The sequence below is a fragment of the Thioclava arctica genome (genome assembly GCF_040892615.1).
Taxonomy (GTDB): Bacteria; Pseudomonadota; Alphaproteobacteria; order Rhodobacterales; family Rhodobacteraceae; genus Thioclava; species Thioclava arctica.
Genome location: NZ_JBFRYC010000010.1, coordinates 55645 through 109545, shown reverse-complemented (window position 1 = coordinate 109545; position 53901 = coordinate 55645). Strand labels below are relative to the sequence as shown.

Below are 53901 nucleotides of genomic sequence, written 5' to 3'. Positions count from 1 at the left end.
GGCGAAAGCTTTGAGGGGTTCACGCTGGGCGCGGCTTGGGATGACACCAAAGTCGGGCTGACGCATCTGGGCGATTTTAGCAAGATTGCACTGGTGAGCGATGTCGAATGGATCCGGCTGGGGATGCGGGCTTTTGCCCCGATGATCCCCGGCGAGATACGGTTGTTCTCATTGGCCGAGCGTCAGCAGGCCGAGGATTGGATCTCGGCCTAGCGCACCTTTTCCATCAACGCGCCGCTGAGGCTGCAATCGCGGATTGTGTCTGCGCCACAGCGGCGTGGGCTTAGATCTTTGCGCAGGCAGATGCGGACCTCTTGGATGCGGCCGCGTTTGCAGGTGATCGTGACCTCATCGGCGGACAGATCGGGATTGGATTCCAGAAACGCCTGCTCCACCACCTTGGCGGGCAGTCTCACATCACGGTTCAGATGGGCGAAAACCGGGGGAATCACCACGCTGTCATAGGCTTTGCGCGCGGTTTCGAAATACTGGCTGGCCGACAATCCCGCGCAGCGCCCGTGCTTTTTCCACTGATACCACGCCGTTCCCGGCGCGCCCATGATGTCCTCCATCGCCGCCGTTTGCGCCTTGGACGGGTCGCGCGCCACGGTGTGGCAATAGCTAGGCCAGCCCTGCTCATTTTGTGGCCAAAGCCCATGCAGAACGAACGAGAAATCGTTGCGCGCGTCACATTGCGGCGAGTGGCGCGCGTCCCCCGTGGTGGCGCACCACGTGGGTGACCAGCTGAGCGAGAGCACATAATAGTCGAAATTTCCCGCCTTCTCGCCATCGGCATGGGCGAGCGTTGTGCTCAACATCAGGGTGACAGCTAGAACAAGGGCTTTCATTTTCTCTTTTCTCCGGGCGCGCAAACGACTATATGGGCCTCAATTCCCCTTCCAGAAATGGACCGCGGCAGGGAACGTCCTTCGCCGCAGCCGGTTTCTCGGCCCGGGAGAGATATGTAAAGGATGGCCGCGATGACGAACAAGCCCCTCATGGCAAAGGCCACCGCCGTGTGGCTGGTGGACAATACAACGCTCACCTTCAAACAGGTCGCTGATTTCTGCGGTATGCACGAGCTTGAGGTGCAAGGCATCGCGGATGGCGATGTGGCTGTCGGTGTGAAAGGGCAAGACCCGGTTGGCGCGAACCAGCTTGATCAGGCCGAGATCGACAAGGCCGAGGCGGACCCGCTGTATAAGCTGAAGTTGAAATTCAACGCTGCTGCCGTGGGCGAAGATAAACGTCGTGGCCCGCGCTACACCCCGCTCTCCAAGCGCCAGGATCGCCCGAACGCGATTTTGTGGTTGGTGAAATTCCACCCCGAGCTGGCAGATGCGCAGATTGCGCGTCTCGTGGGTACCACCAAGCCGACGATCCAGACGATCCGCGAGCGCACGCATTGGAATATCCAAAGCATGACGCCGATTGATCCGGTCGCGTTGGGCCTGTGCCGTCAGACCGAATTGGACGGCGAAGTCCAGAAAGCTGCCAAGAAATCCTCGGCCGAAGGCGTGATGAGCGATGACGAGCGGCGCAAACTGGTCTCGACCGAGCAGTCCTTGGGGATGCCCGACGAGCCGCGTTTGCCGACCGCGATTGCGGGGCTGGAAAACTTCACCTCGTCCGATCTTCGCGATGACAGCGAAGATGACAAGAAAGACTTCTCGAACGCAGACAGCTTCTTCAATCTGCCCGAGGATGATGACGAAGATGACGAGGATGACGACAAGAAATAAGTCGTGCCATGTCGTTGACAGGATTGAGGCCGCTCCATCAGGGGCGGCCTTTTACATGCTCTGGACAAGTTTGCCTGCAAGGCGACACTCTGGGGCGAGCCTTTGCAGGAGTGTGCCATGCCCGATTTTGCGATCTATCCAAGCCTGACAGGCAAGCGTGTCTATGTGACGGGGGGCGCGTCAGGGATCGGGGCGCTGATCGTCGAGGCTTTTGCCGCTCAGGGCGCGCAGGTCGGGTTTCTGGATCGCGACCGCGAGGCCAGCGAGGCGCTGTGCGCGCGTCTTGAGGGCGTGTCCCACGTGCTGTGCGATCTGCGAGACATCAACGCGATGCAACTTGCCTTGGCCGAGCTGCGCGCCAAGATTGGCCCGGCCGATGTGCTGGTGAACAATGCCGCGCGCGATGACCGCCATGATTGGCGCAAGATTGATGCCGCCTATTGGGATGAACGCCAGCACACCAATCTGCGTCATATGTTCTTTGCGATTCAATCAGTTGCGCCAGATATGATCGAAACTGGTGGCGGCTCGATCATCAATATGGGCTCAAACAGTTGGTGGGAGGCGGGCAGCGGTTTTCCCGCCTATGCCACGGCCAAGGCCGCCGTGCATGGCTTGACCCGCACGATGGCGCGCGAATTGGGAGGTCATCGCATTCGGGTCAATACAGTGGTGCCCGGCTGGATCATGACCGACCGTCAAAAGACGCTATGGGCAACGCCCGAGGCGCTGGAAAGTCACCGCAACCGGCAATGCTTGCCCGACCTGATCCAGCCCGAATATGTCGCGCGGATGGTGCTGTTTCTGGCGTCTGACGATGCCGCGATGTGCACGGCGAGCAATTATATGGTCGAGGCGGGCTCGATCTGACATCCGCCGCGCGCCCTTAGGCCTGTTGCAGCCGCTCGATATAGGTGCGCAGCTCTTCGGCTTCGTGGCGGGCATCGCGCAGACCGTCCATCGCGGCGCGCAGCTCGGCCTCGGATTGATTGAGCTGGGTGCTGAGTTCGGCCTCACGCTGTTCAAAATAGGCCAGCGTCTGATCGCGGTTTTCCTCGGCTTCATGGAGCGCCTGCGCCATCTGCTCCAGCTCGCCCATATCGGCGCGGCTGACGCGGGTCAGGCGGTGGATCAGCCATGAGGCAAACCAGCCAAGTGCGAAGGCAATAAAGAGGATGATTGCGGTGGCGATGACGAATTCGGTTCTGTTCATATCCCTGTCCTCTTAACCCTTCTTGTCCAAAGCCGCCGGGCGGCTTTTTGGGCGTGGCGTATTGGTGTCCGGCGTTTCGACCGGGACCGGATCGGTGCTGTCCGCAGCAGGCTGCGATGATTGCGCGGCGGGTGCGCCATCATCGCTGGGTGGCGCGCCCACATCATCGGTGATCGCGCCATTCCATTGCGGCTCGGCCGTGTCGCGGCCCTGCGCGCTTGCATCAAGGCCATTGTCCACTGGCGTTTCATCCAGCAGCACAAATTCGATCCGACGGTTCTTTTCGCGCCCGGCTTCGGTATCATTTGGCGCGATCGGCTGGGCCTCGCCATAGCCTTTGGCAACCAGATTGCCGGTCAAAACACCCCGATCAAGCAACCCGTGCAGCACCGCTTGGGCGCGTTCCTGCGAGAGTTGCAGATTCATGTCCGAGCCGCCCTGATTGTCGGTGTAGCCATCCACCTCCATCCGAAATTCGGTGCAGTTTTTCATCGCTTTGGCCAGCGTATCAAGGGATTTTAGGCTATCCGCCGAGACCTGAGCCGAGCCCGGATCAAAATTGATTTTGGCCTTGGCGAGCGAGTCATTCAGACGGCTGACGCATTCTTTGCCATTGGGCAGCGCAAGCGAGGCGTCCAACCGCTTGTCGTATTTTACCTGCAGATCCATCTGCACATCCTCGCCCAGCTGTCCGGTCAGAAGGCGCGCGATTTTGTCAGACGCTTGCGCATCGCCCGTGGTGCCCTTGAGCGCAATCTTCTTGGCCGTCACACTCAGCGTGCCGTCATGCAGCATCGTGAGCGCCTCAAGCCCGGCCAATGTGCGCACCGGCCAGCCAGCGGGCAAAGTCGCATCGACCCGCGTCGCCCCATGGACCTGATCATGTCCGAACTGGGCGCGGGCATAGTTTTCGACCGCCTCACGTTGGCGCGCATCCAAAACGCGGCCCTTCAGGGTTACGCTGCCTTTGCCATCGCGAATCGCCGTGAATTGCGCTTCGTCGGCTTTGGCTTTGGCGCTGGGTTCAAGCGTGGCCTTAAGCGAAAACACCGCCGGCAGGTTTGATTCCAGCTCGCCCACGACATCGTCAAAAGTTTTCTGACTGACCGTGGAACTGGCATCCAGCACGATATCGGCATCCGAGAAGGTGACGGTTCCCGCACCAAGCTCGCCCAGCGATTTGATCGCCATGCTCGCAGCGGTCGCCCATTGGGTAGAGGGTACGCCCATCCCGATGGTGCAACTCAACGTGCCTTTCGCACCCGCCGCGCGCGCCGCTTTCAAAATCTGATCGCGCGCCTTTTCAGTATCCGCCGAGCAGGCATCGAAATGCGGGCCATCCGCGTCAATCAGAAACCGCAGCGTGAACGGGGTGATCACTGGGCGGGGCGCGGAAATGTCGAAACTAAGCTTGAGATCGGCGGGGCGGCGGCGCGCCAACGACGTCTCGACCCGGCCTTTTTCAACCGGGCTGTCGGTGATCGCCTGCACCGAGACCTTGCCCGCCTGCACTGAAACCTTTGAGCGTGGCAGCGTCTCAAGCGTGCTGAGCCCGTATTTCATCGCCATATCCCAACCCGCCGGGACCGCGTAATCCGCCGTTTCCAGCAGGTCGGTGACGGGTTCATCGCCCACCACTTTTTTCAGATCGTCCACGATCGCCTTGCGATCAACAGAGGCTGGCACCAGCCCGATCAGCGAAATCCCGTTTTCATTGCGCAGCATCTGCATCGAGAAGGGCGGCGGGCTGAGCGCCTCGGTATTCTCGACATCGGTGTTGTCCACCACGCGCGAGCTATCGACATATTTATCCGCCAAAGAGACCGCGCGGAACCGCTCGGCCTCGGTGGGGGCGGTGCCGTTGAGGATCACTTGCAATCCATCGGTTTGGACCTGAACCCAGCTGTGATCCTGGGTTTCCATCGCAAGGCGCACCTCGGATTTCGTCCGTTTTTCGATGACGGTGGCAGAACCGCCTGCGATCACCATCGACAAAATCAAGGCGATGACGAAAGCGGCGATGGTCAAGAGCGTGCTGCGCGAGCGCATCTGTCAGGTATCCTCCCCCGGGGACTCGGTCGCACATGCTTTAAGGTGCGCAGGACCGGGGATCAATCATAAGGGCTCTACACGATTGCGCCAATGGCAAGAAACAGCGCGCCCAGCAGCCCGGTATCGCGATTGGAGCGAAACAGATCGAGGCAAATATCTGGATTGTCGATGTCGAGTTTGCGCATCTGCCACAGCATATGCCAGCCCATCGCCCAAGGTGCACACAGCGACAGCGTCAGGCGCAGCGGCGAGGCATCGGGCAACAGCGCCATCAGCACTGCGATGCTCATCATCGCAACCGAGGCGATCAGAAACCCGCCCAGCCATTTCGCGCTGTCATTGCCAAACAGCCGTGCGGTGGATTTCACCCCGATCAGCGCGTCATCCTCTTTGTCCTGATGGGCGTAGATCGTGTCGTAAAACAGCGTCCAGATCAGCCCGGAAAGATACAAGATCACCGGCGGCCAAGACAGCGACCCAGTATGCGCCACCCAAGCCAGCAGCGCGCCCCAGTTGAACGCAATGCCCAAAAACACCTGCGGCCACCACGTAAAGCGTTTGGCAAAGGGATAGATCGCAACCGGCGCAAGCGAGACGATCCCCAGCAGGATCGCCGGGGTGTTGAAGGTCAAAAGGATCGCAAATGAGATCAGCGTCTGAATGATCAGCCAGACCAAGGCCTGCCGGACGCTGACCTGCCCCGAGGGGATTGGGCGCGAGCGGGTGCGCGCGACGCCTGCATCGATTTTGCGGTCGGTGATGTCGTTCCAAGTGCAGCCCGCCCCGCGCATCAAAAACGCCCCCAGCGCACAGCCCAAAGCCAGCCACAGATCGCGCCAGACAAACCCGCCGGTATGGGCTGCGGCCAGCGCGATCCCCCACCAGCAGGGCAGCAATAACAACCACGTCCCGATCGGACGATCTGCGCGGCTGAGGCGCAGGTAGGGGCGCGAGAATGGCGGGGCGATCCTGTCCACCCAATTGCCCCGATAGGCATCGGCAACCGTGCCCGCCACCTCTGGTGTTTCGCTTTTTGTGCTCATAAACTCCGCCTCATGGAACGTGCCAAGATCAGGCTCTGTGTAGAGCACCCGCTAGGCGCGGGGCAAGCCGTGCCGCTTGCCCCCGATCAGGCGCATTACCTGTTTGCGGTGATGCGCCTTGAGGTTGGCGCGCGCGTCGCGCTGTTTAACGGGCGCGATGGCGAATGGACGGCCGAGGTCGCCGAGGCCCATAAAAAGCGCGGTATCCTTGTCTGTGTCGCGCAGGCCGCGCCGCAGCTTGACCCGCCCGATCTGTGGCTGATCTTTGCGCCGATCAAGAAAGAGCGCACCGATTTCATCGTCGAAAAGGCGACCGAACTGGGCTGTTCGCGTATTCTGCCAGTGCAGACCGACTTCACCAATTCCGCGCGCATCCGCCAAGATCGCCTGCAGGCCCATGCCCGTGAGGCCGCCGAGCAATGCCTTGGCACCTTCGTGCCTCCCGTCGCGGATTTGCAGCCGCTCTCCAAGCTGCTGAGCGGCTGGGACTCATCGCGCCGTCTCCTGTGGGCGGATGAGGCGCTGGTGGGGCCGGCGGAAACGCTTGCCAGTTTGCCGCCCGGCCCTTGGGCGATCCTGATCGGGCCAGAGGGCGGGTTTTCCCCGGCTGAACGCGCCAAGCTGGCCGATTTGCCTTTCGTTACCCCGATCAGCCTTGGCCCGCGCATTTTGCGCGCGGATACGGCGGTCTGTGCCGCGATCACCCTTTGGCAAGTGGGGATCGGGGATTGGCGGTGATCCGTCCCGAAGTTGCGAAAGGCGTGCAGCGCTGGCGTGAGGTGATCGCCGCCGTTTGCGTGATTGCCTTTGGCGGCTGGTTGATCTGGCTGGGTGGCTGGTTCTTGATCCCTTTGGGGGCGTTCTTTGGTGCTATCGGGCTGGGCTGGGCTGTGATCGGCTGGCGCCGCCTGCGCTTTGAACGCGCGATCGGCGCGCCGGGGTTGGTCGAGGTCGTCGAAGGGCGCATTTCCTATTTCGCGGCTTCGCGTGCGCGCGCCCTGCCAAGCCCCGACAGTACCACGTTGCACGGGCTGGGCGGAGAGTTAGCGCTGCGCGAACTGGCCGAGATCCGGCTGTTGCAGCTTTCTGGTCGCCATTATTGGCGATTGCGCACGATTGGCGGCGAGGCGGTGCTGATCCCGCTCGACGCGGCGGGGGCGGAGGTGCTTTATGATGCCTTCGCCAGCCTGCCCGGCATTGATATGGGGGCGCTGTCGGCGGCACTTGACCGCCCGTTGGCCGCACAGAGCCTGTGGACTCGGAAATAGGTTTCGCGCTTGACTTGAGGGCTTGCGCGCGCCACCTGTTCCCTCCTGAAATCAAGCGCGAGGCTCCGATGTCCATTCCGCAAGAGGGCGGCGGCCCGATCGAAAGATACGAGCAGTTGGCCGAATATCTGGCCTCTGGCGAAAAGCCGCGCGACGATTGGCGCATCGGCACCGAGCATGAGAAATTTGGCTATTGCGCCAAGAAACAACTGCCTCTGCCCTACGAGGGGCCATGCTCGATTCAAGCGATGCTTGAAGGGTTGCGCGACCGCTTTGGCTGGAAGCCGGTGGAAGAGCAGGGCAAGCTGATCGGGCTGGAACAGAACGGCGCGAATGTCAGCCTTGAACCCGGTGGCCAGTTGGAACTGTCGGGCGCGCCGCTCGAGACAATCCATCAGACCTGCGACGAGGTGAACGTCCATTTGCGCGAAGTGCATGAGGTCGCGGACGCGATTGGCGCGCGGTTTATCGGGCTGGGGGCGGCCCCGATCTGGAGCCAAGATCAGATGCCGATGATGCCCAAAGGGCGCTACCGGCTGATGACGGATTACATGGATGACGTCGGCACGCTGGGCAAGCAGATGATGTATCGCACCTGCACGGTTCAGGTGAATCTCGATTTCTCGTCCGAGGCCGATATGGTGAAGAAGATGCGCGTGGCGCTGGCGTTGCAGCCAGTTGCGACGGCGCTGTTTGCCAACTCGCCCTTCCTGGATGGCAAGCCCAATGGCATGAAATCTTGGCGCAGCCATATCTGGCAGAACCTTGATGATGCGCGCACCGGCATGTTGCCCTTCATGTTCGAACAGGGCGCAGGGTACGACGCCTATGTCGAATATGTCCTCGATGTGCCGATGTATTTCGTCTACCGGAATGGCAAATATATCAACGCTTTGGGACAATCCTTCCGCGATTTCCTGAAGGGCGAATTGCCTGCGCTGCCGGGAGAAAAACCCACGCTCAGCGATTGGGCCGACCACCTGACCACCGTCTTCCCCGAGGCGCGCGCCAAGAAATATATCGAAATGCGCGGCGCCGATGGCGGCCCGTGGCGGCGTCTATGCGCGCTGCCCGCCTTCTGGGTTGGGCTGCTTTACAATCAAAGCGCACTCGATGCAGCTTGGGATTTGGTGAAAGACTGGGATCACGAGACCCGCGAGGGCCTGCGCAAGGTGGCGGCTATCGATGCGCTGCAAGGCGAATTTGGCGGCGTCAAGCTGCACGATCTGGCGCGCGAAACCGTGGCGATTGCAAAATCCGGTCTGGCAGCGCGGGCCTGTCCGGGCGCTGGTGGCATGATTCAAGATGAGACCCATTTCCTCAACGCGCTTGAGGAATCGGTGGAAACCGGTCGCGTGCCAGCCGATGAGCTGTTGGAGAAGTACCACGGCGAATGGAATGGCGATCTTAGCCGGATTTACACTGAATACAGCTACTGAGCGGGGGCAGGGGGCGCTGCCCCCGTCGCTGAATGGCGACAATCAAAGGATAAGAAGGGGGCGCTGCCCCCATCTGCCAAAGCCAAGGCTTTGGCAGACTCCCCCGGGATGTTTTTAGAATTTGGATCCAGAGAGGCGTTGGCTATTCAAGCGCCGCGATGATTGCGCGCAGGGTTTCAATCCCGTCGCCTTTTTCCGATGAGGTCAGCACGATCTCGGGATAGGCGGCGGGATGGCTGGTCAGGGCTTTGCGCACTTGGGCGATTGTTTTCTCACGATCGCTTGCGCCGACCTTGTCGGCCTTGGTCATCACGACCTGAAACGGAACCGCCGCGCGATCGAGCAGGCTTAGGATTTCTTCATCCACGGCTTTGACGCCGTGGCGCGTGTCGATCAGCACAAATGCACGACGCAAAGTGGCGCGCCCCGAAAGGTAACTTTTGAGCAGCGCTTGCCATTTGGCGACCACTGCAACAGGGGCTTGGGCAAAGCCATAGCCGGGCAGGTCGACCAGATAGGGGCCGTCTTGGGTGGTGAAATAGTTGATTTCCTGCGTGCGACCGGGTGTGTTTGACGCGCGTGCAAGGTTCTTGCGGTTGGTCAGCGCGTTAATCAGGCTGGATTTGCCGACGTTCGAACGCCCCGCAAAGCAGACCTCGATCCGATCTGCAGGCGGCAGCCCCGACATCGCGACCACGCCTTTGAGAAACTCGACGGGAAAGGCAAACATCTTGCGCCCCGCCTCCCGGCTGAAGTCGTCAGGCTCTTGCGCCAAGGGGAAGTGCAGTTCCATCAGATCACCTCTACTCGATCGCCCTTGGCAATCGCACCGCCCTCGATCACGGCGCAGAACACGCCCAGATCCGTATGGCCATAATGTTGCGTCAACGCCTGCAGCATGTCGATATCGCGCAGGCCGGTTTCGGGGTTGGCATCGGTGGCGCGACAGCGACCAACGCGTTTTTGAACCTTAAGTAGCGTGTCGCCAATGCGAATCTGACGCCCGATCAGGTCGAATTCCGCGAAAGATGCCCAGCCTTCAATCCAAAGATTCGCGCGAAAACGGGCCCTCGCAAGCGGCTGGCTCAGCTTTGCGCTGAGAGCGTCGAGAGAGGATTGCCCGATCAGTGATAGCAGCGGTGTGTTTTGATCGCTGAGCGGCTGATCGTCGGGAGCGCGCAAAACGGTAGTTGGTTGGGGCGCATCGGCGGGCCAAATCGGGCGGAGCCATTCGAAAAGCTTGGCGTGATCTGCGGCGCGGGTCGGATCGATCTCGACATGCCAAAGATCGGGATGTTGCAGCAAGATGCGCCCATCTTCCAGGGAGCGTGCCGTGACCGCCATCAACGCAGCGCTGGCGCGACCGGTCAGGAAATTCGCCTTTTGGCCCCAGCTTTCCGCGCGACCCTCAGCATCGCCCGACACCTTGGAATGCGTATGCGCGATCGCCCACACCCGGTCCAAAGGCAGAGCGCGCCCCTGCGAGAGGGACGCGCTTGCGATTTCTTCCAGCCCGATTGATTTGATCGGATGGCGATAGATATGGCTGAGATGCCCGGTCATTTTTCCTCGGCCGCGGCCTTCTTGCGTTTGAAGCCCGACTTGATGTTGCCAAACAGATCAGGCCGTTTCCCGTGCATCGACATGATCGTGTACTGCTGCAGGAAGGTGATCGTGTTGTTGGTGATCCAGTAAAGCACGAGCCCGCTGGCAAAGCTGCCCAGCATGAACATGAACACCCAAGGCATCCAGGCAAAGATCATTGCCTGCGTTGCATCGGTGGGGGCGGGGTTCAGCTTTTGTTGGAACCACATCGACACGCCAAGCAGGATCGGCAGGATGCCCAGAGAAATAATGAACAGCGGCGAGCCCGGGTCCGGTGTGTGGATCGGCAACAGGCCAAACAGGTTCAAGATCGAACTGGGATCGGGCGCAGAGAGGTCGTGAATCCAGCCCAGCCACGGCGCGTGATACAATTCGATCGTGACGTAGATCACCTTGTAGAGCGAGAAGAAGATCGGGATCTGGATCAGCAAGGGCAGACAGCCGGCAGCCGGGTTCACCTTGTGCTTCTTATACAGCTCCATCATGCCTTGCTGCATCTTCTGACGGTCGCCCTCGGCTGCTTCTTTCATCTTCTCCATCTCGGGCTGCAGTTCTTTCATGCGCGCCATCGAGATGTAGGATTTGCGTGCCAGCGGGAAGACCAGCAGCTTGATGATGAAGGTCAGTGCGATGATCGCCCAGCCCATATTGCCGATTGCCCCATGCAGGAAGTGCAGCAGGCGGAACATCGGCTTGGTCAGGAAGTAGAACCAGCCCCAGTCAATCGAATCGACAAAGTTCTGGATCGGCACGTTGTCTTGGTAATCGCGCAGTGTCTCCCATTCCTTTGCACCCGCAAACAGATGGGTCTGCGCATCGCCGGTCGCGCCGGGCGCAACTTCGATCACGGGCAGGCGGGTCTCGGTCTGATAGATGTCGGATTTTTCGCCGGAATATTTCACCACAGAGGTGAAGGGCCCTGAAATCGGCGCCAAAACGGTCTGCCAATACTTGTCGGTGAACCCGGTCCACCCCGTCGTTTGGGCCTGCAGAACCTCGGCTTGGCCTTCGGCGCCGCTTTGGTCGAGCTTGGTGATATTCTTGTATTTAATCTCTTCGAGCTTGCCATCGGTCATCCGCACGGCGCCCTCATGGAGGACGTAAACGCGGCGCTCTTCGGGAATGCCGTGGCGCGCGATGATGCCGTAGGGGGCCAGTTTCACCAGCGCGCTTGTGGCGTTTTGAACCGATTGGGTGATGGTGAAGAGATATCTGTCATCAACCGAAATCTTGCGTTGGAAGGTCAGGCCGTTGCCGTTGTTCCATTGCAGCGTGATCGGGGTGGAGGGGGTCAACTCACCGGTGCCAACCTGGCTCCAGATGGTGTTGGGGCCGGGCACCTGATCGGCGGGCAAGCCGCCTGCGGGCATCCAGCCATAGACGACATAATAGGGCTTGGTCGCATCTGTGCCATCGCCGCCCACCGGGGATAGCAGCCGGACATCGGGCGAATCCTTGGCCAGTGTTTCTTTGTATTTCTTGAGCGACAGGTTGTCCAAGCGCCCACCTAGCAACGAGATCGAGCCAACCACTTCGGGCGTTTCGATCTTGATGCGCGGTGTGTCTTTCACGGCGGCCTGCGTCGCTTTGGACATCATGTCCGCGTCGACCGTCTGACTGTCGAGCGCCGAGGGCGTGGGTTTAACGTCGGGCGCCGCAGGAGAGGCGACCTGATCAGAGACATTCTCGCCCTGAGGGGGAACGGCCGATTGCTCGGGGGGGAAAAAGAAAGTCCAGACCGCGATCACAAGCGCCGAAAGCACCAACGTGAGAAGAAGGTTCTTATTCTGATTGTCCATGTAGACGGAATCCACCAACCTGCCCAAAGATTGGGGAGGTTCAACAGAAGGGGCAGGCAAAGGTCAAGCCATTTCCCGGTCAATTCTTGAAACGAGGCGCGTTTCACGGGAATGACTGGGTATTTTGCGCAAAGAAATCTGGCCGGGCCACCAAAGTGACACGGCCGATCCGCCAATTTGCGTTTTCGCCTATGTGCCCCGGTGCTTGTCGATCCGAGGCGCCGCTGCGCGTTTTGCGCGGTGTCGACGCACCCATTCGCCCAATTCGTCAAGCGGCATGGGGGGCGCGATTGCGTTGCCCTGAACGATGGCGCAACCCAGTTGCCCCAACATCGCGTGCTCGCCGATGGAGGTGGCACCGTCTGCCAGCGTCTCAAGCCCGAGCCCTTCACACAGCGAAATCATCGCGGCAACGACGCGCTGTTGTTCGGGGTCTTGGTCGATTTTGGTCACGAAGGATCGGTGGATTCGCATCCGATGCGTCGCCGTGCGCTTGATCGTTGTGACCGAGACCGGACCGTTGCCAAAGCCCGCCAGTTCGATGCGGCACCCGAGCTTGGCGATCTGGGACATATTATGGGCGACGATCTCTTGGTTGAGCTGTTCTGTCTCCTCCTGGCAAAGCGTCAGGCAGATCCGTTCAGGGGCGACCTCGAAGCGATCAAACTCCCATTTCATGCGCTCCAGCAATTTCGGATTGCGCAGCATCTCCCCGGAAATCGGCAACGACAATGTGCCATAATCCGCACCGCGCGTGTCAAAGTCGCGCAAGGCACCAAAGGCTTGATACAACATGATCTCTGCAAAGCGGCGCTGAAGTCCTGCCGCTTCGATTGCGGCCTGGATGTCTTTTTCGCCAAGGATGCCACGTTTGCGATGAAGCCAGCGCGGGACCACCTGAAGGCCAACGACATCGCCCGTGTCGGTGGAGATTTGCGGTTGGTAAAAGGGCCGAATCTGCCCGGATTCCAACGCCTCTGCGGCGTCGTTGCTAAGCGTCGAGCGCGACTGAGCCGATTTTTCCACCTCGCGAGAGTAGCCCCGGATGGCACTTGGGCCATGACGCGCCGCTTCGTCTGCGGCAATTTCGGCGGCAGACAAAAGCGACTCTCCGGTGGCTGCGGGTGCCCGCCCCATCAGACAAAAGCCGATATGGCAAGTTGCATGGATCGCGCGCGCGCCGACGGATACCGGCGTCTCGACAGCGGATTGCAGCCGTGCCGATAGCTGGATGAGGCTTTCAAGATCGGGGCGCGGCGTGGGGCGCAGCATGATCGCAAAGCGCGTGCCATTCACCTGCGCCAGCGTGTCAACCTCGCGCAGCGCACCTGAAATGCGTTCCGAGATGCGGCGCATGAATTCACCGAGTTCCTCACGGTGCATTTGACGCACCAGCATATTCGGCTCGTCAAAGCCCAACACGATACAGGCCGTTCCGCGCGCAGCGGCCTGCGCCTCGACGATGAAATCAGACATGATCGCCACAGCTTCATCGCGCAGCGGCAGTCCGGTTGCGCCATCGCGCGGCAGATCGCTGTCGTCGGTCGGGATCGGCAAGGGGCGGGTCATCCACCCCACAAGCAGCGCCGTCATCCCCAATAAAAACATTCCCTCAAGGCCAAACCACAGCCCGGCCAGTGCGACGGCGGGCAGAAAGACCACCATGTCGCGGCGCAAAAGGATCGGGCCTGCCTTACGCTTGTTGCGGGTGCGCAGCTGCGACAGTCGCGCCAACCCGGTTCCCCCATTCATCGCCATTCTACCACCTCGCCAATCCCACTGCCCTTCAGGTCATTCGCAGGTCAGGCTAAGATGAATTGGTCAGCGAGCGGTTAATTGGTGGGGCCCAAATCGGGAAGATTTTGGCTAAAATCCGTCTCATCACCGGATTTCAGTTCCAGCCCGGCAAAATCGAAAATGCCGGGATCGCACAGATGCGAGGGGCGCGCATTCATCAGCGCGCGAAACATCACCTGACGACGACCGGGGGCGTTTTTCTCCCATCCATCTAGGATTTGTTTGACCTGTTGGCGCTGTAGCCCGTCCTGCGAGCCACACAGATCACAGGGGATGATCGGGTAGTTCATCGCGCGGGAAAATTTCTCGCAATCGGCCTCTGCCACGAAAGACAGTGGGCGATAGAGGAACAGATCGCCCTCTTCATTGACCAGTTTCGGCGGCATCGTTGCCAGCCGCCCGCCATGAAACAGGTTCATCATGAAGGTTTCGAGAATGTCGTCGCGGTGATGGCCCAGCACCACGGCCGAACAGCCCTCTTCGCGTGCGATCCGATATAGATTGCCACGCCGCAGACGCGAGCATAGCGCGCAATAGGTGCGCCCGGCGGGCACTTTGTCCATCACGATGGAATAGGTGTCTTGATACTCGATGCGATGGGGCACGCCCATCTTTTCCAGAAATTCCGGCAGGACGGTGGCGGGAAAGCCGGGCTGCCCCTGATCGAGATTGCAGGCCAGCAATTCGACTGGCAGCAAGCCGCGCCATTTCAGCTCGTGCAGCACCGCCAGCAGCGTGTAGCTATCCTTGCCGCCCGACAGGCAGACCAGCCATTTCGCGCCGCGCTCGATCATGCCGTATTTTTCAATCGCGTCGCGGGTTTCGCGCACGATGCGCTTGCGCAGCTTCTTGAACTCGGTGCTCGAGGGGGCACCGGCAAACAGCGGGTGGATCGGGCTATCTTCGTCGTCAAGCATCGGGATCGTCCTTGCTGGGATGGGCGCAGCGGTGATGGGCGTCAAATTCGGGATCGGCGCCGGGCACCGGATCATAGCCATGCCCGCCCCATGGATGGCAACTCAGAATGCGCTTGGCCCCGAGATAGCCCCCCTTGAGTGCGCCGTGGCGCTGCAGCGCCTCCAGCGTATAGACCGAGCAGGTGGGCTGATAGCGGCAGCCATGCCCGATCCAGGGGCTCAGCAGCAGGCGATAGGCGCGCACCGGCAGCGCAAAGAGATGGGCGAGCGGGCTCATGCCTTGGCCTTGGGCTTTTTACCCTTGGAGCGGGGGCGATAGGGCAGGATGGGCAGATCGTGAATCACCGCCAGCGCCGCCTCAAGATCGGCGCGCAGATCGGCGAAATCCCGGTTGGCCGTGACTTCGGGGCGGCCGACAAGCACATAGTCCCAGCCCGGACGGCCTGCAGCGGGCACAACGGCCCGCGCGATGTCGCGCAAGCGACGTTTGGCGCGATTGCGCGCAACCGCATTGCCAAGCTTCTTCGAGCAGGTAAACCCGACCCGGATCAGATCGACGGGGGCGGGATCAGCATCGCCGCGCGCGCGCGCCTGTAGCAGAAATCCCGGCATGCTTTTGCGTTGCGCACTGGCGGCGCGCAGGTAATCCGGGCGCTGGCGCAGGGTCGCTACGGGGCGGGCAGGGTCATCTGATCGGATCGCGGCCATGGGCGGGGCCCTCAGGTACAAGACAGGAAACGTCATGCACCAGACAAACGCAAACCGCCGGTGTGCAACCCATGAGCCAACCCATCGGGTCGGTCAGGGGTGCCTCCGGCGGCGTCATCAAGCCAGATGCAGAGTGTCGAGGCCTTAAGCCGAGAGACTCTTGCGGCCCTTAGCGCGACGGGCGTTGAGAACTTTGCGGCCGGCCTTGGTCGCCATACGGGAACGGAACCCGTGACGGCGGGCGCGAACGAGGTTCGACGGCTGGAACGTGCGTTTCATCCTGGTCACTCCGGTTGCGGCCTCTGAACATCGAGATTCGAAGCCTGCTTTCATTCGAAGCCCGGTCTCTAGCGACCCGATCCCACCAAGTCAATTCGGATGAGACCAATTTTTTGCCTTTTTCCGCGCTCTGGTAAGAAACGTGACCGATCACAGGGTTTTGCCTTTTGCGCGCCCCGTCTATCTTTAGGGGAAATCGCTTGTGGTTGCACCGTAGGTTGGGGCAGGCGTAAAGAAGTAGCAGTAGGCAGTCCGGCGACGGGCTGTGGCAAATGATAGGCGGATGGCAGTGAACACTCTTTCGGGGCGGTTTCTGATCCTGACGACGGTTTTCGTCGTGCTGGCCGAAGCGCTCATCCTGCTGCCCGGCCTTGCCAACTTTCGCGAGGATTATCTGCTCACACGATTAGAGCGCGCGCAGATCGCTTCGCTTGCCCTGCTGACGACCGATACCACCATCAATCCCGATCTGGAAAAAGAGCTGCTGTCGAATGCCGGGGTGTTCAACGTGGTGCTGCGGCGCAATGCAGTGCGTCAATTGGTGCTGTCCTCGCCGATTCCCTCGCCAGTGACCGAAACCTACGACCTGCGTGATTCGACGGAATGGACGCGGATTCGCGATGCGGTTCACTCGCTGTTTGATTTCGACAATAAGGTGGTCCGGGTTCTGGGTGAGCCGGTGCAGCAGGGCGGTATCGTGATCGAGGTGACGCTGGCCACCGAACCGATGCGCATCGCGATGGTCGAATACGGGCTGCGTCTGTTGTCGATCTCGGCGGTGTTTTCGGTGATTACGGCAGTGTTGCTGTTCTTCTTGGTGCGCCGGTTGATGGTGGTGCCGATCAAGCGATTGGTGGCGCATATGGCGTCTTACGCTGAGGCTCCCGAAGATGCGCGGCGCATCATCTCGCCCGAGGCGAGTGTCGAAGAACTGCGCGTCGCCGAAGAGGCTTTGGCCTCGATGCAAAAACAGCTCACCGCATCGTTGCGCCAGAAAGAACGTCTTGCTCAACTGGGTCAGGCGGTGGCCAAGATCAGCCACGATCTGCGCAATATCCTGACCACGGCGCAGCTGTTTGCCGATCGCATGGAAAGCTCGGATGATCCCGGCGTGAAACGCGCCGCGCCCAAGTTGACCGGCTCGATCGAGCGCGCGATCAACCTGTGCGAGACGACCTTGGCCTTTGGTAAGGCCGAAGAGCCGCCACCCTCGTTGTCGCGCTTCATGCTGGCGGAATTGGCCCATGAGGTGCTTGAGAACGAGGACCATCCAAGCGAGGCAACGGTCGTTGAATTTCTCATGGATGTGCCGCCCAATCTGGTGATTCGGGCGGATCGCGAGCAGCTTTATCGTGTGCTCAACAATCTGGTGCGCAACGCGCGTCAGGCCATCGAGGCGACCAACACGCCCGGCACGATCGAGATTGGCGCAGGCGAAAACGCCGATGGCTGGTGGATTCGCGTGCAAGATAGCGGCCCCGGCCTGCCCGAGCGCGCGCGCGAGCATCTGTTCCAGCCGTTCACCGGGGGCGCGCGGCGCGGGGGCAGCGGGTTGGGTCTGGCGATCGCGGCCGAGCTGATCCGTGGGCATGGCGGGCGCCTTGATCTGGTGCGCACCGATGAAACCGGGACCGAGTTTCGGCTGTTTCTGCCCTCAAGCGAGGGGCTCAACTGCGCCACCGACAAACGCGCGGGTGCCGAGGCGTGAGCTTATAAGGGGCAAAGCGGCTTTCTCGGAGAAATTCAGAATTCGGGCGCGTTTTGTCCTTGCAATGGTCTGCCGCGGGGGCTAAATCGCCCCCCACGGACCCGTAGCTCAGCTGGATAGAGCACTTGACTACGAATCAAGGGGTCGGGCGTTCGAATCGCTCCGGGTCCACCACTTTCCCTTGAAATGACTGAATGTTTTGGCGTCATCGCGATTTTGCGAGGCCCTTGGCCTTCTCAATGAAAATCGCGGCTGGGGAACAGCTTTTTGGCTTGTTCGCGGGGATGGCGCGCGCTGACTTGCGGGCGCGCTGCGCGCGGGGCGTCATCGGCTTGGGGCTGGGTGATACCAATCGCGTCGTCCATCGGATGACCCAGATCGGCAAGGCGATGCGAGAGGTCCTCGATCTGCTCGGCGATCAGATGGGTGACGATGCCCTCGCGTTGCAAGGTGCCGCGCACCCGCACCAACCGCCCGCCCATCACGGCACGGCGAAACCGATCATAGATCTTGGGCCAGACCACAACATTGCAGACGCCGGTTTCATCCTCCAGCGTCAGGAACACCACGCCCGAGGCGGTGCCCGGACGTTGTCGGGTGATCACCAGCCCGCACACGCTCAGACGCCTGAGCGCAACCTTTGGCAATTGATCATTCGGAGTCAGCCCGGCGATGGCAGGGCGCAGCAGTTCCATCGGATGGGCGCGCAGGCTTAAACGCATCGCGATGTAATCCTCGACCACCTCTTCGCCCAGATTCATCGCGGGCAGATTGACCTGCGGCTCGTGCAGCCCCTCGCCATCCAGCGGATCGGCAAATAGCGGCAAGGGGGCGGGGGCCCGAATCGCGCGCACGGCCCAAAGCGCATCACGCCGCGTCAGTCCCATGCCCGAGAACGCATCGGCCTCGGCCAGCCGTTCCAGCGTTGCCGGCATCAGCCCCGCGCGCAGCCACAGGCTTTCGATATCGGGATAGCCATTGCCACGCGCGGCCATGATCCACTCGGCATCCTGTGCGCGCAGCCCCTTGATCTGGCGAAACCCCAGCCGCAGCGCCAGCGTGCCATCCGCGCGCCGCTCTAGCTGGTTGTCCCAAGCGCTGTGATTGACGCAGATCGGGCGCACCTCATGCCCGTGATCGCGCAGATCGCGCACGATCTGAGCGGGAGCGTAAAACCCCATCGGCTGGGAGTTCAGCAGCGCACAGGCAAACACCGCCGGGTGATGGCATTTCAGCCACGAGGACACATAGGTCAGCATCGCAAAGGCCGCCGCGTGGCTTTCGGGAAAGCCGTAATCGGCAAAGCCCTCGATCTGCGAGAAACATTGCTCGGCGATCTCGGCGCGATAGCCATTGGCGAGCATGCCGTTGACGAAGCGTTCCCGATGCGCGCCGATCGTGCCCATCCGGCGAAACGAGGCCAGCGAGCGGCGCAGGTGGTCGGCCTCTTCGGCGCTATAGCCCGCGCCGACCACCGCGATCTGCATGGCCTGCTCCTGAAACAGCGGCACGCCCAGCGTCTTGCGCGTCACCGCCTCTAGGGCGGGGCCGAAAGGTTCGGGCATCTCGCGCCCCTGACGGCGCCGGATATAGGGCTGCACCATGCCGCCCTGAATGGGGCCGGGGCGCACGATGGCGACCTCAATTACCAGATCATAAAAGGTGCGCGGGCGCATTCGGGGCAAGAAGTTCATCTGCGCCCGGCTTTCGACCTGAAACACCCCCACCGCATCGGCCACGCACAGCATGTCATAGGTCGCCGCGTCTTCCTGTGGGACGCTGGCAAGGCTGTGATGGATGTTTTCATGCTGGGCCAGAAGCGCAAAGGATTTGCGGATACAGCTCAGCATTCCAAGGCTGAGAATGTCGATCTTGAGGATGCCGAGCGCATCGATATCGTCCTTGTCCCATTCGATCAGCGTGCGATCCTCCATCGCGGCATTCTCGATTGGGCAGAGGTCATCCAGCCGCCCGCGGGTGATGATAAAGCCGCCGACATGCTGGCTGAGATGGCGAGGAAAGCCGATGATCTCGCCAATCAGCGCGATGGTCTGGGCCAGCCGCCGGTCGCTTGGATCAAGGCCCAACTCGCGAATGCGGGCGGGGTCTGCGCCGCCATTGGACTGGCCCCAGATCTGCCCGGATAGACTGGCGGTCACGTCCTGGCTTAGGCCCATCACGCGGCCCACCTCGCGGATCGCGGCGCGGGTGCGAAAATGAATGACCGTGGCACACAGCCCCGCGCGCTCGCGGCCATAGGTCGCATAAATCCACTGGATGATCTCTTCGCGCCGTTCATGTTCGAAATCGACGTCAATATCGGGCGGTTCGCCGCGATGGCGCGAGATGAAGCGTTCGAACACCATGGCGATCTGATCGGGGGCAACATCGGTGATGCCCAGCGCCCAGCAGATGATTGAGTTGGCCGCCGAGCCGCGCCCCTGACACAAGATGCCACGCGTGCGGGCCTCTTGAACGATGTCATGCACGGTCAGGAAATAGGCCGCATAGCCAAGCTCACCCACAAGGCGCAGCTCCTTTTGCGCCAAGGCGTGGTAATGGGCGGGGATCGCATCGGGGCAGCGCCGCTCCAGCCCCTGCGCGGTCAGCCGTTCCAGCCGCGCTTGCGGGGGTTCGCCATTGGCGATCTCATCGGGATATTCATAGCTGAGCTCGGACAGATCAAAGCTGCAGCGCGCCGCGATCTCCAGCGTGCGGCGCAGGGCGGCGGGATGGTGGCGATACAGCCGCGCCATATCGGGTGCCCCCTTGAGGCGGCGCTCGCCATTGGCCAGCGCGCGGGTGCCGATCTGGTCGATGGTGATGCGCTCGCGGATGCAGGTCAGCACATCGGCCAATTGGCGGCGCGCCGCGCGATGCATCAACACATCCCCCAACGCCACCATTGGCGCAGAGGTGCGCAGCGCAAGATGGGCGCAGGCGTTCAGATGCGCCTGATCCGAGCCGTCATAGCGCGGCGCGGCCCCCAGAAAGACCTGCCCCGGATAGCGGCGTTGCAACTGCTGGATCGGGGTGGCGGCTTGGGCCAGATCGGGGGGCGGCAGGGCGATCAGGATCATGCCCGCACAGCCCTCGCGCAGATCGCCCAGATCCAGCAGGCAGTCGCCTTTTTCCGCGCGCCGCTTGCCCAGCGTCAGCAGGCGCGAGAGCCGCTCATAGGCGGCACGATCCGTGGGCAAGGCAACCCATTGCACGGGGCTATCGCGCAGCACCAGCCGCGCCCCCACGATCAGCCGGGGCAGTTTCGGCCCGTCGCACAGGACCGGGCGCGCCAGATCCTGCGGCTGACCGGTTTCCTGACGCGAACAGGGGTCGATCTGATGGCTCGAGCGGATGCGAAGGGTTTCGGCCGCCTCGGCCTTCAGCGTCTTGAGCGCGCTATAGGCCCGCACCACCCCGGCCAGCGAATTGCGGTCGGTGATGGCGATCGCCTCCAGCCCCAGTTCGGCGGCGCGCAGCACCAGTTCCTCGGGATGTGAGGCCCCGGTAAGGAAGGTGAAATTCGAGGTCACGCATAGCTCGGCATAGCTCATGCGAATTCCCCCTGCACGAACCAGCCGGGCGTTTGTGGGGTGTAAAACATCCACAGGCGGCGACCCTCGCGGGTTTCGACATGCCAGTAATCGCGCACCCCCGAGCGCCAGCTATCATCTTCGAGCCACCATTCCGGTGCGATTCGTTCCGGCCCCGTGCTGCGCGCCAGCGTGAAGCTCATGCGCCGCCAGCGAAACCGCGTAGCCGGGCGCGGGGTGGTGCCCGCAATCGGCTCGGGGGGGAACAGGCGCAGCGGGCGTGGGCGGGGCGCGTGCCAGCAAGATTCGGGCCAGCCGGGTTTGGGCTGGCTATAGGCGGCGGGCGCAATCAGAAAGCTGCGCTCGGGGATGTGGCTGTCGGCGGGCAGAAAGCGCTGGATATTCTCCAGCCCGATACGGGTGCCGATGCGCGTGATCAGATCGTTCAGCCGATCCGGGGTGGGCTGCGTTTTCGGGCCGATCTGCTGGGCGGGCAGGGGTTCGACCACGCTGGCCTCAAGGCGCATCTGGTCGATACCAAAGCCCGCATCGACCGTGCTGATCCCGCGCTCGAACAGCGCCAGAATGCGGGCAGGGTCGCGCATGGCGCTGGCCAGCCGCAGCTCGACCTGCTGGCTGGCGCGATCCACGCGCTGTAAGGTCAGGCACAATACCCGCGCGCCCGCCTCATCGGCCTTGAGCGTGTCACAGAGCCGCTTTAGCAGCCGCCCCGTGCCCGCCATCACATCCGCGCTCAACCCGATCGGCTCGGGCAGCGTCAGGCGGGTGGCGTAATGGGGCGGCTCGCGCTCGGGGGTGATTGCCTCGGGGGTGCGCCCCAGCGCCTGATCGAGACGCAGCATCAGTTCGGGGCCGAAGCGGCGCGCCAGCGGGCCGCGCGGGCTTTGCGCCAGATCGCCAATCGTGCGCAGGCCCAGCCGTTGCAGCCCGGTCGCCTGCGCGCCCTCCAGCCGCAGCGCCGCGACCGGCAGCGATTGCAACGCGCACAGCCCCTGTCCGGGGGGCGCGATTCCCTCGTGGTAATGCGCCAGCGCCCAAGCCGCGCCGCGCGTATCGCCCAACCCCAGACGCAGGCTCAGCCCGGCGCGCGCCGCCTGTGCACGCATATCGCCCAGCAGCGCCGCCTCTCCGCCCCACAGATGGGACGCGCCGGTGATATCGAGCACCAGCCCATCCGCCCCCTCAAGCCCGACCCACGGACAATAGCGCGTCGCCCAGCGGCGCAGCGCGGCCAGAAAACGCGCATCCTGATCGGGCCGTGCGGGCGCACTCAGCAGATCGGGGCAAAACGCATGCGCATCGGCAAAGCTCATGGCGCGGTGCAGCCCCTGCGCCTCGGCCTGCGCGTTGAGGCAATAAAGACGCTGGGTGTTCTGCTCGGTGATGGTCAGGGCAAAGGGCGCGTCAACCGGGCGCGTGCGAAGAACCCGGTCGCTCGCCAACCGGGGAAACCACATCGAGACGATGCGCCGTGTGATCCCATCGAACATCCCAAACCCCAAGAGTTCCTGATTTGTTCTTTATAATTTCCCACCGCATCAGAGTCGAGTCTTCGCCCCGCGGCGGTGGGTGGGACTCATGGATCGGGGTGGCGTTCCAGCGGGTCTCGGCGGCGTTGGAGCCCATGCCCTCGGGGATCAGGCACAACCCGGTCGCAGCGCCCGCCTTGGCCGCCAGTTGCAACCGCCGCCCTTCGCGCAGATTGAGCGGGCGGGTGAGTTCAAGCACAACCAAAGACACAGCGCCGTCCTTTAGCGCGGTCTCTGCTACCGCCAAACTGTCTGTCTGTTCTTTGGTCTGCGCGATCAACAGATGGCTGGGATCAAAGAAGGCCGACAGGCCGGTGGGGTTCAACCGCTCAGACAGCCATGTTTCGCGAATCCACAGTACATCGGTTTGAACGCGCGCGCAGACCACCGCCGCAAAGCCAAACGCACCCGCCCCGCAGACCTCGTGGACGCGGGCGGGGCGTAGGGGGAAAACGGTGTTGAGCGGCGTGAACATTGCAAGAACTTACACCGGGCGCGGGGAAAGATAAATTGTGTCTGGCGACGAATCACGGCGATTGGCGCGCCCTGCCGCGTTTCGCGCGTTGGCAGTGTGCGCCCAAGCGGCCCGCCAGCCGCCATTGTCGCACTATCGCAGATCGGCACACAAACGCCGCGTGAATGCCACGATGGTTGCGTGCCCGTGCCACCCATTTGCCGCATTTCGCGCCGAAAACAGGATCAGACCAGAGCAAAAATCAGACCCAGACCGAGAGGAGCCACAGATGGCCCGCACCTTAGCTTCGATTTTCACGCTGTTTCGCGCCCGCCCCGACACCATCCTCGAGGCCCGTTTCGATGCGCTGCGCGCGATGCCCGAACTGCGCCGCAATCGTCGGCTTGCCTCGCCTTTCGACGTCATGCCGCGCACGATCTAAGCGCCCCTCCAAGCCGATACGAAAAACGCCCGGTCGCGATGCCGGGCGTTTTTTGCTGTCCAGTGGCGCGATCAAAAATCGATCGTCACACCCGGCAATTCCAGCTCTTTGAGCAGATCGCGCAATTCCTGACGCGCGGCCACATTCGAGATGTTGAGATTGTCGATGCCCAGATCTTTCAGATCCAAAAGCGTCAGCCCGCGCGGGAACAGCTCGCGGAAAATCACCCGCTCTGCAAAGCCGGGGGCGACGCGAAACCCGATCCGCTTGGACAGTTGATCCAACGCGGCGCCGACTTTGCGCTTGTTATGCATCTGTTGCGCACCCACCCGGTTGCGCAGCACGATCCAGTCGATCGGCTTGAGCCCGGCCTTGGCGCGCAATTGCCGCGCGGACCAAACCATTTCTGAATAGATCGAGGGGCCGATCACTTTCGATGTCACCGGGTCGATCCGTGCCAGCAAGTCAAAGTCGATAAAGCTGTCATTGAGCGGCGTGACCAGCGTATCGGCCAGCGAATGCGCGACCTGGCTGAGGCGGGTATGCGAACCGGGGCAGTCGATCAGGATGAAATCGCAGCTTTGCTCCATTTCGGCCACAGCCGTTGACAGGCGATGGTCATAAGGGTTCTCGCCGGGCGCAAGCGTGTCTGCATCGACCTCGGGCAATTCGCGGTAATCGGGAGTGGGCAGCTCCAAACCTTCACGGGCGCAAAATGCCAGCCGGTTCTCGATATAGCGCCCGAAACTGCGTTGCCGCAGATCAAGGTCAAGCGCGCCCACGCGCCAACCCATGCGGGCCAATGCGGTGGCCACATGCATCGAGGTGGTGGACTTACCCGAGCCACCCTTTTCATTGCCCATCACGATGATATGCGCCACGTCTGCGATCCCCGCCCTGTCTTGTGTCTGGTTTCTTGAGGCACACTATAGATGGTTGCATGGCACGGTGGAAGAGATTGCGCACGCCAACAAGGTGCGAGAGTTCGAAAACACTGTGTTTTGGCAACAGGGGGCGCTGCCCGACCGTTGTTTGTCAAACGCGCACGCCATTCTTTTAACGCTTTCTGCATTGCACAAAAGCCCGCCAGAAGTCTGGCGGGCTTTTGTGCTCCATGCGCGCGATCAACGGCGCCGGGAAGAAGTGATCGCCGATCAGCTGTCCTTGCGATCTGCCGCACTCTCCTGAGGCTTCTCCAGAGGCACCGGACAGAATTTCGAGGAAGGCTCCAACCTCGGCACGCGGGGTCTTGTCGAGCCACTTCCCGAAAGCGTCGAGGACATAGCGCCGCCGACGCAGTTGCGCCCGATGCTCTTTTTCAGTTCTTTGTTCACGACTTCAACCGTCCGAATTTCGATTTGCGTGTCTACGATGAAATCGTTTGCGGAGGCTCGATGGGAGAGATGCAAGCCATCTTGGCGCGCAACTGGTTGAGGGCGGTTTCCATCTGCTCGACCGCAGCCAACCGTGCAGCGACAGCCTTCTCGACGTGTTGGGCTGCCCCTTGACAGAAGGCTCGATAAGCGCCGCCCAAACTGTTGCACGCGGATGACGCGCTATTGCGCCGCCGTGCGCGCGCTGTCACTGCGCAACACGCCCGAGGTTGCGTGCAACTTCAAGCTCTCGTCATCAATCATATCTTCGATGAACACGCTCAGTAGCGGACCGCGCCCATTGACCCCCGCCTTGCGGTAGATCGCGGCGGTCTGCGCCTTAACCGTTCCTTCCGAGGTCGCGCGCAGGCCTGCGATCTCGGCCGTGGACAGGCCCTTAATCGCGAAGATCGCAACATCGCGTTCCGCAGGCGTCAGCCGCCATTCCTCAAAGCGCATATCCAGAAGGTCCGCAAAATCAGAGGTTGCCCGGCCAAGCCGTTCGCGCACCCGGCGCGCCTCGCGCCGCGCAAACACCAGCGACACCGCCCCCAGCGCGATGCCCAGCAACAGCCCGACCGCGGCCCCGATCTCGATGATTTCGCGGGACCGCCAACTGATCGGTGCGACATAGATGCCAAAGACCGACAGCAAGATATCCGAGACAAAAAACAGCGCACAGATGACCTGAACGCCAAACAGCAACGTCAACAAGACTGTAGTGCCCGACATTCGCATGCGCCTAGCCTCGCTCAATCATCATCGCCGCCATCACTGCTACCGCTGTCGCCACCGTCACTGCCACCGCTGTCGCTACTGTCATGGCCACCATCGTCGGCACCATCGTCGCCACCACCGCTGCTGCTGTCGCCAGCCGCCCCGCTGCTGCTGTCGCTGATCGTGCGGTTTGAGCCGCTGGTTTGACCGATAATGACCGTCCCGGCGTCGGTGCTCAGGTCGCGTAACACCTCACCGGTGCGCGGATCAATGACGATCTCGCGCCCGGTCTTGCCGCGCTCAGCGGTGATCCGCACCCGACCAAGCCAGGTGCGCGAAACTTTGATCTGGCCATAGCCAAAACCGCGCAACTGGCGCGATACGGCCTCGGCTGCGGTTTCTGCCTGTGCGGCCTGCGCACAAAAGACAGTCGCGCAAAGACCGGTCAGAAAGACCCGTCGGTCCATTTTCGTCCTCCCGGCCCAAGGCGTCATGCCGTTACAGGGCCCGATAATTGCAAGATGAACTATGCCCGGCGCAAGAGGCGCCGGGCAAGGGGGCAAACAGCTTGAGATCAGTGATCGCTGGAATTGTCTCCGCTATCACCGGAGTCGCTTCCGCCATCATGCGACGAACCGCCATCACTATGCGAGTCGCTCTCGTGATCGGCCCCATCGTCGGAATGATCCGAGCCGCTGCCTTGCGATGCGCCCATGCCATGATCGTCGTCCGATCCGTCGTGCCCTTCCATGTCGTCGTCCGCCATGGTCTGAGTGGTCTCAGACACCTGCATGCGCTTGGTAGCGCGCACTTGGCTCATTTCTTGGTTCATGATCTTGCCGGTGACACGATCATAGGTCACCTCGATCTTGGAACCATTGTTCACGCCTTCCGCCTTGACCTGCGTAGCACCAACCTTCACCTCGACATTGGTGAACCCATTGGCGGCCAGATTGTCGGCGATACCTTGGACCGAAACCTCTGCCTGCGCCGAGGCGACAAAACCCGATGCGACGACAACCATGGCGCTCAAAGTTGCAGATAAAAATTTCATCATACTCTCCCTAAACAAGCGCCCCGAATGAGCGCCAACACGGAAAATATTGGGCGTTCACGGAACCGCGATCTATGGACCAGAAGGCTTAGATTGCGCCTTTATCCCTCTGGGCTAAGCCGCATAACCTCAGGGTTACGCCCGACTGATCAGACCTGCATCTCGAATTACAGATGCTTGGCGACGGCAAAGATGCCCTTGCCGCCCCGCCCGCACATGTTCATCACGATGATATGGTCGCGCGGCAGATCGCGCGCGATCTTGAGCACAAGGGTCAGCGCGTGGCTGGGTTCCAGCGCGGGAATGACCCCTTCCAGACGGCACGAGAACTGGAATGCCTCCAGCGGCTCGGCGTCGGTGATATTCACATATTCCGTGCGGCCAGTGTCATGCAGCCAAGTGTGAGGCATTATTGCAGAACTCGTCGTCGGGACGAGTTCCCCCCCTTCCCCCGAGATCTTAGGCCACGCGTTCGATCTCGGCCCGGCCGAGGGCGTTGAAGCGGTTTATGAGGGCGATGCGGATGTGGATTTCTGCAGGCTGACGGTTGGAGTCTCGTGATACGATCCTTTCTGCGAAGGATTTAAGGCCGCGCATCCGCTGCCCGCAGCGGTTTGCCTGCAAACCATGAGAGGGTTCGCCTCGACCCGACTTCGGATGTGGTAGCAGGACCATCGTTTCCAGATCGCCCGCCCGAAGCGTCGGGTCGCGCGGAGGATGTCATTGCGGGGCGCAGGCGTTGTCCGCGATTGGTCCGAGCACAATGCCGAGCGCGGCAGGATAACCCACCTTCCAGAGACGTCCGTTCTTGCGGATGGGTATGATGGCGGCGCCGCCACGCGCGAGGAATGCGGCATGGCCGCGACGGGGTGAAAGGCGTCTTGGAAACGATCCAGTGGATCGTTTCAGCCCTGAACGGGCGGAGCCCTGGGTCAAAGGCCCCATCCATCGCCCGAGAGGGCGCCATCGCCCAGGAACTTGATCCCCGGGCTGTCCACCAGCAGGTTCAGGGGCCCCGGCGACCGGCGGTTCGAGATGCCGACGGTGATGCTCTTTTGCCCGCGGCTCAGGGTGGAAAAGTCGGGAACCGGCCAATCCAGCTCTGCCATCTGCAGAATGCTCGACACCATCCCGCCTTGCCATGGTCACTCGGACCAGTGGCGTTCCCATGGCTCGATCTGCCGACGCGGCAGGCCGAACAGCACCTTCACCATCAGGCAGAACTGGAGCGCGGCATCGGAGAATACAGGTGGTCGGCCTGGACGCCCGGACTTGGGGCCGAGCCACTTCATGTCTTTGTCGAACCAACCTCTCACACATGCAAACATGTGTTGCCGGCCAACGGATCAACAGCGACCCGCGCCGCTTCAGGGCTTCGCTATAGGACTTCCAGTTCGTCGTGCGGTAGCGGCCTGCTTCGGGCTTGCTCATGCCGAGCCTGTTAACCTACCGGATTCGCAAGGTGAAACCTTCCGGCGTCGAGTTCTGCAACAATGCCGGTCGCAGGATTTCTTCAAGGTGCTGCTTGGCGGGTTTGGCGCGCACGATTGTATTCATGCGCGTCTCGACCTCGGCTACCGCAAGCGGGAGGAGCCGACGGGCACGAACCGCGAAATCGCCCCGGAAGAGGCTCAGATCGTGCGCCGGATCTTTCGCGAAACGGCCGAGGATCGCTCGGCTATGGCGATTGCAAAAGGGTTGAATGCAGATTGCATCCCGGCACCCAAAGGCGGCACTTGGGAGCCATCGACGATCCGTGGCCGCAAAGATCGCCAGGAAGGCATTTTGAACAACCGCCTCTATATCGGCGAGGCCTCGGCCTGCAAATTCGGCCGCCGCGACCATCCCGAGACCGGTGCGAAGGCCGTCTATTCGACCGAGGAAGACATGGTGCAGAAAACCTTCGAAGAACTGCGGATCATCCCGCAGGATCTCTGGGATCAGGTGCAGGCCGAGCGCGCGACGCGCACGCGCCAAGTGGGGGCCTCGGGAAACCCGCAGGCGGCGCGCCGTTCGAAGCATCTTCTGAGCGGCTTGCTGGTCTGCGGCTGCTGCGGTGCACCCTATGTGAAAGTGGGTAGGAATCGCTTTCAGTGTCGCGAGGCCCGAAAGGGAGCCTGCAACAACAAGATCACGATCCGCCAGAACCGGATCGAGGCGCGTGTCTTCGACGCGCTGCGCGTGCTCGAAAGCACCGATTTCGCACTGCGATCAAGGCCGCGAAAGCGCAGCTGACATTGGCTCGCACGGCGCGCGATGGCATCATGCGCGCAATCGAAAAGGGAGCTGACTTTGCGGATTACAGTGCGCGCGACAAGGAACTCAAAGCCGAGATCACAGCGCTCGAAGATCGGATCGCGCATTTGGAGGCCCAGCAGGCCGAGAAAGACGCCACACCGCCCGACATCCCCGCGATCTTCGAGGCGGCGCTCCACGATCTCGAAGCGTTGCTCGGCGATCCCGATCTCGTCGCGCGCGCCAATGAAGAACTCGCGGCCTTTGTTCGAAGTATCACCCTCATACCGGACCCCAAGTCCAAAGACGGTTTGGCTACCGAGATCCACATGGATCTCGGTAGTTTGCGTTCGAGGGTATGAGATCGGGGATGAAGCGCAGGGGCAGTCGCCATGAGGTGCAATTGGGAAGCGCACGGGGCGGGTCACTGCCCTTTTGACACCCCGTTTGCAGGCAAGGAAAGCCTCGGCGCGCCAAGGTTGGGGGGCGCTGCCCCCGGCTTTGGCTGCCTCCCCCGGGATATTTTCAGAATTTGGAAGCTTGGACGCGTTTGTCCCTCCAAATTCGCGAAATATCCCGGGGGAGCGCGTTAGCGCGGGGGCAGCGCCCCCCTATCGCGCCAAGAGTTCCGCGAGCACCAGCGCCATTACCTTGGCACTGTCGGCCATATCGCTAATGCCAACCCATTCGTCGGGTTGATGGGCAAGTTCCAGCAGGCCCGGCCCGTAGGCGATACAGTTTTTCAGCCGTCCGATCCGGTCGATATGCTTTTGATCATAGGTGCCGGGGCTGACGACATAGGCGGCCTCGCGTCCCAGCACCGCCTCAATCGCGCTGGCGGTCGAGCGCACGATGGGGGCGTCGCGGTCGGTCATCGACGGCTGGACCTCAAACAGATCACGGATTTCGTAGGAAAATTGCGGTCTGCGCGCCTTTGCACGCTCCATCAGATTGGCGATTTCGGCTTTGACCTGCCCGATCTCTTCCTCAATCAGAAACCGGCGATCAATAATGATCCGGCAGCGATCAGCCACGCAGGGTGCGGGCAGGCCGGTGTAATCGGCGTCTTGTTCCGGTTCGCCGCCATGGATCGAGTTGATGTTGAGCGTAGAGGCGCGCGCACCTTCGGGGATCACCGGCATCTCGGTGTGTTTGTTGGCCAAAAGCGGAAACAGAGTTTTCTCCATCTCCTCAAGGACCACGCCCATGTGGCGGATCGCGCTGTCGCCCAGAAACGGCATTGAGCCATGTGCGATCCGGCCATGGGTTTCGATCTCGGCCCACCAGACCCCGCGATGGCCCAGACAGATCTGATCTTTGTGCAGCGGCTCGGGGATGATCACATGCTGCACGCGAGCGGGGTCGAACCGGCCCTGTTGTGCAAGATAGGCGACGCCACCAAAACCGCCGCTTTCCTCATCTGCCGTGGCCGAGATTTCAATCGCGCCCGCGAAATCGGGGCAGGCGGCGAGGAAGGCCTCGGCGGCGATGATCGAGGCGGCCAGCCCGCCCTTCATGTCACAGGCGCCGCGCCCGTAAATGCGATCGCCCTCGATTTGACCGCCAAACGGGTCACGCGTCCAGCCATGGCCCAGTTCGACCACGTCGTGATGCGAGTTGAAATGCACGCAGTCTCCGGGGCGCGCGCCGTCGATCCGCGCGACAAGGTTCCAGCGTGGAAAGCGGTCACTATCGCCGGGCGCATCCTTTGCGCGGATCAGCTCGGTCGTGAAACCGCGCGCTGCCAGCCGTGCCGCCAGATATTCGCAGATTTCCAGATAGTTGCGCCCCGGCGGGTTCAGCGTGGGGATCGCGATCAACTCCCGTGTCAGCGCCACCAGCGCGTCGCGGCGGTTGTCGATTTCAGCTTTTACTCGGGTGTTTAGATCCATATCGCAAGGCTAGACCCGCGAACGGGGCGCTCCAAGAGGGAAAACGCATGGAGTTTGCCCGTCGCACACGGTATCGAGAGGCAAGCCCGGCAAGCGTGTCGGGACAGGAGGAATGGAAATGAACCTGTTTTTGCTTTTCGCATTGGTGATTTGCGTGGCGGTCGGCGCGTGGCTGTCGAAATATGAATGGCTGAAACTGTTGGCCTTTGTCCCGATTGGAATGTTGCTGCCGGCCTTTTACATGACCGGCACGTCTTGCGGGGCGGGGTTTGTGATGCATTTGTCCAAACAGGCTGCATGCACGAATGGCTTTGCCCCGCGTGAGATGTTCGCGGCGACCTATGTGCTGGCCTTTGTGCCGGTCGCCGCTTCGGCCATCGCGATCAAGCTGATCCGCATGGCGAAGGCCGCGCGAAAAGGGTAAGTGGCTGGTTCGGCCAGCGTTTGGCGCGTAAGATTGGCGCATCTTGCAAGGAGCAGGGGCGATGTTTGGCTTTATCCGACTGGCGATTCTCGGTTTCATTGCGCTGAGCGTGATCTTCTGGCTGGTGCGAATTTATGCGCGATCGCTGCGCCGTGAGGCGCTGGAGGACGAATGGGCCGAGGCAGAGGCCGCAGGTGCCGCCCCCGGTCCGCGCGAAATCTATGTCGCGATCGGCTTGAAGAATTACGAACGCAGCCTGCTGCGCAAGCTGATCTGGCTGGTCTATATCGGGCCCATCGCACTGGTGGCGGGGCTTATCTATCTGGTGAATTACGCGTGAGGGTGAGATGCGCTATTTGAAATGGGGATTCTGGGCGGTTGTCGCGATCACCGTCTTCACCTTCCTGAGCTACAACCTGCCGCGCCATGACATCGTGCGCGTCGTGGGCACCGAAGTGCGTCGCGTCGATTTCGGCGAGAACTCGATCTTCTGGGCCGCCCCCGATGTCGGCACGGCGGGGGGAACCAGCCGGGATGTGCGCTTCATCAATACGGTGCGCGCTAATGGCAAGCCGTTGGTGTTTCGCAATGAAGACACCGGCTGGGGCTGGCCTCCCTATTTCAAGCTCGACAGTTCAAACCTTCAGGCACAGGCCGAATCATTGATTTCGACCAAGGCTGATCCGGTTTGGGTATCGGTCTCGCGCTATGGCTGGCGCTCGAATTGGCTGACGATCTTTCCCAATGCAGTCGGGATGAAGGTCGTGGCGGGCCCCGATGTGCGCATCATTCCTTGGGTGAATATCGTCATCTTGACGCTTCTGCTGGTGCTGATCTTGGTGATCCGCGCCATGTGGCGCCAATTCCGCGAACGCTCTATCGACCCGCTCATCGAGGATGCCGGCGAGGCTTGGGACGATGCCGAAGAGGGTGCAAAGGGTTGGTTTGACCGGCTGATGGGGCGCAAAAAGTAACCGCGATCGCGTCCCCAATGTCTTTTAGGCGGAATGCGCGCCTTTGGCCAAGCTGGCGACGAAGCTCAGAATTTCGGCTGTTGGCTTGCCCGCGCTGATTTCTTTGACGATGGCCGATCCCACCACGCAGCCATCGGCTACGCTTGCGATGGTCTGCGCGGCCTCGGGTGTGGTGATGCCAAAGCCCACGATCACGGGCAGGTCCGTTTTGGCCTTGATCCGAGCGACCTCGGGGCCGACCTCGCCAGCTTGCGCCGCTTGCGCGCCAGTGATGCCGGTAACCGACACATAATAGACAAAACCCGATGTGTTCTGCAGCACCTTCGGCAGGCGCGCATCATCGGTGGTGGGCGTGGCCAGCCGGATAAAGTTGATCCCGGCGGCCTGCGCGGGAAGGCACAGCTCGCTGTCTTCCTCGGGGGGCAGGTCGACCACGATCAGCCCGTCAATCCCGGCCGCTTTCGCATCCGTCAAAAAGCGATCCACGCCGCGGCTGTAAATCGGGTTGTAATACCCCATCAGCACGATTGGCGTGGTGTCATCGTTTTTGCGAAATTCGGCCGCCATATCGAGTGTCTTTTGCAGCGTCTGCCCGCCATCAAGCGCGCGTTGCCCGGCCAACTGGATCGTCGGGCCATCGGCCATCGGGTCGGTGAAGGGCACGCCCAGTTCGATAATATCCACGCCCGCGCCCGGCAGCCCCTTCATCACCTCAAGCGAGGTTTCCAGATCGGGGTCACCCGCCATGATATAGGAAACAAAGGCCTTCTTGCCCTGTTTTTTCAGCGCGGCGAATTTGGCGTCAATGCGAGTCATGGCGTCCCTCTGGTCAATCCCAAGGCGGTTTGCGCCATGGGGGAGAGAAAATCAATGGGCTGCGCGTCTGGCTTGCGCAAAGGCTGGGCAATGAATAAGAAACGCCAAGCCGCAATCAGGAGGGCGAAATGGGTTTCAAGATGGGTATCGTGGGTCTGCCGAACGTGGGCAAATCGACCCTGTTCAACGCGCTGACCAAGACCGCAGCAGCGCAGGCGGCCAATTTCCCCTTCTGCACGATCGAGCCGAATGTCGGCGAGGTCGCGGTGCCCGATGCGCGCCTTGAAAAGCTGGCGGCGATTGCGGGGTCGAAAGAAATCATCCCCACGCGGATGACTTTCGTCGACATCGCCGGTCTGGTGAAAGGCGCGTCCAAGGGCGAAGGTCTGGGGAACCAATTCCTGGCCAATATCCGCGAAGTCGATGCGATCGCCCATGTGTTGCGCTGCTTTGAAGATGATGACGTGACCCATGTCGAGGGCCGTGTCGATCCCGTCGCCGATGCTGAAACCATCGAAACCGAGCTGATGATCGCCGATCTCGAAAGCCTTGAAAAACGGCTGGCGAACCTCGCGCGCAAGATCAAGTCGGGCGACAAGGATGCCAAAGACGCCGCGCGCCTGTTGGAGCAGGCGAAAGAGGCGCTTGAGGCGGGGCGTCCCGCGCGCACGGTTGAGGTCTCGGCCGATGATCGCAAAGCTTGGGATATGCTGCAATTGCTGACCGCCAAGCCGGTGCTGTTTGTGTGCAACGTCGAAGAGGCCAATGCCTCGGCGGGCAATTCCAAATCCGAAGCGGTGGCGAAAATGGCGGCCGAACAGGGCGCGGGCACGGTGGTGATTTCGGCCAAGATCGAGGAGGAGATCAGCCAGCTTGAGGCCGAGGAAGCCGAAATGTTCCTCGAAGAGATGGGGCTGCACGAGGCCGGTCTCGATCGTCTGATCCGCGCGGGCTACGAATTGCTTGGCCTGCAAACCTATTTCACCGTTGGCCCGAAAGAGGCGCGCGCCTGGACCATCCGCAAAGGCACGCTGGCCCCCGCAGCCGCCGGTGTGATCCACGGCGATTTTGAGCGCGGTTTCATCCGCTCCGAAACCGTGGGCTATGATGATTACATCGCGGGCAAAGGCGAAGCGGGCGCGAAAGAGGCGGGCAAATTCCGCGTCGAGGGCAAGACCTATGAGGTCAAGGACGGCGACGTGTTGCACTTCTTGTTCAACGCGTAAGGTTCATTTCTTCGCGCCTGCCTGCACCTCCTCAATCGCGTCCAGATCGACAAGTTGCCACGCCATGTCGGCGTTGCGATAGAGGCGCTTGCCCTTGTCGGGATAATCGCCCACGTCATGGGGCAGGCGCTGACCGACTACAATCAGGCGCAAAACCTCGCTCCCGCTGTTGAGAATCGTATGCGCCGCGCCGCCCGCACGATAGCCGATGAAATCACCCGGGCCGATCGGATGCGTCGCCTCGCCGATCCGCGCCGTGGCGCTGCCCGATAACACGAAAATCGCCTCATCCTCATGGTGATGGGCGTGAAATTCGGTGCTCTCGCAGCCGGGCGCGACCTCGATGATATGCACGCCGATGCCGGTCAGCCCGGTCATATCGCCCAAGCTCTTGTTGATCCGCCGCGCGTTAGGATTGAGAAAATGCGTCTTGGCGAGCCCTGCCATCGCCGAGATCTCCTCGGCGCGGATCAGATAACGGTCTTCGCTCATCGCCCCCCCCCTTTCATCTAGCTAAAAATACTCCCGCCGGAGGCTCCACCCTACCGGGTCGCGATCCGTTCGAGAATAGCGGACACATCATGGCCTGCCATCGCACCGGTCGTGCGCCCCGCCTCGCCAGAAATGCGCGTGGTGACAAAGGCGTCGGAAACAGCTGCGGGGGCGTGGCGGATCAAAAGCGAGGCTGTCAGCAATAGCGCGAGTCGCTCGACAAACCAGCGCGCCTCGGCTTCGGGCGGCAGCGCAGGCCAGCGCGCGACATGCGCCTGAAGCGCCGCGTCATAGCGCGGATCGCTGCCGCTGGCGGCCGCCAATTCGACGCGCAAGACCTCTGCGGCCAGCGGTTCGCGCGCTAGCGTGCGCAGGATGTCGAGACAAATCACATTGCCCGAACCCTCCCAAATGCCGTTAAGCGGCGCCTCGCGATAGAGCATCGGCATCGGCGTATCTTCGACATAGCCCATGCCGCCAAGCGCCTCCATCGCCTCATAGGTGACGATCGGGCAGCGCTTGTTGCTGAGATATTTCGCCAAGGCGACTGCGATCCGGGCAAAGGCGCGATCCTCGGGCGTTGGGCCGTCATAGGCGCGCGCCACTCGCAGCCCCAGCGCCAGCGCGCCTTCCCAATCCAGCGCCAGATCGGCCAGAACGGCGCGCATCAGTGGCTGGTCGATCAGTCGGTGTTGAAAGGCGCTGCGATGGGTTGCCCAGTGATGGGCCTCGACAATCGCGGCGCGCATCAGCCCGGCGGGCGCCATCGCGGTATCAAGGCGCGTGTGATGCACCATTTCGATGATTGTAGCGACGCCGCGCCCTTCCTCGCCCAGCAGATAGGCCTCGGCCCCCTCATATTCGATCTCGGCCGAGGCATTGGCGCGATTGCCCAGCTTGTCCTTGAGGCGCTGAATACGGATCGCGTTGCGCGCGCCCTCCAGCCAGCGCGGAACGAGGAAACAGCTCAGGCCAGCGGGCGTTTGCGCCAGTGTCAGGAATCCGTCCGACATCGGCGCCGAGCAAAACCACTTATGCCCGGTAAGCCGCCAGTGATCGCCTGCGGGTTCGGCCCGCGTCGTGTTGGCGCGCACATCCGATCCGCCCTGCTTTTCCGTCATCGCCATACCCAGCGTGACACCCAGCTTTTCGCGCACCGGGCGCAAGGAGGGATCATAGCGGCGCGTGGTCAGTTTTGGCTGCCAGATTGCGGCGAGATCGGGTGAGGCGGCCAGCGCCGGATAAGCCGCATAGCTCATGGTCATCGGGCAGCAGGTGGAGGGTTCGACCTGCGAGGCCAGATAGACCATCGCGGCGTGGGTCGTATGGCCACCGGGCGTGCCCTGCCACGCGGTGGCGCAATAGCCAGACGCGATGCCAAGGTCGAGGAATTGGTGATAGGCGGGATGGAAATGCACCTCGTCCAGCCTGCGCCCCCCGGCATCGAACAGATGCAATTTCGGCGAGCAGGTATTGGCGTCGCGGGCGGCTTGGCGCATCTCGACCGTGCCCAAGGCTGCGCCATATTCGGCAAGGGGCGCGGGTTGACCACCCTCGCGGGCAATCGCCTCGCGCAGCGGCGCATCGCTGGCCCAAAGGTCCGTGTTGCCGCGCGGGGGAGGCTGGTTCTCGACGCGGTGGGTGGACAGGTCGGCGCGGGGGGCGGGCGTGGTCATGGTGAATTCCTCCTGCCCAAAAGATAGGGCGCAAGCGGATGTGAAGCGAGTAAAACACATGTGCAGGGCTTTTCAGCGCGCCCTGCGCCCCTAGATCATGCTCGAAAGGGAGTGCGATCATGAGCAAATGGCAAAAATCCGAGGCAGCGCTGGCGGCGCTGACCCCCGAACAATTCCGCGTCACCCAACAAAACGGCACTGAGCGGCCGTGGACGGGCGAATATACCGAAAACGAGGCGCGCGGCATCTATGTGGATCTGGTGTCGGGCGAGCCGCTTTTCGCGTCCTCGACGAAGTTTGAATCTGGCTGTGGCTGGCCATCCTTCACCAAGCCGCTGGTGTCCGATCACGTTGTCGAGCTGCGCGATGCCTCGCTTGGGATGGTGCGCACCGAAGTGCGTTCCAAGAACGGCGACAGCCATCTGGGCCATGTGTTTCCTGACGGGCCGCGCGATCAGGGGGGCTTGCGCTATTGCATCAACTCCGCCTCGCTGCGCTTTGTGCCGCTCGAGGAGATGGCGGCCGAAGGCTATGGCGATTGGATTGATCAGGTCGAATAGGCCGCGGACCTTTACCTTACATCGGTGCTCTGGCAGGGTCGCGCGAAACGAACAGAAGGGACGTGCGAATGCGCAAGCTGGAACTGGGCCGCAGCGGAATCATGGTGTCGGAAATCTGTCTCGGGTCAATGACCTGGGGCACTCAGAATTCGCAAGCCGAAGGGCATGCTCAGATCGACATGGCACTGGAGCGGGGGGTGAATTTCATCGACACCGCCGAGATGTATCCGGTCAATCCGGTGCGCGCCGAGACGGCGGGCGATACCGAGACGATCATCGGCGCCTATCTGGCAAAGCGCGGCAAGCGCGACGATCTGGTGATTGCGACCAAGATCACCGGTGAGGGCAGCAATGCGGTCCCGGGCGGGCCTGCGATCTCGCCCGAACGGATCCGTCAGGCGGTGGATAGCTCGCTGAAACGGCTGCAAAGCGACTATATTGATCTTTATCAGCTGCATTGGCCCAATCGCGGCTCGTATCACTTCCGTAAATCATGGCGCTTTGATCCCTCAAAGCAGCCCTCGAAAGAGGCTGTTCTGAACGATATGGAGGCCTGTCTGGCCACGCTGAACGATCTGGTCAATGAGGGCAAAATTCGCGCGGTTGGCCTGTCGAACGAGACCGCTTGGGGCACCGCGCAATGGCTGGCATTAGCCGCGGCAGGCAAGGGGCCGCGGATGGAGTCGATCCAGAACGAATATTCGCTGATGTGTCGCTATTACGATCTTGATCTGGGGGAATTGGGCCAACAGGAACAGGTCACGCTGCTGGCCTATTCGCCCCTTGCCGCCGGTATTCTGAGCGGAAAATATTCCGGCGATACCACGCCTGAAGGCACCCGTCGTGCGTTGAACCACAATCTCGGCGGGCGCGCCAATCCGCGCGCCTTCAACATTGCCGATGCCTATGTGGCGCTTGCGCAAGAGGCCGGGCTGAACCCGATCACGATGGCGATTGCCTGGGTGATGAGCCGCCCGTTCCCGTCGATCCCGATCATCGGATCGACTTCGCTGGCACAGCTTGGGCCAAATCTGGATGCTGCTGATCTGACGCTGCCCAAAGAGCTGCTCGACAAAATCGCGGTGCTGCACCACGACCTGCCGATGCCCTACTGATGCGCGCGGCGATCATGATCATGGCCGTGGGGCTCGCTTTGGCGGGCTGCAAGCCATTTGATGGTTTGGGCGGATCTGACACCAGCGCGCAACTGCCGCTTGTGGGGCAAGAAAAACAGGACGCCGAAAAGTTCAACTGCGTGGCCAAGGGCGGGACTTGGGCGCAATATCAAAGCGGTTTTCTCTGTCAGCATGAGACGCGCGACAGTGGTAAATCCTGTCACTCTGCAAGCGAGTGCGAGGGGGCGTGTCTTGCGCGCTCTGGCACCTGCGCGCCCGTGACGCCGCTTTTGGGCTGCAATGAGGTCATAACCGAGGCGGGCTATCCGATGAAAACATGCGTCAACTGATATGGGTTTTGATCGGCGTGGCCGCGCTGGCAGGGTGCGCGCCCGAGCCCTCGACAAGCCTGCGCGACCCCAAAGCGCTGATCTCATCTGCGTCGCTGTTTGACAGCGCACGATTTGGCGGCACGTGGCAGGTGGTTGCCAGCGGCGTGCCCGGCTGTTCGGGTCAGCAAAACTGGGCGTGGGACGGCGTGGGCGCCTATCACGTCACCGGTACGGCCTGCGCCCTCAGCGCCCAAACGGTAGATGAGCGCGTTGTGCTGACGGGGCCGGGCGGGCGTCTGGCGGCGCGCACCGGGTTCGGAGGGGAGCCGATTTTCGTGATGTGGGTCGATCAGGACTATCGGATCGCGGCGCTCGGCACACCCTCGGGGCGCTGGGGCATGATCTTGTCGCGCCAATCCCCCGCGCGGCCCGATCTGTTGAAAGCGGCGCGCGAGGTGTTTGATTTTAACGGCTATGATCTGGCGAAAATCACCCCATGACCGCAGCGCCCGCGCATCTGTGGGTCTGGGTGACGCTGTTTGCCGCAGCGGTGCAAACGTTCCGGTTCATGCTGCAAAAGCTGCTGGCAGGGGCACAGCTTTCGGTGGGCGGGGCCACGTTTTCGCGGTTTCTGTTTGGCTTTCCGCTTGCGGCGCTGGTTGCCGTAAGCTTCCTTGGTCTGACCGGCACGCCTTGGCCGCATCTGAGTGCCGCGTTTTGGGGTTTCATCCTGGCAGGCGGCGCAGCACAGGTGGCGGCCACCTTCCTGACTGTGGCGCTGTTTTCGATGCGCAATTTTGCGGTCGGGGTGGCCTTTACCAAGACTGAGACGGTGCAGGTCGCGCTATTTTCCGCAGTCCTTCTGGGCGAATGGGTGGGGCCGCTGGGCTGGCTTGGTATCCTGATCGGGATGGTGGGCGTGCTGTTGCTGACCAAGCAGCCCGGTGTGGCACGGATCAATCTGCGCGCGGCGGCCTATGGTGTGGGCGCGGGGGCGCTGTTTGGGCTGTCCTCGATCTGCTATCGCGGTGCCACGCTCGAGCTACACCCGCTGGAGTTTTTTGCCCGCGCGATCATCGCGCTGGCCTGCGCCACTTTCGCGCAAAGCATTGGCATGGGGCTGTATTTACGGCTGCGTGAACCCGGAGAATTGCGCCGCGTTCTGGGCGCTTGGCGGCGCACGGTGCTGGTGGGAATTGCCGGAGTGCTGGGCTCTGCGGGGTGGTTTACCGCATTTTCGTTGCAAAACGTGGCTTATGTGCGCGCGCTTGGGCAGGTGGAAATCGTGTTCACGTTGCTCGTCTCGGTGTTGGTGTTTCACGAACGGCTGCATCGGCGCGAGGGGTTTGGAATCGCGCTTGTCGTGGGCTCGCTGGTGGTGATCGTGCTGGCGGGAACGCGCTAGGCGCCGATCCGGCGAAACTCTGACGCAGGACCGCGATTGTCGAAAAACGGCACGCTGGCAGGCGTTGCGATCGCGTGATCGGTTTGCAAAAGGGCCGAGATTTCGGCCAGCACCACCTCGGTGATGAAGGGCAGGTTGAGCGCGCGCGCCTCGGTAAGCGGCACCCAATGCAGATGAGACAGCTCATCGCAGGCGCGTGAGAAATCATCAGGGTCACCCCAGATCGCGCCCGCATCCACCAGAAAGAACCGTGCATCAAAGCGGCGCGGACGGCCCGGAGGCGTAATCGCGCGAAACACGAAACGCAGATCGGCGGCTGAGGGGAGAAATCCGAGATCGGCGAAGCCTTGCCAGTCGGAGGGTACGTCGGCGGGCCAAGGCGCGCGCTGGCCAAGGATCATGCCGGTTTCTTCCCACAACTCACGCAGGGCGGCAGCGGCCAAGGCAGGGGCGATGCCGTCAGGCGCGTCGGCCTCAAGGCGGCTCGCATCGGTTTCAGGCAAGGGCGCGGCCAGTGGCACTGCCCAATCGCCATGATCCAACGCTCCGCCGGGAAATACATATTTTGAGGGCATAAAGGCCGCGCCTGCGCCCCGCTGCCCCATCAAGACGCGCGCGGGGCTGTCGGCCTCACGGCGCAAAACGATCACACTTGCAGCGTCGCGCAGCGCTGTTTTGTCGAGCGGCGGCGCGAGGGTGGCGTCAGTCATGCACAATCTCGCTTTCGCCAAAACCATGCATCCGGCGCGACCACTGGATGGCCACCATCAGCCCCTTCATGCGCGGCAATAACACCAGCGACAGCACAATCGTGGCTGTGCCGAAAAGTGCGATCATTTGCCAAGGTTCCGGACGGTAGGCAATAAAGGCGGCGGCCATCAGCGGCAGCATCAAATGCCCCACGATCAGGATCGTCAGATAGGCCGGCCCGTCATCGGCGCGTTGATGCGACAGGTCTTCATGGCACTTTGGACAGGTGTCGCGCACCTTCAGATAGCCACTTAGGACACGACCCTTGCCGCATGCCGGACAGCGACATGCCAGCCCGCGCAGCATCGCGCGCCCGATCGGGCGGTCGTCAACAAAGTCATCCTCATACATACCAACTCTCCCGCCCAGCATTCTCCTGCAGGCTGCGTGACCCAATATGGCGCTGATCGGCGCGCTTGGGAAGCCTCGCTAAACGTTCACGGCTGCGTGATGGCGCGCGATTGGGCGACGGAAGCGTGTGAATGGCGCGTTTGTCTTGCATCGACGGCAAGAAATACGCCGTCAAACCGATCCAAATGGAGAGTAAGCAATGAAACTTATGAGCAGAAAAACCATCATCGCAGCCCTTTTGGCAGGCACCAGCCTTGCATTCACCTTGCCCGCAATCGCGCAAGATCAAGCGACGACCACGGATCAGGCACAGGCCGCAACGCCCGCAACCCCGCCCAAAGCTGGGAAACGCCCGATGATGAAAGATGGCGGTTTCTTTGGCTTTGCCATGAACGAGGTGGATACCAATGGCGATGGCGCGATCTCGCTGGAAGAGATCCAAGCCAAACGGGCGGCGGATGCCAAGGCCCTGGATGCCAATGGCGACGGTATGATCTCGAAGGATGAGTTGGTCAATTTTGAGCTGGCCAAGGAAAAAACCCGGATCGAGGCGCGTGTGGCGCAACGGTTTGCCGCCCAAGATGTCAATGGTGACGGGGAATTGTCAGCCGCAGAGTTGATCGAGCGCCCGCTGCCGATGCAGATGTTCCAGCGTATTGATCGCAACAATGACGGCGTGCTGAGCGCAGATGAATTGCAGGCGGCGCGCAAGATGATGCGCCAGCGTATGGGCGATGATCGCAAGCACAGCGGCAAGCACGAGCGCGGTGGCCACGGCAAGATGGGCCAACACGGCAAGATGGGCCAACACGGCAAGATGGGGGGACATGGCAAGATGGGCGACCGTGACGGTAATGGCCCGAAAAATGGCCCTGATGGCAAGCCTTGGCAGCAACCCGACGGTAACAACTGATCCGTTTTGCGGGGACCAATCGCCGGGAGCGCCAAGCGCGCTCCCGGTGTTTTGCCTCGATTGCGCGACCACGAAATCCGCGCTAGGCGTTTGGCGGAAGAGATATGGCGCTTGATGCGATGAATGACAGGTCCGACGAAGCTCTGCTGGAGCTGTACGCCGAGGGTGACCCGGCGGCCGCGCGTGCTTTGACGCTTCGGCTGGGGCCGTTGGCCTATCGTTTGGCGATGCGGATGTTGCGCGACGGGGCCGAGGCCGAGGACGTCGCCCAAGAGGCGTTGTTGCGGCTGTGGAAAATCGCACCAGAGTGGCGCACCGGGGAGGCCAAGGTTTCAACCTGGCTCTACCGGGTGGTTAGCAATCTGGCGACAGATCGGCTACGCAAGCGGCGCGGAAGCAGTCTCGACGACGCTCCGGAGGTCGCCGATGACAGCCCCTCGGTGCTGGATGAGATGATGCGCCGCGACCGGATGGCGGCGCTGGACGCGGCTTTGGCAGAACTGCCGGAACGCCAGCGGCTTGCGGTGACGCTGCGACATATTGACGGTTTGTCCAATCCCGAGATCGCGGAAGCGATGGAAACCGGGGTTGAAGCCGTAGAAAGTCTGACAGCGCGTGCGAAACGCGCTTTGGCAAAGCTGCTGGCTGGGCGGCGCGAAGAATTGGGGTTTGGCGATGACTGACAAGAAATTGGATCGCGAGACAATGCAACGTCACGAAGACGCGCTGGTGGATGCGCTATTGGCGCAGGCCAAAGACGAAATCGGTGACCCGAACCCTGCCTTTCTAGCGCGGGTGATGGAGAGCGCCTTGGAGGTGCAAGCCGGTTTTGATCTGCCCGCAGCCGCTGCCCAATTGCCGCGCCAAGAGCGTGCGCGTGGTTTGGGCGTCTTGCAGGCGCTGCGTTCGGTCTTTGGCGGCTGGGGCGCGATGGGCGGGCTGGTCACGGCCGGTTTGGCGGGGCTTTGGATTGGCTTTGTCGGCGCGGATCAAATGGGGACGCTGACCTCAAGCTACTGGCAAGGCAGCGAAAATCTCGGCACAGTCAACTTGATGCCAGTGAGCGAGACGCTCGCTTTTGTGGATGATGGAGGGTTTTGATGGCCGTGACGGGGGCTGGAAATTGCCGCGGGCTGCGCTGGGCGTTGATCGGGTCGGTCACGCTTAACCTGCTGATTGTCGGGGTGATTGTGGGCGGCATCATGGGACATCAGCGCCATCCGCCGCGCGCGGTGGTGCGCGATGTGACGCTTGGGGCCTTCACCGAGGCGCTGAGCAAGGAAGACCGCGATGCGCTGCGCAAATCGGCGCAGAAGCGTGGCAGTGAGTTTCGCGATATGCGGCGTCAGTCGCGTGCCGATATGATTGCGCTGATCGACGCGCTGGCGATCACGCCGTGGAATCGTGACGAGGTCGAGAAAATTCTCGCCCGCCACCAGTCCCGCACGGCTGCCCGGGTGCAGATTGGCGATACGCTGATTTTTGAGCGCATTGAGGCGATGACCGCGCAGCAGCGTCAAGCATTCGCGCAGCGCTTGCAGCAGGATGTGCAGCGTTTGGACAATCGTCGTGATCGCAATGAGAAGCGCGAGCGCCAAGGCGCGCCGCTTGCGAATGGCGCGCCTGACTGAGGCCCACTCACTCACACATCAACGCCCGGTTTTGCAAACCGGGCGTTTCGCGTCGTCTCAGGCGGCAGTGCCAGCCCGGGCCACGCTGACCTGATTGCGCCCGGTCGCCTTGGCGCCCAGCAAGGCGGTATCTGCCTGATCGACCAAGAGCTGAGGGTTGTCGCGGGTTGTGCCGCCAATGGCCAACCCGATGGAGATCGTCACCGAAAGAGTGCGCCCGTCAAGCAATTGCACCGGGGTGCTTTCGATCACTTGGCGCAAGCGTTCCGCCGCTGCGCGCGCCTCTTCCAGCGCGGCGTCGGGCATCGCTACCAAAAACTCCTCGCCGCCGATCCGGGCGATCAGATCAACCGCGCGCAGATTGGTGCGCAGCCGTGAGGCGACCTCTGTAAGCACCTCATCTCCGGCGGTATGGCCAAAGGTGTCGTTGACGGATTTGAACCGATCGAGATCAAGCAGCATCACCGCAAAGGGACGCTTGGTGCGCAGCGCATGTTCGGCCAGCCGCGCCAGATGGGTGCTGGCATAACGGCGGTTATAGAGGTCGGTGAGCGGGTCGACCATTGCCAGTCGCAGCCCCTCATCCAGCGTTTCGCGCTGCCGTTCCAGCGCCCGTTTGCGGCGCAATTGGCTGTGCAGGCGCAGCGCGGTTTCCTGCGCTGCAAAGGGCGACGAAATATTGGTGAAGGCAAGATCATTGGCGCCCAAATCAAGGGCGGTGGCTTGCGATTCAACGGCGCTGGGGCTGGTGGCGATGACAATCACCGCATCGCGCGTTTCAGAGCGCGAGCGCAATTCCGACATCAGTCGTAACCCTTCGCTCGGTCGTGCCAGATCTGCCTCGATCATGAAAATATCGGGCGCGGCAGTGCTGCTTGCGCGTGCGAGCGCCTTTTCCTGGCTGAGCACCTCAATCATGTCGTCAGGCATCTGTTGGCTGAGCGCGTTTTTCCAGCGCAGCGCCATTTCAGGCTGTGCGGCGATCATAGCAACGCGTGCGGGCGAGGTGTATTCGTTGCGCGCCTCGGCAAAGCCAAGTTCGCGGCAGGTCGCCTCACGCAGGGCGAATTCGGCATCTGTGCCATGTTCACGCAGCAAGCTGCGCAACCGTGCGAGCATCAGCAATTCGTTGAACGGCTTGGCCAGAATTTCGTTGGCCCCCGCGCGCAAAAGATCCAAGCGCATTTCGGGCGTGGTATGCGTGGTCACGGCAACGACCGGGATACGCCGCGTCGCGGGGTCGGCACGCAGCCGTGTGATGACCTCAATCCCGGTCATATCGGGCAGATCTACATCAAGCAGGACCAGCCCGGGTTGTTCAGCGGCCGCGACTGCGAGCGCCTGTGCCCCGGAGGCCGCCTGACTTGTCGTATAGCGCGCACCCGAAAGCATCGCTTTGAGCACGATGCGATTCGTGGACACGTCATCAACGATGAGAATGGATCCCGCCATGGGTTCCTCTGCTACAAACCAAGACTGTTCGTCAGTCACTTGAAGATATAGAGCAATAAGTTAACAAAGCGTTTCGAATAGCAAGGGGGGCTCAATATGGGGCAAGAATTCGCGCATGTTCTTGCGATCCGCGCGCTGGGCTGGTTGGTGTCGCAAGAAACGCTGATCGACGGGTTTTTGGCCCATACCGGTGCGACGCAGGAGGATCTGCGCGCCCAGGCGGGCGATCCCGATTTCCTGTGTGGTGTGCTCGATTATATCTTGCTCAACGATCAGTGGGTGCTCGATTGCGCCGCTGATCTGGAGGTGGTCCCCGAAGAGTTGCCCGGAGCGCGCATGGTTTTGGGGCGCGGTGATCAGCGGCACTGGACCTGAGCAAGCCAAGCGGGCAGTCTGCGCGCAAACTGGGCAGGCCATGGTCTGAGCAGACCGCGGGCCGGGGAGGGCAAGGCGATGAACGCACAGAAAGTTCGGGCGATCCTGTTTGACAAGGATGGAACCCTCTTTGATTTCGATGCGACCTGGGGGGTGTGGGCGTGCGCGCAGCTGGCTGAACTGGCGCGTGACGAGGCTCATTTGAACGAATTGGCCGATGCGATTGCCTTTGATCTTGTGCAGGCGCGGTTTGATCCTGCCTCACCGATCATTGCGGGCACTGTGGCGCAGGCGGCGGATCTGCTTTTGCCGCTTTTGCCTGGGCGTGAGCGCGCCGAGCTGATTGTGCAGCTGGATCAGGCGGCTCAAGATGTGCCTTTGGTCGCCCCCGTGCCGCTTGCCCCTTACCTGAGCGATTTGCGCGCGCAGGGCCTGCGGTTGGGGATTTGCACCAATGATTCCGAGGGGACCGCGCGCGCGCATGCCGGTCAAGCCGGGGTGCTCGCGCTTTTCGACGTGATTATCGGTTATGATAGCGGGCATGGCGGCAAGCCGACACCGCGTCCGCTGCTGGCCTTCGCGGATCAGTTGGGGCTTGATCCGGCAACGGTGGTGATGGTGGGGGACAGCCTGCATGATCTGCACGCCGCACGCGCGGCCGGGATGCGCGCGGTGGCGGTATTGACCGGACCGGCCAAGCACGACGAACTGGCCCCAGAGGCCGATGTGGTCTTGGCCGATATTGGCGCTTTGCCCGATTGGTTGGCGCGGCTCAACACAGGAGGCTGCGATGCATAGTCGTTTACAGCACATCCTTTTAGGTGCTTTGGCGGGGCTCTTCTTCTGGGCCCTGCAAGAGGGTGGTTTTGCAACTGGCCTGCTGGGGGCGCGCGGAATTTTCACGCTCGCGATTGCGGGCACGGTGTTTTTCGGGACCGGTCTGGCGATGCTGGGGGAGATCGGAGCGCGAAAGGCGGGGCTTGCCGCCGTGTTGATCGCGATCCCGGCCACGCTGTTGGGGTGGTGGCAGGCGGGTGGACTTGTCTTTGGCGAAACGCTGATGGGGCAGATGGATTTCTCGATGTTGGCCCTGTTTGTGCTGGCCACTGTGCCGATGCCCTTTGCAATGGTGGTCGCGCAGCAAGGGCTCACACGGTGGGCGGATTATCCTGCGCTGTTTACCCATGCGTGGAATATCGTGGTGCGCTACGGCGCGGCTTGGTTGTTTCTCGCCGTGGTTTGGCTGCTGCTGTATCTGTCCTCGCAACTGCTGGAGAGCGTTGGCATTGACCTGTTGCGCCAGATTTTCCGACTGGACTGGCTGGCGCTTGGCCTGTCCGGGGCGGTGCTGGGGCTGGGGCTAGCCGTTGTGACCGAGCTGGAAGAGATGATCTCGCCCTTCTTGCTGCTGCGCCTGTTGCGGTTGTTGCTGCCGGTGGTGATGGTCGTGGTTGTGCTGTTCCTGCTGGGGTTGGTGCTGAATTCCGGGGCGATTGATGCCGTTGGATTCTCACATGCCACTACCTTGATCGCGATCTCTTTGGCCGCGATTTTGCTGGTGTCGGTCGCGGTTGAGCGAGAAGATTTTGAGGCCGTCGTCGCCCCGATCTTGCGGCTCTCGACGCTGGGGCTTGCGTTGATTTTGCCGCTGCTGGCAGCGGTGAGCGCGTGGTCGGCCTGGCGCTCCATCTCCGATCTTGGCTGGACTCCGGCGCGGGTCGCACAGAGTGTGCTGATTGTTCTGATCGCGGGGTATGGGATTGGATATGCCGTTGCAGTGCTGCGCGGGCGGAATTGGATGGCGCGGGTGCGCCGGGTCAATATCGCGATGGCTGTAGCTTTGCTTGCAATGGCGGTCGCGTGGCTGACGCCGTTGATTGATGCCAATCGGATTGCGACGAAATCCCAAATCGCGCGCTATGAGGCAGGGGCCATCCGGCCTACGGATTTGCCCCTTTATGAGATGGCGCAAAACTGGGGAAAGGCTGGGCAAAACGGAATTGCGACTCTGCGGACGCGGGCTTCGGGTGATCCGGCGCTGGCGCGTGCTTTGTCGTCTGTGGCGACGTTGAACGGCGCCGCGCAGCCCGATGTCGGGGCTGCGCAGCTTGCCGGTTTGCGTGCGCTGATTGCGCTGCCTCCCGGTGCTCCGGCGATCCCCGAGGCTTTGTTGCAGGCAATCGCCAAGGATAATGGATGGCCGCAGTCAGCCCTATGCACGCCCGGCACGCAGGCGCAGCCAAGCTGTGCCCTTGTGATGGCCGACCTGCGCCCTGATCTGCCCGGCAATGAGGCGATTCTGGTGCGCGACGATGGGTCTTACGCCCCCGTGCGTTTCTATTATCTCATGAAAGATCATTGGGTTGATGGCGGTGCGCTGCGCGCAATCTCTGGCAAGAATGGTACCATGGGTGCGGTGATTGCGGCGATTGCGCAGGGACAGTTCCAGATTGTGCCAAGCGGGATTTCTGCGCTGCAGGCGGGCGGGAAGACTTTGGTGCCTCAGCTCCGCTAACCTCAGATCTATTCGGGCTTTTTTAACTTGGAGTGCGTAGCATGGGCCATCGGAGGTGCTATGCTTGGACTGGTCAATCGCTCGATTCAGAATTTTCTGACCGACACGTTCGGTGAGGAAATTTGGCGCGCCGTCGCGTGTCGCGCCGAAGTCTCGCCCGATGGGTTTGAGCCGATGCTGAGCTATGAGGATGGCCTGACCGACAGGCTGCTTGATGCGGCCTGTCAGACTCTGGCGCGGCGTCGGTTTGACCTGCTCGAAGACCTTGGCACCTATCTGAGTACCCGCGAATCCGTGCGCAGGTTGCTGCGCTATGGCGGTCGAGATTACGTTGATTTTTTGCGCTCTCTCAATGAGTTGCAGGGGCGAACGCAGCTTGCGCTAGAGGATTTGAAGCTGCCAGAACTCACTCTGCACGGCCTTGGGGACGGTCATTATTCGCTTAGTGTGCATGGTGCGTCGCCGGGTTGGGGGGCAGTTTTCGCCGGGGTTTTGCGCGCGATGGCGGATGACTACGGAGCCCTTGTGCTCATCGATTTGATCGAGACTGTGCAAGAGAGCGCGCAGGGGGAGGCCCTTGAGGTGCGACTGCTTGATTCTTCTTATGCGCGTGGGCGCTCGTTCGATCTCTCTGATGCAGCGGGAGCAGAGATGTGAACGAATTGCAGCCACACACTTGTGAAGGTGATGCCGTGCCCTCAACTTCGGCCAAAGCGGCCTCGGACGCTGTCGCGAAACTCTTTGGTTCGGAACACGAATTTCGGCTGAGTCTGCCCATGCTTGGCGCGCTGCTGCCAATGTTTCTTTGGGTGGATCTTCAAGGCAAGATCCGTGCAATGGGGCCAACCTTGCACAAGGTTCTGGGTGGTCAGGCGCTGCTGGATCAACCCTTTTCCCGGCATTTTCGCGTGGGGCGTCGACAAGACCGGATTGAACCCTGCGCCGAGGCTGAAGGCTGTGATCGTACCGCTGTGGGGGGCAAAACGCGCGTGGGGGATTGCGGCGCTTCGCTGCTAACGATTGCCAATGAGCGCATGGTGCACCTGACCTTGATATCCCAACCAGCGATTGGCCTGCGCGGAGAGGCCTTTGCACTTGGCCCTGCGGGTAAGCATGGGACGTTGATCAACCTCAGTTTCGGATTTGATCTGCAGGAAGCTGTTGCGACATTTGCCCTGACCGAGCGCGATTTTTCGCCCGCCGATCTGGCGATGGAATTGCTCTATCTGCAAGAGGCGAAATCGCTGGTGATGCAAGAGTTGCGCGCGCTTACAGAGCGTCTCGATGCTGCGCGCAAACAGGCGGAAACGCAGGCCTTGACCGATCCGCTCACACGTCTGGCCAACCGACGCGCGATGGAGGGAGCTTTGGCGCAAGCGATTGCCGGGGCGGCACAAGGCGGCGCGCCGTTCACGTTGATTCAGATTGATCTCGACTATTTCAAATCGGTCAATGACACGCTGGGCCATGCTGCGGGCGACTACGTGTTGCTCGCGGCTGCGCGGATATTGCACGAGGAGATGCGCGCAGGCGATTTGGCTGGCCGGATGGGTGGCGATGAATTTTTGCTGCTTTTACGCGGCGTGATGACGCCAGAACAGGTCAAACACTTGGCGGCGCGGATCATAGATCGTCTGCAAGAGCCGAAATGGCACGAAGGGCGCGAGTGTCTGATTTCAGGTTCGCTTGGTGTGGTTATGTCGCTCGATTATTCTCCGCCCGAGATGGAGCGTATGCTTGTCGACGCAGATACTGCGACCTATGCCGCCAAAGAGGCTGGGCGAGGGTGTTGTCTGATGTATCGGGAGTTAGACGGGGTCGAAACTTAGGCGCCAAGCGGATCGCTTCTGCAGCGACAAACGCAGATTTCTCTTTCGTTTGCCCGTCTTGTTCGGCTAAGGGCAGCCTATGAGACAAGGGTTTCCCATCGCACGACCGGGGATGCGCATTGGCATTCTGGGCGGGTCGTTTGACCCCGCCCATAGCGGCCATGCGCTGATCACCCGCGAGGCGTTGCGACGCTTTAGCCTGGATCAGGTGTGGTGGATGATCAGCCCCGGCAATCCGCTCAAGCGTGCCGGGCCAGCGCCGATGGCGCAACGCATCGCTCAGGCCGCGCAGGTCATACAGGACCCGCGCGTCGTGATTACTGATATTGAGGCGCGAATTGGCACGCGCTTTACCGCCGACACGCTGGCGCATCTGCAAGCTATCTATCCGGGTGTGCGCTTTGTCTGGCTGATGGGCGCGGATAATCTGGTGCAGTTTGATCAATGGGATCATTGGCGCGACATCATGGATCGGGTTCCGGTGGGGATTCTGGCGCGCCCGGGTTGGCGGATGCGTGGACGCACCGCGCGTGCGGCGCGCATTTATGCGCAGTTCGAACTGCCCGCCCGCGCCGCCCATGCGCTTGGCGATATGCAGACCCCGGCGTGGTCTTTTGTGAACATACCGATGTCGCCGCTGTCCTCCAGCGCGATCCGGGCGCAGGGCATTTGGCCGCGCAGATAAGCGCCATGCCTGCTTGAAGCTGCGCTTGGCCCTGCGCTAGGGTTTGGCAGGTGCGCGTATGGGAATCAAAACATGATTAAGCTGTCACGGCGAAGAGTAATCAGAGGCCTTTTCGCGGGAACGGCGGTGATGGCGCTGCCATCGGGTCTGCGCGCACAAACCGCGATGGCGTCCAGTGCAGCCCTGATCCGGGGCGCGGGGCTGAGCGGCGATGTGGCGTTTGTGCTCGCGGATCTGCGCACGGGGCAGGTGCTTGAAAGCCGTGGTGCGAACAAGGCCATGCCGCCCGCATCGGCGCTCAAGACGATCACCTCGCTTTATGCACTAGAGACCCTTGGGTCGCAGTTTCGATTTGGCACGCATGTGATTGCAACCGGTCCGATTGTGGGTGGGATCATTCAGGGCGATTTGATCTTGGCAGGGGGCGGTGATCCGACTCTGAGTACCGATGATCTGGCAGCGATGGCCCAGCAACTGGCTGCGAAGGGCGTGCGCGGCGTGTCAGGGCGGTATTTGACGTGGTCGGGAGCCTTGCCGTACACGCGCGAGATTGCCGATGATCAGCCGATTTATGCGGGGTATAATCCGGCGCTTTCGGGGCTGATGCTGAACTACAACCGGGTGCATTTCCAATGGAAACGCGCGGGCAATGGTTGGGCGCTGAGCATGGATGCGCGCGGCAAGACCGCCCAGCCGCCCGCCTACACGGCCAAGGCAGCGATCGTTGATCGGGCCAAGCCGCTGTTTACCTATTCCGACCGAGGTGGGATTGAGCAATGGACCGTTGCCTCGAAGGCGCTTGGGCGTGGCGGCAGTCGCTGGTTGCCTGTGCGTGACCCGGCTGCTTATACGGGGGATGTGTTTCAGACGCTTGCGCGTGCCCAAGGGGTGCCGCTGCCCCAACCGCAAAGTATTTCGCTTATGCCCGGCGGGGATGTGTTGGTGACGCAGGCGAGCGACGCGCTGTCGCCACTGCTGCGCGCAATGATGAAATATTCAACCAATCTGACGGCCGAGGCCGTGGGTTTGACAGCGAGTGCGCGACAGGGTGCGGGGGGCTCGCTTGCGGCGTCGGGCAAGGCGATGGCAAATTGGTTGAGCGCGCGCACGGGCACCCGCTCGGCGCGGTTCACGGATCATTCGGGGCTGCGGGCCGACGCGAAAATTGCGCCCGGTGATATGGTCACGGCGCTGCGGGTATTGGGCGCGCCAATGGGGCTGCGGGTTTTGATGAAGCCTTTCAAGCTGCGCGATGCGAGCGGCAAACCGATGAAAACGCAGCCGTTTGCGGTGGATGCCAAGACCGGTACGCTGGATTTCGTTTCGACTTTGGCGGGCTATATGACGGCGCCAGACGGGACAGAGTTGGTCTTTGCGATTTTCACCGCCGATCTGGCGCAACGTCGGCGCACTCTGGGGCAAGAGCGCCCGCCCGGTCAGCGCGACTGGGTCAGACGCTCCAAGATATTGCAAAGTCAACTTTTGCAGCGCTGGGCGGCGGTTTACGGTGCTTGATCAGCCATTCACATAGGCCCACACGACCTCTTCAAGGCGGGGCAGCAGGTCTTCGTAGAGATGCGCAACGTCGAAAAGTGCTGTGTTTGACAGCGAGGTGTCCGCGGCTGCGGGCTCCAGCAGATAAATCAGATCGCTCCAGGCGTAATGTGCCTGCACCAAAGCCTCAAACGTGTCGGGCGCGGGCGGATCGGGCGTGTCTGTGGCAATTCCTCTGCGCAGGGCATATCCGGTTTTCTCAAACAAGTCGGTTTTCGTCCGGATTTGGCTGATATGTGCCTCGGCGCTGCCATTTGCGCCATGAGTCGCGGCGAGTAGGCAGATGTCCTTGATGATGGCTTGCGACAGCATGCGTTGCCGCCCGGCAAGTTTGATTTCCACAAGATGTGCACCTGATTGAGGCGCTTTTGCGCGTTCAAGCGCGCCCACCACCGATTGCGAGGTGGCAAGTAAGATCGGTTCGAGCCGGACAAGTCGGCCAAGCAGGGTCTGCGCGTCTGTTTTGTCAGCGCTACGCTGGTCCCGGATCTGGGTCGCCAGATTGCGATAGGGACCCCAGATCATCCGGCTTTCATGCAGCGCGATGCGTGCGAACACCCCATCGATCGGGGGCAATCCCATCGACGGGGCGCCCGTTTCCAGATGGTCTAGAGAGACACGAAACAGATCGAGCGATTGCGTGAGAATTTGGATCTGTCTTTCGCGGTCGATGCCGAGGGTGAGGAAGCAGGCCGCTGCGGTCATTCGCTGGCTCAGCAGCCGCTGGCGCCCCGCAATATCCATGCGCAGCTTGTCGATCTCATCTGCGCTGCGCTGTTGCGCGGCGACGGGCAGGGAAAGGCCGAGCGCAAACAGGCAAGTGAAAAACAAGCGGAGAAGGCGCATAGAAACCTCTGAAAACAAGTGTTGCAGAGGTTTCTAGCAAAGCCCGGTTTCGACGCGGTTAACGCGGCCTCAAAGCGTCATATGTCGCGCCCGCGCCCCGCGTTCGATAGCCACCGCATGCAGTCGGTCGATGGCCAATTCACTGCGGATTTCCTCGAGCATGCGCAGCTCGGTCTGGCGGATCGTGCCATCGGCGGCGGCCACATCGCAAGCCAGCGCATAGGCGGTTTCATACAGACGTTCGGGCAAGGCCGCACGGATCAGGCCAAACAGCGCCTCCAGCCCGTCTTCTTCTTCAAATAACGCATAGACCGATTTCGACACGCGTGCGGCGCGGTCGATGTCGTAGCTGGCAAAGATCGGCATGTGGTCGATGATGCGGTTGATTGCGATGAGTTCGGAGGTGGGCACATGCTCATCTGCGGCGGAAATGGCGACCATTACCGCGATCAGGGCGTCTTGGGACGAGAGCGAGGACAAAATATCGGGCAAGGGGAGGCTCCTGCTAGGGGTTCAGGGTGCAAATTATTGACTGTGAGCGCGCGCCGCAATAGGTGGGGCGCGAGTGGGCGCGATGGGCGCGCCGCGATGAGGTGTGCTATGACGAGCTTGCGTGACGCTGCGATGACTTCCAAGGCTTGGCCCTTTGAGGAGGCGCGTCGGCTGCTTAAACGCTACGAGAAGAAGGATCCCGAGAAGGGATACGTGCTGTTTGAGACGGGTTACGGGCCCTCGGGGCTGCCCCATATTGGCACGTTTGGCGAGGTTGCGCGCACCACGATGATCCGGCGCGCCTTCGAGGTGATCTCGGATATCCCTACGAAATTGCTGTGCTTTTCCGACGATATGGACGGAATGCGCAAAGTGCCGACGAACGTGCCCAATCAGGACATGCTGCGCAAGCACGAGCAAGAGCCGCTGACTTCGGTGCCCGACCCGTTCGGGGAATACCCGAGCTTTGGCGATCATAACAACGCGATGTTGCGCCGGTTCCTTGATACGTTCGGGTTCGAGTATGAATTCGCGAGCGCGACCGAGTATTACAAATCCGGCAAGTTCGACGACATGCTGATCCGTTCGGCGGAGCGCTATGATGACATCATGGCCATCATGTTGAAAAGTTTGCGCGAAGAGCGTCAGCAGACCTATTCGTGTTTCCT

At 61.6% G+C, this 53901-nt stretch carries 60 protein-coding genes, 1 tRNA gene and 2 pseudogenes (2 of these 63 cut by a window edge); 33 read left to right on the top strand and 30 right to left on the bottom strand.

Annotated elements, in window-relative coordinates:
• On the top strand, positions 1 to 213 hold the 3' portion of the coding sequence (locus AB4874_RS15225) for a SpoIIAA family protein (protein WP_368392612.1). Its footprint begins 159 nt before the window's first position; only the last 213 of its 372 coding nucleotides appear in the window; its start codon lies beyond the left edge, outside the window; it ends in the stop codon at positions 211 to 213.
• Here the strand turns inward: AB4874_RS15225 and AB4874_RS15220 are convergent.
• A complete protein-coding gene (locus AB4874_RS15220) occupies positions 210 to 848 on the bottom strand; it encodes a ribonuclease T2 family protein (protein ID WP_368392611.1) in 639 nt (212 codons plus the stop codon). The genes AB4874_RS15225 and AB4874_RS15220 overlap by 4 nt on opposite strands.
• A gap of 132 nt (positions 849 to 980) precedes the next feature.
• Here AB4874_RS15220 and AB4874_RS15215 point away from each other — a divergent pair, with 132 nt between their 5' ends.
• Positions 981 to 1742: a DUF1013 domain-containing protein gene (locus tag AB4874_RS15215; RefSeq protein ID WP_295535227.1), complete on the top strand. Its 762-nt coding sequence runs from the start codon at positions 981 to 983 to the stop codon at positions 1740 to 1742.
• 117 nt (positions 1743 to 1859) lie between these two features.
• A complete protein-coding gene (locus tag AB4874_RS15210; protein WP_368392610.1) occupies positions 1860 to 2612 on the top strand; it encodes an SDR family NAD(P)-dependent oxidoreductase in 753 nt (250 codons plus the stop codon).
• Positions 2613 to 2628: 16 nt separating this feature from the next.
• Here AB4874_RS15210 and AB4874_RS15205 read toward each other — a convergent pair whose 3' ends face one another.
• From AB4874_RS15205 to ubiA, 3 genes are all read right to left on the bottom strand, one after another.
• Entirely contained in the window at positions 2629 to 2955 is a 327-nt protein-coding gene (locus AB4874_RS15205; protein ID WP_295535233.1) for a hypothetical protein, read from the bottom strand.
• Positions 2956 to 2967: 12 nt separating this feature from the next.
• Entirely contained in the window at positions 2968 to 5004 is a 2037-nt protein-coding gene (locus AB4874_RS15200) for an OmpA family protein (protein ID WP_368392609.1), read from the bottom strand.
• Positions 5005 to 5081: 77 nt separating this feature from the next.
• Complete coding sequence (gene ubiA / locus AB4874_RS15195) at positions 5082 to 6050, bottom strand: 4-hydroxybenzoate octaprenyltransferase (protein WP_368392608.1); 969 nt, start codon at positions 6048 to 6050, stop codon at positions 5082 to 5084.
• Between the two features lie 12 nt (positions 6051 to 6062).
• Between ubiA and AB4874_RS15190 the strand changes: the two genes are divergently transcribed.
• The 3 genes from AB4874_RS15190 (at position 6063) to AB4874_RS15180 (ending at position 8757) form a co-directional block, all read left to right on the top strand.
• Positions 6063 to 6788, top strand: coding sequence for a 16S rRNA (uracil(1498)-N(3))-methyltransferase (locus tag AB4874_RS15190; RefSeq protein ID WP_368392607.1), 726 nt, complete (start codon positions 6063 to 6065; stop codon positions 6786 to 6788).
• Positions 6785 to 7318: a hypothetical protein gene (locus AB4874_RS15185; RefSeq protein ID WP_368392619.1), complete on the top strand. Its 534-nt coding sequence runs from the start codon at positions 6785 to 6787 to the stop codon at positions 7316 to 7318. The genes AB4874_RS15190 and AB4874_RS15185 overlap by 4 nt, the downstream gene beginning before the upstream one ends.
• 68 nt (positions 7319 to 7386) lie before the next feature.
• On the top strand, positions 7387 to 8757 hold the full coding sequence (locus AB4874_RS15180; protein ID WP_368392606.1) for a glutamate--cysteine ligase: 1371 nt from the start codon (positions 7387 to 7389) through the stop codon (positions 8755 to 8757).
• A 142-nt stretch (positions 8758 to 8899) separates the two neighbouring features.
• Here AB4874_RS15180 and yihA read toward each other — a convergent pair whose 3' ends face one another.
• The 8 genes from yihA to rpmH all read right to left on the bottom strand — a co-directional run bounded on the left by yihA (position 8900) and on the right by rpmH (position 15862).
• On the bottom strand, positions 8900 to 9550 hold the full coding sequence (yihA, locus tag AB4874_RS15175) for a ribosome biogenesis GTP-binding protein YihA/YsxC (RefSeq protein WP_295535247.1): 651 nt from the start codon (positions 9548 to 9550) through the stop codon (positions 8900 to 8902).
• Positions 9550 to 10320, bottom strand: coding sequence for an MOSC domain-containing protein (locus tag AB4874_RS15170; protein WP_368392605.1), 771 nt, complete (start codon positions 10318 to 10320; stop codon positions 9550 to 9552). The genes yihA and AB4874_RS15170 overlap by 1 nt, the downstream gene beginning before the upstream one ends.
• The gene (yidC, locus tag AB4874_RS15165) at positions 10317 to 12161 is read right to left on the bottom strand and encodes a membrane protein insertase YidC (RefSeq protein WP_368392604.1); all 1845 of its coding nucleotides are present in this window, start codon (positions 12159 to 12161) and stop codon (positions 10317 to 10319) included. Before yidC ends, AB4874_RS15170 begins: the two co-directional genes overlap by 4 nt.
• Positions 12162 to 12350: 189 nt before the next feature.
• A complete protein-coding gene (locus AB4874_RS15160; protein ID WP_368392603.1) occupies positions 12351 to 13919 on the bottom strand; it encodes an EAL domain-containing protein in 1569 nt (522 codons plus the stop codon).
• A 74-nt stretch (positions 13920 to 13993) separates the two neighbouring features.
• Complete coding sequence (gene ttcA / locus AB4874_RS15155) at positions 13994 to 14875, bottom strand: tRNA 2-thiocytidine(32) synthetase TtcA (RefSeq protein WP_295535258.1); 882 nt, start codon at positions 14873 to 14875, stop codon at positions 13994 to 13996.
• Positions 14868 to 15152, bottom strand: a complete 285-nt coding sequence (gene yidD / locus AB4874_RS15150) for a membrane protein insertion efficiency factor YidD (protein ID WP_295535261.1) — start codon at positions 15150 to 15152, stop codon at positions 14868 to 14870. The genes ttcA and yidD overlap by 8 nt, the downstream gene beginning before the upstream one ends.
• Positions 15149 to 15583: a ribonuclease P protein component gene (gene rnpA / locus AB4874_RS15145; RefSeq protein WP_368392602.1), complete on the bottom strand. Its 435-nt coding sequence runs from the start codon at positions 15581 to 15583 to the stop codon at positions 15149 to 15151. The genes yidD and rnpA overlap by 4 nt, the downstream gene beginning before the upstream one ends.
• Positions 15584 to 15727: 144 nt before the next feature.
• Complete coding sequence (rpmH, locus tag AB4874_RS15140; RefSeq protein ID WP_074854838.1) at positions 15728 to 15862, bottom strand: 50S ribosomal protein L34; 135 nt, start codon at positions 15860 to 15862, stop codon at positions 15728 to 15730.
• Between the two features lie 283 nt (positions 15863 to 16145).
• On the opposite strand from rpmH, the gene AB4874_RS15135 reads away from it, so the two are divergent.
• The gene (locus AB4874_RS15135) at positions 16146 to 17570 is read left to right on the top strand and encodes a sensor histidine kinase (protein WP_295535270.1); all 1425 of its coding nucleotides are present in this window, start codon (positions 16146 to 16148) and stop codon (positions 17568 to 17570) included.
• A gap of 97 nt (positions 17571 to 17667) precedes the next feature.
• A tRNA-Arg gene (locus AB4874_RS15130) sits at positions 17668 to 17744 on the top strand.
• A gap of 62 nt (positions 17745 to 17806) precedes the next feature.
• Here the strand turns inward: AB4874_RS15130 and AB4874_RS15125 are convergent.
• The 3 genes from AB4874_RS15125 to AB4874_RS15115 are packed head-to-tail and all read right to left on the bottom strand — an operon-like array spanning position 17807 to position 23128.
• Positions 17807 to 21124: an error-prone DNA polymerase gene (locus AB4874_RS15125; protein ID WP_368392601.1), complete on the bottom strand. Its 3318-nt coding sequence runs from the start codon at positions 21122 to 21124 to the stop codon at positions 17807 to 17809.
• Positions 21121 to 22614, bottom strand: a complete 1494-nt coding sequence (locus AB4874_RS15120) for a Y-family DNA polymerase (RefSeq protein ID WP_368392600.1) — start codon at positions 22612 to 22614, stop codon at positions 21121 to 21123. Before AB4874_RS15120 ends, AB4874_RS15125 begins: the two co-directional genes overlap by 4 nt.
• Positions 22529 to 23128: an ImuA family protein gene (locus tag AB4874_RS15115; protein ID WP_368392599.1), complete on the bottom strand. Its 600-nt coding sequence runs from the start codon at positions 23126 to 23128 to the stop codon at positions 22529 to 22531. The genes AB4874_RS15120 and AB4874_RS15115 overlap by 86 nt, the downstream gene beginning before the upstream one ends.
• A 268-nt stretch (positions 23129 to 23396) precedes the next feature.
• Between AB4874_RS15115 and AB4874_RS15110 the strand changes: the two genes are divergently transcribed.
• Positions 23397 to 23549 carry a hypothetical protein gene (locus AB4874_RS15110; protein WP_295535281.1) on the top strand — a complete coding sequence of 51 codons (153 nt, stop codon included), beginning with the start codon at positions 23397 to 23399 and terminating at the stop codon, positions 23547 to 23549.
• A 71-nt stretch (positions 23550 to 23620) separates the two neighbouring features.
• Here AB4874_RS15110 and AB4874_RS15105 read toward each other — a convergent pair whose 3' ends face one another.
• Complete coding sequence (locus AB4874_RS15105; protein WP_368392598.1) at positions 23621 to 24430, bottom strand: division plane positioning ATPase MipZ; 810 nt, start codon at positions 24428 to 24430, stop codon at positions 23621 to 23623.
• 67 nt (positions 24431 to 24497) lie between these two features.
• Here AB4874_RS15105 and AB4874_RS15100 point away from each other — a divergent pair, with 67 nt between their 5' ends.
• Positions 24498 to 24737, top strand: coding sequence for a hypothetical protein (locus AB4874_RS15100; protein ID WP_368392597.1), 240 nt, complete (start codon positions 24498 to 24500; stop codon positions 24735 to 24737).
• A 368-nt stretch (positions 24738 to 25105) separates the two neighbouring features.
• Here the strand turns inward: AB4874_RS15100 and AB4874_RS15095 are convergent, their stop codons facing one another.
• The 5 genes and pseudogenes from AB4874_RS15095 to AB4874_RS15075 form a co-directional block, all read right to left on the bottom strand.
• The gene (locus AB4874_RS15095; RefSeq protein WP_295535285.1) at positions 25106 to 25654 is read right to left on the bottom strand and encodes a helix-turn-helix transcriptional regulator; all 549 of its coding nucleotides are present in this window, start codon (positions 25652 to 25654) and stop codon (positions 25106 to 25108) included.
• Positions 25655 to 25674: 20 nt separating this feature from the next.
• Entirely contained in the window at positions 25675 to 26106 is a 432-nt protein-coding gene (locus tag AB4874_RS15090; protein ID WP_368392596.1) for a hypothetical protein, read from the bottom strand.
• Positions 26107 to 26213: 107 nt separating this feature from the next.
• Complete coding sequence (locus AB4874_RS15085) at positions 26214 to 26693, bottom strand: hypothetical protein (protein ID WP_295535289.1); 480 nt, start codon at positions 26691 to 26693, stop codon at positions 26214 to 26216.
• Between the two features lie 167 nt (positions 26694 to 26860).
• Positions 26861 to 27097 (bottom strand): annotated as a pseudogene (locus AB4874_RS15080) (tryptophan synthase subunit beta); the annotation flags it as partial.
• A 55-nt stretch (positions 27098 to 27152) separates the two neighbouring features.
• Positions 27153 to 28124, bottom strand: a pseudogene (locus tag AB4874_RS15075) (transposase).
• 87 nt (positions 28125 to 28211) lie between these two features.
• Between AB4874_RS15075 and AB4874_RS15070 the strand changes: the two are divergent.
• The gene (locus tag AB4874_RS15070) at positions 28212 to 28928 is read left to right on the top strand and encodes a recombinase family protein (RefSeq protein ID WP_368392595.1); all 717 of its coding nucleotides are present in this window, start codon (positions 28212 to 28214) and stop codon (positions 28926 to 28928) included.
• 29 nt (positions 28929 to 28957) lie between these two features.
• Positions 28958 to 29290 carry a hypothetical protein gene (locus AB4874_RS15065; RefSeq protein WP_368392594.1) on the top strand — a complete coding sequence of 111 codons (333 nt, stop codon included), beginning with the start codon at positions 28958 to 28960 and terminating at the stop codon, positions 29288 to 29290.
• Between the two features lie 249 nt (positions 29291 to 29539).
• Here the strand turns inward: AB4874_RS15065 and AB4874_RS15060 are convergent, their stop codons facing one another.
• Positions 29540 to 30820 carry an acetylornithine deacetylase/succinyl-diaminopimelate desuccinylase family protein gene (locus AB4874_RS15060; protein ID WP_368392593.1) on the bottom strand — a complete coding sequence of 427 codons (1281 nt, stop codon included), beginning with the start codon at positions 30818 to 30820 and terminating at the stop codon, positions 29540 to 29542.
• A gap of 118 nt (positions 30821 to 30938) precedes the next feature.
• Between AB4874_RS15060 and AB4874_RS15055 the strand changes: the two genes are divergently transcribed.
• The 3 genes from AB4874_RS15055 (at position 30939) to AB4874_RS15045 (ending at position 32218) form a co-directional block, all read left to right on the top strand.
• Positions 30939 to 31244, top strand: a complete 306-nt coding sequence (locus AB4874_RS15055) for a hypothetical protein (protein WP_368392592.1) — start codon at positions 30939 to 30941, stop codon at positions 31242 to 31244.
• Positions 31245 to 31305: 61 nt separating this feature from the next.
• Positions 31306 to 31584 carry a hypothetical protein gene (locus AB4874_RS15050; RefSeq protein ID WP_295537042.1) on the top strand — a complete coding sequence of 93 codons (279 nt, stop codon included), beginning with the start codon at positions 31306 to 31308 and terminating at the stop codon, positions 31582 to 31584.
• 7 nt (positions 31585 to 31591) lie between these two features.
• On the top strand, positions 31592 to 32218 hold the full coding sequence (locus AB4874_RS15045) for a DUF1523 family protein (protein WP_368392591.1): 627 nt from the start codon (positions 31592 to 31594) through the stop codon (positions 32216 to 32218).
• Positions 32219 to 32242: 24 nt separating this feature from the next.
• Here the strand turns inward: AB4874_RS15045 and trpA are convergent, their stop codons facing one another.
• Entirely contained in the window at positions 32243 to 33034 is a 792-nt protein-coding gene (gene trpA, locus AB4874_RS15040) for a tryptophan synthase subunit alpha (protein ID WP_368392590.1), read from the bottom strand.
• 128 nt (positions 33035 to 33162) lie between these two features.
• On the opposite strand from trpA, the gene ychF reads away from it, so the two are divergent.
• A complete protein-coding gene (gene ychF, locus AB4874_RS15035) occupies positions 33163 to 34260 on the top strand; it encodes a redox-regulated ATPase YchF (protein WP_295537048.1) in 1098 nt (365 codons plus the stop codon).
• A 3-nt stretch (positions 34261 to 34263) separates the two neighbouring features.
• Here the strand turns inward: ychF and AB4874_RS15030 are convergent, their stop codons facing one another.
• Complete coding sequence (locus AB4874_RS15030) at positions 34264 to 34752, bottom strand: cupin domain-containing protein (RefSeq protein ID WP_295537049.1); 489 nt, start codon at positions 34750 to 34752, stop codon at positions 34264 to 34266.
• Between the two features lie 50 nt (positions 34753 to 34802).
• Positions 34803 to 36428: an acyl-CoA dehydrogenase family protein gene (locus tag AB4874_RS15025; protein ID WP_368392589.1), complete on the bottom strand. Its 1626-nt coding sequence runs from the start codon at positions 36426 to 36428 to the stop codon at positions 34803 to 34805.
• A gap of 119 nt (positions 36429 to 36547) precedes the next feature.
• Between AB4874_RS15025 and msrB the strand changes: the two genes are divergently transcribed.
• The 5 genes from msrB to AB4874_RS15000 all read left to right on the top strand — a co-directional run bounded on the left by msrB (position 36548) and on the right by AB4874_RS15000 (position 39840).
• Positions 36548 to 36988: a peptide-methionine (R)-S-oxide reductase MsrB gene (gene msrB / locus AB4874_RS15020; RefSeq protein WP_295537052.1), complete on the top strand. Its 441-nt coding sequence runs from the start codon at positions 36548 to 36550 to the stop codon at positions 36986 to 36988.
• A gap of 68 nt (positions 36989 to 37056) precedes the next feature.
• A complete protein-coding gene (locus AB4874_RS15015) occupies positions 37057 to 38103 on the top strand; it encodes an aldo/keto reductase (protein WP_368392588.1) in 1047 nt (348 codons plus the stop codon).
• On the top strand, positions 38103 to 38453 hold the full coding sequence (locus tag AB4874_RS15010; RefSeq protein ID WP_368392587.1) for a hypothetical protein: 351 nt from the start codon (positions 38103 to 38105) through the stop codon (positions 38451 to 38453). Before AB4874_RS15015 ends, AB4874_RS15010 begins: the two co-directional genes overlap by 1 nt.
• Entirely contained in the window at positions 38441 to 38935 is a 495-nt protein-coding gene (locus AB4874_RS15005) for a lipocalin (RefSeq protein WP_368392586.1), read from the top strand. The genes AB4874_RS15010 and AB4874_RS15005 overlap by 13 nt, the downstream gene beginning before the upstream one ends.
• Positions 38932 to 39840: an EamA family transporter gene (locus tag AB4874_RS15000; protein WP_368392585.1), complete on the top strand. Its 909-nt coding sequence runs from the start codon at positions 38932 to 38934 to the stop codon at positions 39838 to 39840. The genes AB4874_RS15005 and AB4874_RS15000 overlap by 4 nt, the downstream gene beginning before the upstream one ends.
• Here the strand turns inward: AB4874_RS15000 and AB4874_RS14995 are convergent.
• Positions 39837 to 40550: an NUDIX hydrolase gene (locus AB4874_RS14995; protein WP_368392584.1), complete on the bottom strand. Its 714-nt coding sequence runs from the start codon at positions 40548 to 40550 to the stop codon at positions 39837 to 39839. The genes AB4874_RS15000 and AB4874_RS14995 overlap by 4 nt on opposite strands.
• Positions 40543 to 40941: a DUF983 domain-containing protein gene (locus tag AB4874_RS14990; protein WP_295537060.1), complete on the bottom strand. Its 399-nt coding sequence runs from the start codon at positions 40939 to 40941 to the stop codon at positions 40543 to 40545. The genes AB4874_RS14995 and AB4874_RS14990 overlap by 8 nt, the downstream gene beginning before the upstream one ends.
• Before the next feature lie 199 nt (positions 40942 to 41140).
• On the opposite strand from AB4874_RS14990, the gene AB4874_RS14985 reads away from it, so the two are divergent.
• The 4 genes from AB4874_RS14985 (at position 41141) to AB4874_RS14970 (ending at position 43485) form a co-directional block, all read left to right on the top strand.
• Positions 41141 to 41854, top strand: coding sequence for an EF-hand domain-containing protein (locus AB4874_RS14985; RefSeq protein ID WP_368392583.1), 714 nt, complete (start codon positions 41141 to 41143; stop codon positions 41852 to 41854).
• 104 nt (positions 41855 to 41958) lie between these two features.
• A complete protein-coding gene (locus tag AB4874_RS14980) occupies positions 41959 to 42537 on the top strand; it encodes an RNA polymerase sigma factor (protein ID WP_368392582.1) in 579 nt (192 codons plus the stop codon).
• A complete protein-coding gene (locus tag AB4874_RS14975; protein ID WP_368392581.1) occupies positions 42530 to 42955 on the top strand; it encodes a hypothetical protein in 426 nt (141 codons plus the stop codon). The genes AB4874_RS14980 and AB4874_RS14975 overlap by 8 nt, the downstream gene beginning before the upstream one ends.
• On the top strand, positions 42955 to 43485 hold the full coding sequence (locus AB4874_RS14970; RefSeq protein ID WP_368392580.1) for a periplasmic heavy metal sensor: 531 nt from the start codon (positions 42955 to 42957) through the stop codon (positions 43483 to 43485). Before AB4874_RS14975 ends, AB4874_RS14970 begins: the two co-directional genes overlap by 1 nt.
• A gap of 57 nt (positions 43486 to 43542) precedes the next feature.
• Here the strand turns inward: AB4874_RS14970 and AB4874_RS14965 are convergent, their stop codons facing one another.
• Positions 43543 to 44937: a diguanylate cyclase gene (locus tag AB4874_RS14965; RefSeq protein WP_295537068.1), complete on the bottom strand. Its 1395-nt coding sequence runs from the start codon at positions 44935 to 44937 to the stop codon at positions 43543 to 43545.
• Between the two features lie 96 nt (positions 44938 to 45033).
• On the opposite strand from AB4874_RS14965, the gene AB4874_RS14960 reads away from it, so the two are divergent.
• The 7 genes from AB4874_RS14960 to dacB all read left to right on the top strand — a co-directional run bounded on the left by AB4874_RS14960 (position 45034) and on the right by dacB (position 51856).
• Positions 45034 to 45312: a DUF3572 domain-containing protein gene (locus AB4874_RS14960; protein WP_295537070.1), complete on the top strand. Its 279-nt coding sequence runs from the start codon at positions 45034 to 45036 to the stop codon at positions 45310 to 45312.
• Positions 45313 to 45390: 78 nt separating this feature from the next.
• A complete protein-coding gene (locus tag AB4874_RS14955) occupies positions 45391 to 46110 on the top strand; it encodes an HAD family hydrolase (protein ID WP_368392579.1) in 720 nt (239 codons plus the stop codon).
• Positions 46103 to 47827 (top strand): hypothetical protein, encoded by a 1725-nt coding sequence (locus AB4874_RS14950; RefSeq protein WP_368392578.1) that lies wholly within the window; start codon positions 46103 to 46105, stop codon positions 47825 to 47827. Before AB4874_RS14955 ends, AB4874_RS14950 begins: the two co-directional genes overlap by 8 nt.
• Positions 47828 to 47887: 60 nt before the next feature.
• Entirely contained in the window at positions 47888 to 48484 is a 597-nt protein-coding gene (locus AB4874_RS14945; RefSeq protein ID WP_368392577.1) for a heme NO-binding domain-containing protein, read from the top strand.
• Positions 48481 to 49656, top strand: coding sequence for a GGDEF domain-containing protein (locus AB4874_RS14940; RefSeq protein ID WP_368392576.1), 1176 nt, complete (start codon positions 48481 to 48483; stop codon positions 49654 to 49656). Before AB4874_RS14945 ends, AB4874_RS14940 begins: the two co-directional genes overlap by 4 nt.
• Before the next feature lie 79 nt (positions 49657 to 49735).
• Positions 49736 to 50341 carry a nicotinate-nucleotide adenylyltransferase gene (locus tag AB4874_RS14935; RefSeq protein WP_368392575.1) on the top strand — a complete coding sequence of 202 codons (606 nt, stop codon included), beginning with the start codon at positions 49736 to 49738 and terminating at the stop codon, positions 50339 to 50341.
• Positions 50342 to 50470: 129 nt separating this feature from the next.
• Positions 50471 to 51856, top strand: coding sequence for a D-alanyl-D-alanine carboxypeptidase/D-alanyl-D-alanine endopeptidase (gene dacB, locus AB4874_RS14930; RefSeq protein WP_368392574.1), 1386 nt, complete (start codon positions 50471 to 50473; stop codon positions 51854 to 51856).
• Here the strand turns inward: dacB and AB4874_RS14925 are convergent, their stop codons facing one another.
• Together AB4874_RS14925 and AB4874_RS14920 are read right to left on the bottom strand one after the other, a co-directional pair.
• The gene (locus tag AB4874_RS14925) at positions 51857 to 52741 is read right to left on the bottom strand and encodes a type IV pili methyl-accepting chemotaxis transducer N-terminal domain-containing protein (protein WP_368392573.1); all 885 of its coding nucleotides are present in this window, start codon (positions 52739 to 52741) and stop codon (positions 51857 to 51859) included.
• 69 nt (positions 52742 to 52810) lie between these two features.
• Positions 52811 to 53233, bottom strand: coding sequence for a tellurite resistance TerB family protein (locus tag AB4874_RS14920; RefSeq protein ID WP_295533499.1), 423 nt, complete (start codon positions 53231 to 53233; stop codon positions 52811 to 52813).
• 108 nt (positions 53234 to 53341) lie between these two features.
• Here AB4874_RS14920 and AB4874_RS14915 point away from each other — a divergent pair, with 108 nt between their 5' ends.
• Positions 53342 to 53901, top strand: the 5' end (the start) of a protein-coding gene (locus tag AB4874_RS14915; RefSeq protein WP_295533501.1) for a lysine--tRNA ligase. Its footprint extends 1042 nt past the window's final position; only the first 560 of its 1602 coding nucleotides appear in the window; it begins with the start codon at positions 53342 to 53344; its stop codon lies beyond the right edge, outside the window.

Excerpts from the sequence above, each read along its gene's own strand:
- AB4874_RS15030 (WP_295537049.1), bottom strand. The coding sequence starts at position 34,752 with ATGAGCGAAGACCGTTATCTGATCCGCGCCGAGGAGATCTCGGCGATG.
- AB4874_RS15205 (WP_295535233.1), bottom strand. The coding sequence starts at position 2,955 with ATGAACAGAACCGAATTCGTCATCGCCACCGCAATCATCCTCTTTATT.
- yihA (WP_295535247.1), bottom strand. The coding sequence starts at position 9,550 with ATGGAACTGCACTTCCCCTTGGCGCAAGAGCCTGACGACTTCAGCCGG.
- AB4874_RS15120 (WP_368392600.1), bottom strand. The coding sequence starts at position 22,614 with ATGTTCGATGGGATCACACGGCGCATCGTCTCGATGTGGTTTCCCCGG.
- AB4874_RS14985 (WP_368392583.1), top strand. The coding sequence starts at position 41,141 with ATGAAACTTATGAGCAGAAAAACCATCATCGCAGCCCTTTTGGCAGGC.
- AB4874_RS15060 (WP_368392593.1), bottom strand. The coding sequence starts at position 30,820 with ATGGATCTAAACACCCGAGTAAAAGCTGAAATCGACAACCGCCGCGAC.
- ttcA (WP_295535258.1), bottom strand. The coding sequence starts at position 14,875 with ATGCTTGACGACGAAGATAGCCCGATCCACCCGCTGTTTGCCGGTGCC.
- AB4874_RS15125 (WP_368392601.1), bottom strand. The coding sequence starts at position 21,124 with ATGAGCTATGCCGAGCTATGCGTGACCTCGAATTTCACCTTCCTTACC.
- AB4874_RS15215 (WP_295535227.1), top strand. The coding sequence starts at position 981 with ATGACGAACAAGCCCCTCATGGCAAAGGCCACCGCCGTGTGGCTGGTG.
- AB4874_RS14980 (WP_368392582.1), top strand. The coding sequence starts at position 41,959 with ATGGCGCTTGATGCGATGAATGACAGGTCCGACGAAGCTCTGCTGGAG.
- AB4874_RS14960 (WP_295537070.1), top strand. The coding sequence starts at position 45,034 with ATGGGGCAAGAATTCGCGCATGTTCTTGCGATCCGCGCGCTGGGCTGG.
- AB4874_RS15015 (WP_368392588.1), top strand. The coding sequence starts at position 37,057 with ATGCGCAAGCTGGAACTGGGCCGCAGCGGAATCATGGTGTCGGAAATC.
- ychF (WP_295537048.1), top strand. The coding sequence starts at position 33,163 with ATGGGTTTCAAGATGGGTATCGTGGGTCTGCCGAACGTGGGCAAATCG.
- AB4874_RS15160 (WP_368392603.1), bottom strand. The coding sequence starts at position 13,919 with ATGGCGATGAATGGGGGAACCGGGTTGGCGCGACTGTCGCAGCTGCGC.
- AB4874_RS15025 (WP_368392589.1), bottom strand. The coding sequence starts at position 36,428 with ATGACCACGCCCGCCCCCCGCGCCGACCTGTCCACCCACCGCGTCGAG.
- AB4874_RS14950 (WP_368392578.1), top strand. The coding sequence starts at position 46,103 with ATGCATAGTCGTTTACAGCACATCCTTTTAGGTGCTTTGGCGGGGCTC.
- AB4874_RS15170 (WP_368392605.1), bottom strand. The coding sequence starts at position 10,320 with ATGACCGGGCATCTCAGCCATATCTATCGCCATCCGATCAAATCAATC.
- yidD (WP_295535261.1), bottom strand. The coding sequence starts at position 15,152 with ATGAGCCCGCTCGCCCATCTCTTTGCGCTGCCGGTGCGCGCCTATCGC.
- rnpA (WP_368392602.1), bottom strand. The coding sequence starts at position 15,583 with ATGGCCGCGATCCGATCAGATGACCCTGCCCGCCCCGTAGCGACCCTG.
- AB4874_RS14965 (WP_295537068.1), bottom strand. The coding sequence starts at position 44,937 with ATGGCGGGATCCATTCTCATCGTTGATGACGTGTCCACGAATCGCATC.
- AB4874_RS15210 (WP_368392610.1), top strand. The coding sequence starts at position 1,860 with ATGCCCGATTTTGCGATCTATCCAAGCCTGACAGGCAAGCGTGTCTAT.
- AB4874_RS15010 (WP_368392587.1), top strand. The coding sequence starts at position 38,103 with ATGCGCGCGGCGATCATGATCATGGCCGTGGGGCTCGCTTTGGCGGGC.
- AB4874_RS15190 (WP_368392607.1), top strand. The coding sequence starts at position 6,063 with ATGGAACGTGCCAAGATCAGGCTCTGTGTAGAGCACCCGCTAGGCGCG.
- AB4874_RS14945 (WP_368392577.1), top strand. The coding sequence starts at position 47,888 with ATGCTTGGACTGGTCAATCGCTCGATTCAGAATTTTCTGACCGACACG.
- AB4874_RS14995 (WP_368392584.1), bottom strand. The coding sequence starts at position 40,550 with ATGACTGACGCCACCCTCGCGCCGCCGCTCGACAAAACAGCGCTGCGC.
- AB4874_RS15110 (WP_295535281.1), top strand. The coding sequence starts at position 23,397 with ATGGCCCGCACCTTAGCTTCGATTTTCACGCTGTTTCGCGCCCGCCCC.
- AB4874_RS14925 (WP_368392573.1), bottom strand. The coding sequence starts at position 52,741 with ATGCGCCTTCTCCGCTTGTTTTTCACTTGCCTGTTTGCGCTCGGCCTT.
- AB4874_RS14970 (WP_368392580.1), top strand. The coding sequence starts at position 42,955 with ATGGCCGTGACGGGGGCTGGAAATTGCCGCGGGCTGCGCTGGGCGTTG.
- AB4874_RS15220 (WP_368392611.1), bottom strand. The coding sequence starts at position 848 with ATGAAAGCCCTTGTTCTAGCTGTCACCCTGATGTTGAGCACAACGCTC.
- AB4874_RS15135 (WP_295535270.1), top strand. The coding sequence starts at position 16,146 with ATGGCAGTGAACACTCTTTCGGGGCGGTTTCTGATCCTGACGACGGTT.
- dacB (WP_368392574.1), top strand. The coding sequence starts at position 50,471 with ATGGCGCTGCCATCGGGTCTGCGCGCACAAACCGCGATGGCGTCCAGT.
- AB4874_RS15180 (WP_368392606.1), top strand. The coding sequence starts at position 7,387 with ATGTCCATTCCGCAAGAGGGCGGCGGCCCGATCGAAAGATACGAGCAG.
- trpA (WP_368392590.1), bottom strand. The coding sequence starts at position 33,034 with ATGACTCGCATTGACGCCAAATTCGCCGCGCTGAAAAAACAGGGCAAG.
- ubiA (WP_368392608.1), bottom strand. The coding sequence starts at position 6,050 with ATGAGCACAAAAAGCGAAACACCAGAGGTGGCGGGCACGGTTGCCGAT.
- AB4874_RS15095 (WP_295535285.1), bottom strand. The coding sequence starts at position 25,654 with ATGTCGGGCACTACAGTCTTGTTGACGTTGCTGTTTGGCGTTCAGGTC.
- AB4874_RS15050 (WP_295537042.1), top strand. The coding sequence starts at position 31,306 with ATGTTTGGCTTTATCCGACTGGCGATTCTCGGTTTCATTGCGCTGAGC.
- AB4874_RS15115 (WP_368392599.1), bottom strand. The coding sequence starts at position 23,128 with ATGTTCACGCCGCTCAACACCGTTTTCCCCCTACGCCCCGCCCGCGTC.
- yidC (WP_368392604.1), bottom strand. The coding sequence starts at position 12,161 with ATGGACAATCAGAATAAGAACCTTCTTCTCACGTTGGTGCTTTCGGCG.
- AB4874_RS14935 (WP_368392575.1), top strand. The coding sequence starts at position 49,736 with ATGAGACAAGGGTTTCCCATCGCACGACCGGGGATGCGCATTGGCATT.
- AB4874_RS15090 (WP_368392596.1), bottom strand. The coding sequence starts at position 26,106 with ATGGACCGACGGGTCTTTCTGACCGGTCTTTGCGCGACTGTCTTTTGT.
- AB4874_RS15055 (WP_368392592.1), top strand. The coding sequence starts at position 30,939 with ATGAACCTGTTTTTGCTTTTCGCATTGGTGATTTGCGTGGCGGTCGGC.
- AB4874_RS14955 (WP_368392579.1), top strand. The coding sequence starts at position 45,391 with ATGAACGCACAGAAAGTTCGGGCGATCCTGTTTGACAAGGATGGAACC.
- msrB (WP_295537052.1), top strand. The coding sequence starts at position 36,548 with ATGAGCAAATGGCAAAAATCCGAGGCAGCGCTGGCGGCGCTGACCCCC.
- AB4874_RS14975 (WP_368392581.1), top strand. The coding sequence starts at position 42,530 with ATGACTGACAAGAAATTGGATCGCGAGACAATGCAACGTCACGAAGAC.
- AB4874_RS15005 (WP_368392586.1), top strand. The coding sequence starts at position 38,441 with ATGCGTCAACTGATATGGGTTTTGATCGGCGTGGCCGCGCTGGCAGGG.
- AB4874_RS15200 (WP_368392609.1), bottom strand. The coding sequence starts at position 5,004 with ATGCGCTCGCGCAGCACGCTCTTGACCATCGCCGCTTTCGTCATCGCC.
- rpmH (WP_074854838.1), bottom strand. The coding sequence starts at position 15,862 with ATGAAACGCACGTTCCAGCCGTCGAACCTCGTTCGCGCCCGCCGTCAC.
- AB4874_RS15085 (WP_295535289.1), bottom strand. The coding sequence starts at position 26,693 with ATGAAATTTTTATCTGCAACTTTGAGCGCCATGGTTGTCGTCGCATCG.
- AB4874_RS15045 (WP_368392591.1), top strand. The coding sequence starts at position 31,592 with ATGCGCTATTTGAAATGGGGATTCTGGGCGGTTGTCGCGATCACCGTC.
- AB4874_RS15000 (WP_368392585.1), top strand. The coding sequence starts at position 38,932 with ATGACCGCAGCGCCCGCGCATCTGTGGGTCTGGGTGACGCTGTTTGCC.
- AB4874_RS15065 (WP_368392594.1), top strand. The coding sequence starts at position 28,958 with ATGCGCGCAATCGAAAAGGGAGCTGACTTTGCGGATTACAGTGCGCGC.
- AB4874_RS14990 (WP_295537060.1), bottom strand. The coding sequence starts at position 40,941 with ATGTATGAGGATGACTTTGTTGACGACCGCCCGATCGGGCGCGCGATG.